Source organism: Microcoleus sp. T3_D1, from assembly GCF_036700405.1.
Classification (GTDB): domain Bacteria; phylum Cyanobacteriota; class Cyanobacteriia; order Cyanobacteriales; family Microcoleaceae; genus Microcoleus.
The window spans coordinates 1-50,563 of record NZ_JAUBOV010000055.1; the positions used below are offsets into that span (position 1 = coordinate 1).

Below are 50,563 nucleotides of genomic sequence, written 5' to 3' on the forward strand. Positions count from 1 at the left end.
GAAGGCGGTTGAAACCGAAGCCGACTTCCTCCCCGTGTCTAAAGCCAGGGGCACGCCGGGCTCGTTCTTCGGTGAAAAGAGGAAGTCTCGCCCGATCGGGAGACATTGCTCAAAGCTTTCCCTAAAATATTCAAAGGTTAGTTTAGATATTTACGTATAATATGGCCACAATGGGGGCAACCCAATGTTGGTTGGTTCCTCATTTTTAATTAACGCGATCGCCTTTACAACAATTTTTATAAGTATATTTTGCTGTTAAGTCTACTACCAGATTTCCCACTTAGGAGGCTTGATGTTTCAAGGTTGACTTAAAACGATAGTGACTTAAAGTTATCATCGATCAGGCTGTTTTAGTCGCAAGCTGACGCTGGATTTTTTTTACCATTTGCTGAGTTTCCAAAGTCGGGAGAAAGAGGAATTTGTATTGAGTGACTAGGTAGTTAGCTGTGTGCTTGTGTAACTCAGATACTAGGTTATTAATCTTGATGCGAATTGGGGCTGTGGTTTTTCTGATTCAATACCGCCGAAGTCGCTTGAAGTCTCAAATTTTTTCCAGCCAAATGAGAGAGATTAGTTGGTTTTGCTCAGAGGCTCATCTGTCAATACGATTGATATCTAATTGGCCTCTTCCCAAGATTTTTGAACCGTCAAGCTTACGTCACAAAGGTTCGGACACCATGATAGAATCAAAGTAATATTGACTGACCCAAAACTAGAGTAGCTCAAAATTTGCCCTGGGAGCTCATGCAGCCGACGATCGGGCAGTGACCGATCGCAGATAATTAATCAAAATATATTTCACAAGGGCGATCGAGGCTTTCGTAAAAGCTATCATCACAGAACATAGGTCATCTTTAATTTAGTACAGCTAACCGCGCCACCACGGACGGTGTAATTTGAGCAAACAATTTGGGAAAATAGAATTAGCCTGGGAGGGGGACACACCCCGCCCCGCTTTTCTCTCCCGGTACGGGGAATCCCCAAGTGATGTGCCCTGACGCTATAACGAGAGTATCCCGCAAGTTAATCAGGTAAGTAAGCAACTTAGCACTCAACGAACAAGATTTGATTGCAAGGATTGGCAAATCCCTCCAACATCTCGTCAATTTGTGGACGAAGCTTAGAGGGGACTGCGAGCTTACACTGGAGAGATAGGGATTGAGCAAGAAAATGATAGCTGATCCATAAGCAAAAATCCGAGGGTTAAAACCCCGCGTTGCTTTTCCTCTCAGCACTCTTTGTGACTGAGTTTCCCACCTATTGAGTGTTTTTTATGACTAGCACATCCCCGCTGCGCTCCACATCGATAGTTGCTCTAAGCACTTTTACTCCGGCTATCACCAAGATGATTCAGTCGGGTTACGTCAACGGCGAGCAAGTGAAGCAAGCTCTAGTTGATAGCCGGAACTCCGGCAAGCGGTTGACGGAGGTGTTAGAAGCACTTACCGGGCAGCCGTTGCCTCCAGAATTGCTGCGGCTTTACAAGAAGCAGCAGATGTTTGAACGGAAGATAGTCTACGGCGTTGAAGCATTTGACCCGGAGATGAGCGAAATGTCTAACGAGCAACTCGGAGTTATGCTCGACGCATTGAAGATTTCGATCGACATTTGTCACCAAGGTCGGTTTTTACCCGTAGCGAAGACTGAAACTGAGCCTGCGGCGGTTTTAGTGGCAATGGTAGATCCCGACAACCTCAACGCCATAGAAGATTTGCGGCGGATTTTACAGCCTCATGGCTTGGCTTTGCAGCGACGGGTGATTACGCCAGACGACTATCAGGACATAACTTCTACCTATCAAGACGAACAAGTTAAGAGGGAAGCTAAAAAAGCTGAAATCGAAAAGCAGAGAAAGATGGATTTAGGGGAGGGAGATTTTGGCGAACTCTCCCTAGTAGAGGAGAGCACCGACCAAGAAGACCTCGCTAACACCTTGGACGATGCAGAGGCTGCTCCCGTAATTAAGGCCGTCAATATCATTTTGGCTAAAGCTTTGTCGGAAAAGGTGTCTGACATCCACGTAGAACCTCAAGAAGAGTTCATGCGGATACGGATGCGGAAAGATGGGGTGCTGCAAGAGTATTTCCGGTTTCCCAAGCAGGTAGTCCAATCGATTACGGCTCGTTTCAAGATTATTGCCAACCTGGATATTGCCGAACGCCGACAAGCTCAAGACGGCCGCATCCGCCGGGTATTTGAGGGACGCACGGTGGATTTCCGGGTGAACAGCTTGCCTTCGCGGTACGGCGAAAAAATCGTGCTGCGGATTTTGGACAGTTCCAGCACTCAGTTGGGTTTGGGTTTGTTAATCTCCGACGAAGAAACTCTGGCTTTAGTGCGAGAGAGTGCTAGCCGTCCGTTCGGACTGATTTTGGTGACGGGGCCGACGGGTTCGGGCAAGTCAACTACTCTGTACTCGATTCTGGCGGAACGGAACGATCCGGGGGTTAATATCAGTACGGCGGAAGACCCGATCGAATATGCTTTGCCAGGAATTACCCAATGTCAAGTAATTCGGGAAAAAGACTTGACTTTTTCCAACATTCTGCGGGCATTTTTGCGGCAAGACCCTGACGTGATGCTGGTGGGGGAAACGCGGGACAAGGAAACGGCCAAAACGGCTCTGGAAGCTGCTTTGACGGGACACTTGGTGCTGACGACGCTGCACACGAACGACGCGGCCGGGGCAGTCGCGCGTTTGGCAGAAATGGGCGTAGAACCGTTCATGGTTTCGGCCGCTCTGTTGGGCGTGTTGGCTCAGCGTCTGATGCGGCGGGTTTGCGACAAATGCTGCATTCCTTACCAGCCTAGTGCCGCAGAACTCGGCAAGTACGGTCTGTCGGCTTCTCAAGAAATTGATCTCACTGTTTACAAAGCCAACGTTGTACCCGTGGAGGAAAGGAAGGAACTCGCAGAACGCGAGGAACTTTGTCGGAAGTGCGCCGGCCTAGGCTACAAAGGGCGGGTAGGGGTTTACGAGTTCCTGAAAAATACTGAGCGGCTTCAAACTCTGATCACTCAAGGAGCTCCCACAGAGCAAATTAAGGAAGCAGCAGTAGAAGAAGGGATGAAAACGCTGTTGGCTTACAGCTTGCAGTTGGTGCGGGAAGGCGCGACTACTTTTGAAGAAGTCGAGCGGGTGACGTTTACAGACTCTGGCCTGGAGGCGGAAATGAAAGCCAAACGCAAGCAGGGACTTACCTGCAAAACTTGTCAGGCGGAATTGAAGCCGGAGATGCTGGATTGTCCGTACTGCTTGACGCCACGCTTTTTGGATTGATTCAACAGTTAACTGTTGACTGTTAACTGAGCTAGATTGGTCAATAACTATCAATTCGATCGAGGAGAGGTATCTATGGGTCTGATGATTGAAGACGTACTGGAGTCCCTGGTAGAGCAAGGGGGTTCGGACATACACATCCAAGCGGGCGCGCCTATATTCTTCCGAGTCAGCGGTAAACTAACTCCTCAGACGCAATACGGAGACATTCTGTCTGCTGAGGAAGTGCAGATCCTGATTTTCCAAATGCTCAACAATATGCAGCGCAAGCAGTTGGAAATGGAGTGGGAACTCGACTGCGCTTACGGCGTTCGGGGATTGGCTCGGTTCCGGGTAAATGTCTACCGGGAACGGGGTGCTTGGGCTGCTTGTATGCGGGCTCTGGCTTCTAAGATTCCTAACGCAGATGCTTTAGGCGTGCCGCAGGTTTTGCGGGATATGACGGAAAGACCCAGGGGTATGCTGTTGGTGACGGGACAAACGGGTTCCGGGAAAACTACTACGATGGCGGCTTTGTTGGATCTGGTCAACCGGACGCGGGCGGAACACATTCTAACCGTTGAAGACCCGATCGAATACGTGTTTCCCAATGTCAAGAGTTTGTTTCACCAGCGCCAAAAGGGCGAAGATACTAAGAGCTTTGCTAATGCGCTGAAAGCTGCTTTGCGCGAAGATCCTGATGTAATTCTGGTGGGGGAAATGCGGGACTTGGAAACGATCGGTCTGGCAATTTCGGCGGCAGAAACGGGTCACATGGTGATGGGAACGCTGCACACTAATTCGGCGGCTGCAACTATCGATCGGATTTTGGACGTGTTCCCGCCCATTCAACAACCCCAGGTTCGCGCCCAGGTGTCTAACTCTTTGGTGGGAATAGCCAGCCAAAATTTGGTAATAAAAATTGGCGGCGGCCGTTGCTGTGCTATGGAAATCATGGTGAATACTCCTGCTATGTCTAACTTGATCCGGGAGGGCAAAACTCCCATGATTTACTCCCAAATCCAAATGGGGGCAAAATTGGGTATGAGGACGATGGAAATGGCCCTCGCGGAACTTTACAAGAGCGGTAAAGTCACTTGGGAATCGGCAATGGCCAAGGCTTCTAAGGCTGACGAACTCGAACGCTTGATCGGCCCGGCACCTGTGGGTAGCGCCCCGGTAAAAGCTCATTAATTCCGTCAGCAGTCATTAGTCATTAGTTATTAGTCATTGGTCATTAGTCAGTTGGCCGTTGACCGTTGTTATTAATTATGGGTAACAACTAACAACTAACAACTGACAACTGACAACTGACAACTGACAACTGATAACTGACAACTGACAACTAAGTTTTAATAAATTTTCAGAGGTGAGCTGTGGCTACCAACGTTATCCGCCCAAAACCGAAAGGTGGCTTTGATTTCGGTAAGATTCAGGAGCAAATTGAATATAACCTTACCAGCCTTACTGTTAAGGATATGGCTATTTTTGCTCGTCAGTTTGCGGCTATGTTTAATGCAGGGGTGGCGATCGTTCGATGCCTTTCTGTGCTGCACGAGCAGTGTTCTAATGCTAAGCTGAAGCGAGCGCTCAGGAGCATGAATGCGGACGTTCAGGAGGGGATAAACTTGGCAGAGGCGATGGCTAAGTTTCCTGATGTTTTTGACCAACTGTTTATCAGTATGGTGGCGGCGGGAGAAGTCGGGGGGGTGCTAGATGAAACCCTAGACCGTCTGGCGGTGATGATGGAAAAAAATCACAAGACGGAGGCTGAAATTAATTCGGCTATGTCTTATCCGAAGACGGTGTTTTCTATCGCGATCGTGATTTTTTTCGCAATGACTATATTCTTGCTGCCAACTTTCGCCAAAATTTTTAAGGATATTGGTGCAGATTTGCCAGCATTTACGTTGTTTATGTTGGCAATTAGTGCATTTTGTACGGCTTGGCCTCCCATCCAACAGATAACAGTTATTGGGGTGATTATAGCGCTCAAAATTGCCTTCGATATGTACTACAAAACTCCCATAGGTCGCCTACAAATTGATAGAATTGCGATGAAAATGCCGATTTTTGGCGATTTGATCGAAAAATCTGCGGTGGCTCGCTTTTGCGTGATATTTGGGTCGCTGACGCGATCGGGCGTGCCGATTCTCAATTCTTTGGAAATTGTGCGAGATGTGGCGGGGAATCAGGCGATATCTAATGCGATCGAATATGCGAGACAGGAAATTCAAAGCGGCGGCATGATCAGTATTGCTTTGCAAGAACAAGCTGTTTTTCCGTCTTTGGCTATCCAAATGATGGCAATTGGCGAGGAGACAGGGGAACTTGACAAGATGCTGATGAAAGTTGGCGCTTTCTACGAAACGGAAGTTGAAGAAGCAGTAAAAGGACTTACCAGTATGCTAGAACCTCTGATGATTGTGGTCGTCGGTGGTATCGTAGGTTCGATTTTGCTGTCGATGTATCTGCCGATGTTCGCAGTGTTCCAGAAGCTGTAAACAAGAGCTAATTAGTTATTAGTGATTAGTTAGTAGCAATTAACGCCTGACCAATGACTATTTCAATCGTCCCCAGGCTCTGCCTGGGCAGACTTTTGGAGGAGGCACATCCTCGATTAAAAAGAGAAAACAATTTGGAGGCTGTGCCTCCAAATCTTCATTACCAGGGTCTTCCCATTGGTGAGAAATTACGAAAATGTCACAAAAGTAAAGTATGATAGGTAGACCGATTTAACTGCTGCCTAATCCTGGCTTTACGCTCCACTTTAAACGCATCTTAATTTGAACCCCAAATATGCTACAGTTAAATCCGAATAAATTTAAATGTAGTTATTCTAGTTGATGGATGCTATCAATGGCAAAAGGTTGGGAGCATCTCAGTTTTGTAAAAAGCATTTTTTTTATTGTAGTGCGAGCGTCCCCGCTCGCGTATTGTACAATACGCGAGCGGGGACGCTCGCACTGTAAATGCAAAACTGAGATGCTCCCAAAAGGTTTTACTCAAACTTTAAATCACCAACCAAAACAAACAGATTCATTGGCTTCGGTGAATATATTAAAGGCCAGTTTTTTAGAATATTTGGCCAATTTGAACGACCCCAGAATATAAAAAATAAAAAATTTTACTCAGAGATATTACAGGGTAATCGCATCTTAATTAAGGTATAAGCTGTTACGCATTTAAACCATTAACGATCCAGGTAAGGTGCGTCAGCTAGAACACTGACTATACATGGGAAACGCTTATTTACGCTCCGCACCCTACTATCCTCCTTTAAATGCCGAACAGCTTAATGGTGAGGGAAATTTTTTAAACATTTGACAGTATCTTTCAAGCGCAGCTCGTAAACTAAGGAAGGAAAATTGAGTGTGATGCTGATAGCCAGCTAAGCACGCTCGCTGGGGTTCCACCTAGTTGATTTATCTCCATCAGATGTTCTTGTCTAGGCCGTGTTTTCAAACTATAACCACAACAGAATGCAGGCGATCGCGATCGTGGCTGTATAATTGGCAGGCGGCTTCTCATATCGAATAGCGCTCCGACTCCATTGCTTGAGTCGGTTGATAGCACGTTCAACAATGTTCCGTTAGCGGTAGATTTGACGGCAGCCTTTTTCCATCTGCCTCAGTGAGGGATACCTGCCGGGAGTCCATTCCCAGTTTAACTGCTTGTTGGTCGCCCATCCCGTCTCCACCGCCGCCCTGCCTCTGGCGGGTGCATTTTATGTGATTTGTCAAGTACAATTTATACCAACTTAGATGGGATTACCCTGACTAATAACCAATAAATATGGTTCACTTTAACGTTGCCTTTCAACACTTTAACTCCTTCACCGACATTACCCTATCCCTGGCCAAAACTTTAGACCAAATGGGAATTCCTATTTCGGTCGAACCTTCAACAATAGCCTCTCCTCTCAGCCGCCATTCCACAGCAGAAGAAAACGACCTGCTAGAGAAGTGGATGAACACCACACCCTCAGATTTATTTCATATCAAATGGTCTCATTATTGGAAACCTTATTTTTTAAAAGAACTCAACGGACATCTCAACTTAGAACTTTTTGCTATCAATTACGAATTCGCCAAAAACCATGAGGATTATGATTACTGGATTTACGATGCTGTTAACACTGCATCTCACAAACTAGCCGTCAGCCAATATTCTAAAAACGTTTTAATAAAAGCTGGATGTCCGGCGGCCAACGTATCAGTCCTGCCTCTAGGTTTCAATCCTTTAATCTCGCAACTCTATTTGCCCAGACCGCAAAAAAACCAAAAAGATGTAAAGTATATTCTGCACATGACCAATTCTTTTGATTTGTATAGATTTGGCACGGATCTGGCCCTTCAAGCTTTTTGGGAAGAGTTTAAAGATGATTCTAACGTAGAGTTAATAATCAAAGATGGCGGCAAAAATACTGATAGCATAGTGGAACATCTCGTAAATATCGAAAAACAATTCGGCAAGTTAAAGGCCAAAATTCTGATAATCCCTAAATTTTATAATAAAGCAGAACTAGCTGATTTATACTTGTCAGCAGATGCTTTTTTAGCTCCGTTTCGCGGCGAGGGTTTTGCGATTAAAATTTTGGATGCGTTTGCAGCAGGTTTGCCCGTTGCTATGACTATGTACGGCGGCCCGACTGAGTACGCCAATGCTAATAACTGCTATCCCATTGCTTACGATCTAATTCCCGTGGGAAAGTGTTACGATACTGAGTATCTAAAAATCAGAAATGATCCTCATTGGGCAGAGCCAAATGTTCAGTCGGTTCGCGAACAGTTACGAAAAATTGTTGAAGACCCGATGCGTTTTCAGGTAGGTCAAAAAGCTAAAGAGACGGCGGATTTATTTAATTGGGAAGCTGCCGCTCAAAAATTGTTAAGATTAATGCGAAAGTTGTTTTAGGAGCGGAAATTATGGGACTCGAACGCAAAATGTTTAGGGGAATGTTTTCACCGGGGGAAGTGGTACGATTGAAACAGCCTTGTTTTACTCCTGGGCGGTTGTTTGAGCCAGGAAAATATAACGCTGATGAGTTGCCGGATATCGCTTTTGATATGGGTTTGGTAGACCATTTGCCACCCGTCAAAGGCAACAGTTCAGAAAATCTCAATGTTCAGAACCCGCCAGCTCAAAACCTTGAGGACTAAACTCCCGTTTGCAGTAAGGACTTCAGTCCTAAAAATCCCCATTTGTAGTAAGGACTTTAGTGCTGAAAATTAAAATAAATAATCAAAGACTCAAGTCCTGACTGCAAAAAAGATAAAGCCAATTTAACCATTTTGCTCTATCTGGGCAATTAACTCTTTCAAAACTTGACTAGCTTTATCGTTCTCTATCTGACAAGTTCCGGCATTCTGGTGGCCACCGCCGCCATATCTTAACATTAACTCCCCAATATTAGTTTTAGAAGTTTTGTTAAAGATTGACTTGCCAACTGCGAAAACAGTATTTTGTTGTTTCAGACCCCAAAGTACGTGAATCGATACATTGCACTCAGGGAACAAAGCGTATATTACAAAACGATTCCCTGCATAAATCACCTCTTCGTTACGCAAATCCAAAACAACTAAATTATTATAAACTTTGGCGCAGCGCTGTATTTGCTCTTTAAATTTTTCTTCTTGCTCGAAGTAGAGGTCTACTCTTTCTTTTACATCAGGAAGCTGCAATATTTGGTCGATGGTATGATATTTGCAGTAATCGATTAACTGCATCATTAACTGATAATTGGAAACGGTAAATTCTTTAAACCTTCCCAACCCGGTTCGGGCGTCCATTATGAAGTTTAACAGCACCCATTCTTGCGGATGCAGAACCTCTTCTTGGGCAAATTGAGCAGAATCTGATTTGTCAACTGCCGCCATCATCGCCTCAGAAATATCAGGAAACTTTGCTTGACCTCCATAATATTTGTACAGTACCCTAGCCGCAGACGCTGCATAGGGATCGATGATGTGGTTAATTTTGATTTTCTCGTGTCTAAGAGTTTCGCTGAAATGGTGATCGAAAGCTAGATGAACTCCATCCACATAGGGTAAATTGGTGCTAATATCGTTATTTGTTATTTCGATTTTTCCATCCTGCATATCTTTAGGATGCACGAATTTAATCTCGTCGATCATATCGAGTTCTTTGAGCAAAACGGCACAGACAAGACCGTCAAAATCGCTGCGGGTGACTAATCTGTATTTTTTAGTGAGTGGCATATGCTTCTGTGATACGGAGGAACTGATCACCAGCTAATATAACGTATTACCCGATCGCTTTCCAATATGAACCCAGACCCTTACGCTTGGATAGAGAAGTCCCTGGACACTGTTCGCCGGGCCGATTGGTATCGATCGCCACAATCGATCGAAAGTTCCCCTGGGCCTGTGGTAAAGTTAGCAGGCCACAGCCTGATTAACTTTGCCAGCAACGATTATCTGGGACTTGCCGGCGATGACAGGTTAATTCAAGCTGCTATGGCTGCAACTCAGGAATTTGGTACGGGTGCGACGGGTTCGAGGTTGGTCAGCGGACACCGCGATTTGCACCGACAGCTCGAACAAGCTATTGCTAATTTAAAACAAACTGAAGATGCTTTAGTATTCAGTTCGGGATATTTGGCGAATCTAGGGGCGATCGCATCCGTTGTCGGCAAGCGCGATTTGATATTATCTGACAAGTACAACCATTCGAGCCTGAAAAACGGAGCCGCACTCAGCGGTGCAACTGCCCTAGAGTACAGTCACTGCAATCTTGAGGATTTAACGGCAAAGCTAGAGCAAAATCGCGCGAGATACCGCAAGTGTTTAATTATTACCGATAGCGTCTTTAGCATGGATGGGGACTTGTGTCCGCTGCCGCAGTTGTTGGCTGTGGCCGGAATCTTTAACTGCATGGTATTAGTAGATGAAGCTCACGCTACAGGAGTTTTCGGTGCTAGCGGTGCCGGTTGTGCAGAACATTTCGGGTGTACGGGAACACCGCTGATTCAAGTGGGGACACTCAGCAAAGCTTTGGGAAGTTTGGGCGGTTACGTTGCGGGCTCTGCTGCTTTAATTGATTTTCTGCGTAATCGAGCTCCGAGTTGGATTTATACTACAGCATTGACGCCTGCTGACGCGGCGGCTGCTTTGGAAGCTGTGAGAATTGTACAGCAAGAACCAGAACGCCGAGTTCGGTTGCGACAAAATATCGAAACTTTCAAATATTGCGCGATTACCAATCACCAATTACCAATTAGTAATTCCCTCTCCCCAATTTTCAGCCTTCCGTTAAAAGATGCAGCCTCCGCTTTAAAAGTCGGCAGCAAACTCAAGGATATGGGTATTTTTGCTCCCGCCATTCGGCCTCCGACTGTCAGCGTGAGTCGAATTCGGATTTCGCTGATGGCAACTCACGAGCTCGCACACCTTCAGCAGTTGGTAGAGGCGCTGAAGCAAGTTTTGAGTTTTGAGTAAATATTGGGTACGTACCGCGCACCGCTTGACTAAATGTAAATGTTGGGCATCGGGCATCGGGCATCGGGCATCGGGCATCGGCCTAATGACTAATGACTAATGACTAATGACTAATGACTTCTGATTGTCAAGATATCGCTATTGACTTATGGCCAATCTTATACAGTAGTTGGGTCGATCGGTCAACAACTGTAAATTTTTTGTAAATTTAGATACTTTTTGGAATTTAGCGCTATATTAGAGAAGTAGCAGGTACACCAAATTTTATATAAGGAACGTCCACCATGAACACAAATCGTCAAAACGTAAAAAAAGTAGCAGAAACCCACCGCGCTAACATTCACAAGCAACTGATGCACCGCATAGAAGTAGCGAGATCCAGTGGCAATCAAGATTTGGTTCGGGTGCTTGAAGAGGAAATGAGACAGCTTTAAAGAAGCTGCCACTAGAATTTGCCCGTAGTTTGGTTTAGAGGGTTGTGCGAGAAATGCAGAATTCCGGCAACCGCTACCTGTGAAGTGTTGACTCCTCTCTTAGTTGGTAGGAAAAATCCCGGTTTCTTCAAGAAACCGGGATTTTTTATTGAGAAGGAAGAAGAAAGAAGGAAGAGGGAACAGTTACGCAACTGGCACATGGTGAGGGCGCGATCGGGAGCATCTCAGTTTTGTAAAAAGCATTTTTTTTATTGTAGTGCGAGCGTCCCCGCTCGCGTATTGTACAATACGCGAGCGGGGACGCTCGCACTGTAAATGCAAAACTGAGATGCTCCCGCGCGATCGCCCCCTCACCCATCACTTTAAGCACTCCGGGGCACTGACAAGTGGACATTCGCGACTAACAACCAAACTCAATCCAGCACGAATAACGTACACACATGAGTGTGCTATTCGTTGGAAAATTGAGCAATTTTCTAGGGAAATCAAGTAAGTAACCGAGAGAGAATATTGGCAGTGCCGTCAAGCTAACCTTCAACTAAATCATATTGCTTGCGCTTAAATTGTGTGGGTTAGGCGCTCAAAAATTGAGCTGATAAAACAGGTAAAATAATATATCAAATTAAACACGGGCTGCGATTAAATTATTTAATTGAGAAACTCAAAATTCCCGATGTTCTGATGTTTATTGTCTAATTTTAGGGTGCTGGTACCCGGATCTGTGGCAGTTGCTTAAGTCCGGCCCAATTTCTATGTAATGCCTGAAGGCCTTAAACACCCAACGACGTTGCCGAAGCCTCAACGGCATGGCTAAAAGAACGCGAAATTAGCCAAAGTCAGAAGTCAGAAATAAAATGTAATATTGAAGATGGATTGAGATAGATTTTCATGGTTGACTGGGAAAGGCAGCTTTGCCAAAATTTAAGACTCGCAAAAATGCTTAACGGAAAAAGTTAAAAGCTATAAAGCTGAACATCACGGTGGCGAGAGCAAAATCCCCAAAATAATAGATAAAAGTGATGGCGACAAACATCCGAGACCAGCCGGAAAACGGCTACCACTCAGAACCAACTCAGCCTTACCCAAGAGACAATCTCAAGAGACGATCGCTCATGCGCCTACCCCGAAGCCTGAGTGCCGTCGAAACATCGGGCTTTGGCCTCACCGGTCACGCCAATTGGTTTACCATTGCCACAGCGATCCAAGCAGCGATTGGGCCTAGCGCCATCTTCGTCTGGTTGCCCGGTATCCTCATGGGCATAATGCTCAATCTACAGGTAAAACGCATCGGCGAGTATTTCCCAGACATGGCTGGGGGAACGCCCAACTATACCGCCCGAATGCTGAAAAATTATCCGGGCCTGGGAAGTTATGCGGCGATCGGCTACTTTTTAAGCTGGGTATCAACACTGCCAATTTCTGCGATCGTGCTGACCCAGCTAATCAAAGTCAACCTCAATAGTTTAGGTTTTAGCTGTCCTGAAACTTTACTAAATATTACCTTCACGCTCCTACCCTTCATTTTGACATTCAGCGGTACTCGCGCCTTAAGTATTCTCCACGCCTTTTTTGTGTTGCCGACAGTGGGCGTATTATCCGTTTTTTCCATTCATGGTCTAATCTGGTTAGCTTTTTCCCCAAACAGTCCCGGCTTTTTCCCCACCATTTGGCCGGAATTCACCTTTATTGACTGGGCTAAGTGGTTTTACTTTGCTACATACATCTTCTACTGCTGTGACTCCGCCGCCAGTTTCGTAGCGGATAGTCGCAACCCTACTAAAACGTTGCAGTTTCTCAAAATTTCCGCACTGGGGATGCTGCCTGTTATTTTGGGAGGTTCCTGGGTACTGATGCGCTTGGCTACCGCTCCCGATCTGAAAGATGACGTATTCTTGAATGTATTAGCTGCCTGTCAGGTATTATGGGGGCCCTGGGTTCCCACCCTTGTCACCTTTCTAGTAGTCGCAAGCTGTCTTCTGAGTTGCGCGACAATTGTTTCCAACTGCCCCCGGATGCTGTACCAACTTGCCGTAGATGGGCATATTTCGCCAACATTCGCAGTTGTATCCCGACGGGGTGTATTTGGATTCGCGCTTGCCTTGGTTTTAGTTCTGAGTTTAATCTGTCTAGCTTGGGGAAATGTGCCTCGGCTTGTGGCGATTACTAATGTTGGCTTGGTTGTCTGCCTGATGATGTTCCATCTCTCACTATGGCTGCGGCGGGATAAGCCAGAAGTTCGGTGGCCTGGGTGGTCGCTGGGCTTTTTCGTAGTAGATGCGGTGGTTCTAGTAGTCGGAGGCTTGGCTTGGGGTTGGCAAGACTTTATCATTGGGTTGTTTTTTCCCCTTGCCGTTTTAGCAGTGGATGCAGGGATGAGTCGCATTGCTTTTGCACCTTTCCATCCCTCGTGGTGGATTCGGCGTTATCGCAACAGCAGCCAGGGCAAGATCCCAGATTTTGTAGCGTCTCAGGTTGTAGTTTTAATCTTACTGATCGTTAGCGCCGTGGCGATCGGCTGGATTTTTGGCTTCAAATTATATGCTAACTCTAGTGTTGGCTTGAATTTATTGGTAGTGCTACTCGTGACAGTTGCTTTTATTGGGGTGGCAGTTGCCTGCTGGACGAGTTTACCCCAAGTGTTCTCAATGGATGAAGCAAGAGAGGGAGCAGAACAGCTCTTTACCATTGCCCTGGACGCTATTGTAGTGCTGGATGAAAATGGTGTAATTCGTCAGACTAATCCGGCTGCTGAAAGCATCTTCGGAATAGACGCAACTAGGCTAATTGGGTCTTACCTGAACAAATTACTACCCGGATTAGCGGCTCAGCCAGAGCAGTGGCTCAGTCGTAGCGAACAAAACCTCAACTTACCCAATGGAGACTCGCGCATTCTGGAAGTTGCCATCTCCGATCGATTTTCCCAAGACGCTTCTGTTTCCAATCAGGATCTGCAAGAATATGTGGCGATCGTCCGCGATATCACCGATCGCAAGCAAGCCCAGGAAGCCCTGCAAAAAGCTAATGAGGAACTAGAAATCAAAGTCGAGGAGCGTACATCTGAACTCACCCATAGTGTGGAACAATTGCAGAATGAAATTGAAGAGCGCCAGCGGATCGAAGAAAATCTCAGGGCCATGCAAAATCAGATTATCGTGCAAGAAAAACTCGCTTCTCTGGGCAGTTTAACAGCAGGGATTGCCCACGAAATCAGGAACCCCTTAAACTTTGTAAACAATTTTTCAGAAGTTTCTGCTGAATTAACCGAAGAAATTTTACAAGAAATTGAAAATCAAACTGAACGGTTAGAACCAGAAACAAGTGAGTATATTGCTGAGCTATTAACCGATCTAAAAGCCAATCTCCAAAAAATCAATCAACACGGTCAAAGAGCCGACAGAATCGTCGGCAATATGCTTTTGCATTCTCGCGGAGAAAGTGGTCATTGGGAAGCCACAGATATAAATAGTTTATTAGAAGAATATGTCAATCTAGCCTATCACGGGATGCGAGCCAAGGAGGCTTCTTTTAAGATTATCATAAAAAGTGGCTACGATAATGATATTGGCAAAGTAGAAGTCGTGCCACAAGACATTTCCAGGGTTTTTCTTAACATTATTAACAATGCTTGCTATGCAGCCCATCAAAAGAAACAAGAAATGGGAGAAGACTTTTCCCCCCAGCTTGATGTCAGAACTCGCAATCTTGGCTCGGCGGTTGAAATTCGCATTCGCGATAACGGGCCGGGTATGACGCCCGATGTACTCGATAAAATTTTCAATCCCTTTTTTACTACAAAGCCTGCTGGGGAAGGGACTGGTCTAGGTCTATCTATGAGTCACGATATTATCGTCCAGCAGCATCGCGGAGAACTAAAAGTAGAAACAGAAGTAGGAAGTTACACCGAATTTATAATTACATTGCAAAAAAAGATAGCCGGAGTTAAGGAGTAAAAACAATGAAAGTAATGGTTGTAGACGACGAAGAAGATATTCAGTCATTGTTCAAACAAAAATTTAGAAAAGAAATCAAAGCAGGGCAAATTCAATTTTATTTTGCCTTGTCAGCCGAGATTGCATTACAATATTTAGACAACCCCAAACAACCCTCTATTATCTTGATTTTGTCGGATATTAATATGCCCGGAATGACGGGGCTAGAACTGCTCCGAATTACCAAAGAAAAGTTTCCCGATCTAAAATTTTTTATGATAACCGCTTATGGAGATGAGACAAATTACCAAGTCGCCATAGAGTATGGAGCTGATGACTATATTACTAAACCTGTTAATTTTGATTTCCTGAAAAATAAAATTATCAATTTGGAGTAAATTCAGGCAACATAATTGCTAATTGCTACTTTTATCATCCTCATCTCTTATTTATTCCTTCTACTAGCAACTGAGAGCCTAATATGCCTGCCAAAATACTTTTTGTGGATGACGAGCCCGATTTAGAATCTTTAATTTGCCAGAAATTTAGAAAAAAGATACGCGCAGGAGAATACCAAGTTTTTTTTGCACATAATGGCGTAGAAGCGCTTTCAAAGTTGCGAGAGGAGCCGGATATAGATATTGTACTGACAGATATTAATATGCCAGTCATGGATGGCATGGCTTTGCTAGCGAAACTTAACGAGCTAGTTACTATGGTCAAAACAGTAGTTATATCTGCTTATGGCGACTTGGGAAATATTAGAAAGGCAATGAATGGTGGGGCTTTTGATTTTTTAACTAAGCCTATAGATTTTCAGGATTTAGAAATTACTATTAACAAAACTTTGCAGCACGTGCAAGAACTAAAAGAAAACGAACGCTTGCGCCAAGAAAGAGAGGACAAATTGCGGCAATCAGAAGTGCGAGAGCGAGAAAAAGCTATCCAACTAGAACTCGCAATGCAAAATTTACAGCGCACCCAAGCTCAGCTTATTCAGACTGAGAAAATGTCTAGCTTAGGACAGTTAGTTGCTGGTGTGGCCCACGAAATTAATAATCCCGTTAATTTTATCTATGGCAATTTAACTTATGTCAATGAGTATACTCAGCATTTATTGGGTTTAATCAACCTTTACGAGCAGCACGATGCTCACAATCACCCTGAAATCCAAGCTTTAATTAAGAACATAGAGCTAGAATTTATCAGAGAAGATCTGCCTAAAATGCTATCTTCGATGAAAGTAGGGGCTGAACGTATCCGTCAGATTGTGCTGACGTTGCGGAACTTCTCGCGCCTTGACGAAGCTGAGATGAAACCCGTTAATATTCACGATGGCATCGACAGCAGTATAGTCATTTTGCAGAGTCGGCTCAAGCCTAAGCCTGATTGTCCACCTATTCAAATTATTCAAGAATACGGAGATTTGCCAAAAATAGAATGTTATGTCGGTCAGTTGAATCAGGTATTTATGAATTTGCTGAGCAATGCAATTGATGCCTTGAATCAGTATGATAAAAAACGCAGCCCGGAGCAAATTAAAAACGACCCAAGTACGATTACGATTCGTACTTCTATGCTGAATCAGGATTGGGTAAGAATCAGTGTTAAAGACAATGGGCTGGGGATAACAAGCGAGGTAAGGTCGAATCTATTTAGTCCTTTCTTCACAACTAAACCTGTGGGTCAAGGTACTGGTTTGGGATTATCTATTAGCTATGAGATTGTGGTGGAAAAGCACGGCGGAGATTTGAAGTGTTTATCACAGCCAGAGCGGGGTGCAGAATTTGTGATTGAGATTCCCATTAGGCAGAGCGAGCGGGTAGAGATGAAGGCGAGTGAAGGGGAATAAAATTGGCGAAAAGAAGGCGAAATCAGTAAAAGTCAAGCTTATTCCTTGTGCGAATTGATGGGGGAAATTTACACCTTTGGTAGTGGCAGCCCAATACGGTTTAGTTAAGCCCGATCGGGAGCATCTCAGTTTTGCATTTACAGTGCGAGCGTCCCCGCTCGCGTATTGTACAATACGCGAGCGGGGACGCTCGCACTACAATAAAAAAAATGCTTTTTACAAAACTGAGATGCTCCCAGCCCGATCCCCCCTTAGCTTGCCCCCTACTCCCCCTTAAGAAGGGGGGGACAAGAGCTTACTCTTGCGTCCCCCTTCTTAAGGGGGATTGAGGGGGATCTCGCCCGGAATAAACAGTTTTAACTGAACCGTATTGAGCGTTAGCCCCCGGTATCGCACTCAGCGGGAGTGAAAGTAAATACCAGATTTGGAGTCGTTTGTGAGCTTGTCAGTAGCCCAAACTGGTTAAGGTGAGCGCGACATCCCACCCTCACCTTAACCAGTGTCGTAAGTCTTGAACTAATAACTAATGACTAATGACTAATGACTAATGATTACCTTCCTCCGACTACAACATTTTTAATCCGCAAATGGGGGCCGCCGACACTTACGGGCAAACCACTCTGGCCGCCTTTACCGCAACCGCCGTAGGCATAAACCGAGTCGTTTCCTATCGACTCAATATCCTTTAAAGTCTGAAATACATTGCCGCTTAAAGTGACATCGCTCACTGGTTCGGCTAATTTGCCGTCGCGAATCATAAAACCTTGAGCCGCCGCAAAGGTAAACATTTCGCCGTTGGTTTGTCCTCCCAACATCCGCACTGCATAAACTCCTTCGTCAATGTCGGCAACCATTTCGTCAAAAGAATGTTCGCCAGACTCGATCGCAGTATTAGTCATCCGCACCAAAGGCATAAAAGTAGCACTTAAAGCCCGGGCATTTCCCGTCGGACTTTCGCCCATTTTGCCCGCAGTCTCGCGATTGTGCATCCGAGCCGCTAAAACTCCATTTTTAATTAAATGCTTGCACTGAGCCGGCACGCCTTCGTCGTCATATTTCAAAGTTCCCGGCAATCCCGGCACAGTGGCGTCGTCAATTACATTTAATTGTTCGATCGCCACAGGCTTGCCCAATGTCAACAATTCCTGCATTTTCGGGTTTTCGTAAATGCCGTCTGCTTCCGACAAATGCCCGAAAGCTTCGTGAATAAAAACCCCCGACAAATAAGGGTCTAAAATCACCGGATACTGACCGCCTTTCACCGATTTGGCCTCTAGTTGGCCCACTGCTCGAACGGCCGCACTCTTAACACGATCTTCAATATTTGTCAAGACATCGTAATCCGATCGGGAGTGAATCGACTCAAACCCTTGGCGGACGACACCGCCCTCGCCGCGGGCGATCGCTCCGAAACGCCCGGTCACGTCCAAGCGCTCTTGAGCGATGCAAGTACCTTGAGAATTCACAAAATAAGTAATCCCAAATCTGTCGCTGTAACCTGCCATTGTCGTCTGAATTCGCGGGTCATAATCTAACAGCAACTGGTTGTAAGATTCCAGCAATTTCCGCTTTTCGGCTAGAGTAATAGAGCGCGGGTCACGGCCCAATTCCACCGCTACATAATCTTGAATCGGGGTGACATCTGCTAGTAGAGTTTTTTCGCTGCCAACCAAACGAGACTGCACTACAGCTTCTTCAATGCGGTCTTTTAACTCATCTAAACCGTTAAAAGTTACAAAACTCCAGCCACCTTTGTGACAGGCGCGGATGCCGCCGGCGAGACTAAAACTGCGGTTGACAGCATCTAACTGAGGGCCGCGAAAACTAATCGCAGTTGACTCGCTTTGTTCGAGGCGAACTTCTAGATAATCTACGCGATCGCGGTAAGGTGCGATCGCTTCCATCAACTGTTCTTGCATCAAATTGCCCCTATGATAGATTCGGCGTAGCGCTGAAAAAAATTATTGCTAACCTTATTTTAGCTAATAACTCCCGTCTTTCGGGTGCGCGTTCCCCCACCGCTGTGGTGCGGGAGTATGGCGCGCCCTACCCGATAAATGACCAGTCGCCAGAAGCGGATAGGGACAGAACCCTATCCGGTTCGAGGATTTGACGAGTGGAAAATACGCTATTGAAATCTACAATTCAAATGCACAACAGCTTAGAAAAAAACCAACTCGCGCCCGCTTGCCAAAAGCCCGGTATCCCCGAAATCTTGGATTTGCTTAAAAAAATAGAACTAAACTAAATCTATCTAAAGACGTAAAAAAATACCTTAACCCCCGGCAGATGGAATACTTTAAGGTTAAAAAATTCCAAATTTCACCGTATTTAGCAGCAATTTCGGCATCAATAGCGATTTTGGTCGGAGTTGGCATTTTAGATCGCTCTGAACAGCGGCGGTTTTTTCACTACAACCGCGCTAGTACCCTCGATCGCCTCAGCACAGTCCGTTCTAAGCTGGAAGCCTCTTTGAATTCCCGCCTGTTTTTGATGCGGGGTTTGGGGGCTTACCTTTCCAACAACCCAAACATCACCGAAGCCGAGTTTACAGCGACGGCGAGAATTCTGGTGGCACAGCAACCGGGCATTCGCGCCATAACTTTAGTTAAAGGCACGACGGTGGCTTACATTTATCCACGGGAGGGAAATGAAGCGGCGATCGGAGTTGACTTGACGACGCTACCCGAACAGCGGGAAATGGTCAAAGAGGTCATCCGAACCAGAAAAACTTTGCTAGCCGGGCCCGTGAAATTATTGGAGGGGGACGAGACTTTCATCAGCCGATCGCCGATTTTTCTCACACCCTCCGGCGCCGAGGCAGAAACAGGAGTTTACTGGGGCTTGACAGGCCTGATCATCGACAAAAATACCCTCATTGAGGAAGCAGGACTCAACGACTCCTCAGCGAAGCTGCAATACGCTCTGCGGGGCAAAGACGGTTCGGAAGCCTCCGGCCCTGTGTTTTTCGGTGACGGGTCAATTTTTGAGGAGAATCCCGTGGTGCTGGAAGTGACTTTGCCCAACGGTTCCTGGCAGTTGGCAGCAATTCCGGCGGGAGGATGGCCTGCGAATTCGCCGTTTCGGGGGTGGGTGATCTTTGGAGGCGACTTGCTGGCACTTTTGACTGGGGTGGCAGTTTTTAGCGGGGTGTACGGCCGTGCGAAACTGCGGGAGAGCGAAGTTAAGTACCGGCAATTAGTTGAGAATGCTAACAGCATGATTGTGCAGTTAGACAGTGAAGGTAATATTACTTTTTTTAACGAGTTTGCTGAAGATTTTTTCGGGTATTCAGAAGCAGAAATCATCGGCCAAAGTGCGATCGGCACAATTATACCGAAAACAGAGTTATTTGAAAGTGACCTCGCGACAAAGATTCGAGACTGTTTGGCACAGCCGGAAAAATACTTCCAAAACGAAAATGAAAACATCCGCAGCAATGGAGAAAGGGTGTGGATAGCGTGGACAAATAAACCTTTACTAGATGCGAAGGGAAATGTGGCAGGACTGCTTTGTATCGGGACGGATATTAGCGATCGCAAACAAGCTGAAATCGCCCTGCAAGGTTCTGAAGCGGAACTTCGAGCTTTGTTCGCTGCCATGAACGACGTAATTTTCGAGATTGATATTGAGGGACGCTTGCTGAAAATTGCCCCGACAAATCCAGAATTATTGTACAAGCCACCGGCGGAATTTTCCGGGAAAAAAATCAGCGAATTATTCGAGCCAGAAATGGCAGATATTTTTCACGATAAAATTCGCACCGCCCTTGCTACAAATCAAACCTGTACTTTTGAATATAACCTGGAACTTGCCAGCGTACAAACGTGGTTTGCCGCTACCATTTCGCCAATGAAAGAAAACACGGCTCTGTGGGTAGCCCGCAACATTACGGAGCGCAAGCAAGCTGAAAATTGGTTAACGGGTCAAAAACAAATTTTAGAAATGATTGCTAAGGGTGCTTCTCTGGGCGATACTTTAAATACTTTAGTTAAAATTATCGAGCAGCAATCTAGAGATGTCATCGGTTCGATATTGCTTCTAGCTCCAGACGGAAAACATTTGCTGCACGGAGCCGCGCCCAGTTTGCCCGACAGTTACAATGCTGCTATTCATGGCATAGCCATCGGGCCGGATGTCGGTTCCTGCGGCTCTGCTACCTTTAGCCGCCAACAGGTAATCGTTACAGATATTGCCAGCGATCCTTTGTGGGAAAATTATCGAGATTTAGCCTTGAGTTTTGGACTGAGAGCTTGCTTGTCTACTCCTATTTTCTCATCTCAGGGTCAAGTTTTGGGGACTTTTGGAATGTATTATTCCCAACCGCGCTACCCCAAAAACTTTGATCTGCAATTGATAGAAGCGTCGATTAATTTAGCAGGAATTGCGATCGAACGCAACCAGGCAGAAGAAAGTCTCAAACAGCTCAATCAAGAACTCGAAAATAGAGTGAAACAGAGAACTGCTCAATTGATGCAAACTGAAGAACGCTGGCAGTTAGCACTCAAAGGCAACAATGACGGCATTTGGGACTGGAACTTGCAAACCGGTGAACTTTTTGTTTCCGATCGCTTTAAGGAAATCACTGGTTACGAAGATAGTGACATTAGCGATTACAATAATACATGGAATACGAGTTTACATCCCGATGATTTAGTGAGTTCTCAGCAACTTCTTCAAGAACACTTGGAGAGAAAAACGCCGCATTACATCACCGAATACCGCTTGTGGTGCTACAACAGCGCTTACAAATGGATATTGAGTCGGGGACAAGCTTTGTGGGACGAATCTGGAAAAGCAGTCCGCATGGTTGGTTCAATTACTGACATTACCGAGCGCAAACAAGCAGAGGAAGCACTGCGGGAAAGCGAGGCAAGATTCCAAAAGCTGTCTGCTAATGTGCCGGGAATCATTTATCAATTTTTGTTGTGTGCCGATGGCTCTTTCAGTTTTCCTTACATAAATGGTGCTTGCCGAGAACTTTTTGAGTTAGATCCAGAAGATGTTGGGAAAAATGCGGCTTTGGTAACAGATTTAATTCATCCCGAAGACCGCCAAAATCATGACGAATCTGTTGCTATTTCTGCCCAGAGTTTGCAAGCTTGGCAGTGGGAAGGACGGATGGTGCTGCCTTCCGGCAACATTCGTTGGTTTCAGATAAATGCGCGTCCTGAAGCTAAGGACAACGGCGATATTCTTTGGGACGGCATCGCCGTTGATGTTACCGATCGCAAACAAGCTGAATTAGAATTGCAAGAAAGCCAGCAGTTTATTCAAAAAGTAGCCGAGGCTACTCCCGGTATTTTGTATCTATACGACTTGGAAGAACAGCGCAATATCTACACTAATACTTCACTGTTCGGGCTTTTGGGATATACCCTTGACGACATTACAGCGATGGATTCGTCACTCATGCCTCAGTTAATCTACCCCGAAGATTTGCCTAAAATCGTGAAACATCACGCGAGCTTTGCAGAAGTTGAAGATGGCGAAACTAGGGAAATTGAGTACCGGGTACAGGGAGCATACGGTCAATTGTTGTGGCTGCAAAGCCGGGATACTATTTTTAGTAGGAATGCGGAGGGTCAGGCTAAGGTAATAATTGGAGTTTCCCAGGATATTACGACTCGCAAGCAAGCAGAGGAAGCACTGCGGCAAAGCGAGGAACGAGAAAGAGAAAAAGCCAGAGATTTAGAGTCAGCGCTGCGGTCATTGCGCTCTACTCAAACTCAACTCATTCAAACTGAAAAAATGTCTTCTTTGGGGCAATTAGTGGCTGGCATCGCTCACGAAATTAATAATCCCGTTAATTTCATTCACGCTAACATTGATTATCTCAACCAGTATACTACACAGTTGCTCGATCTGGTGAGCCTTTACGAAGATGAGTATCCCGAACCTAATTCAAGAATTGTGGATCGCATTCAAGAGATTGATTTAGATTTCATGGCTGAGGATTTAATAAAACTTGTGGGTTCAATGCAGGTAGGAACCGAGCGCATCCGGCAAATTGTGTTGTCCCTCAGAAATTTCTCGCGACTGGACGAATCCGCCATGAAGCCGGTCGATATTCACGCGGGAATTGAGAGCACTTTGTTGATTTTGCAGCACCGCTTGAAGAGTAGGGACTCTCGCCCGGAAATTGAAGTAATTAAGGAGTTTGGAAAACTGCCACTGGTGGAGTGCTATGCTAGCCAACTGAATCAGGTGTTTATGAATATTATTGCTAATGCAATTGATGCTATTGAAGAACGATATCACCAGTTATCTGTTCCACAATCAGAGACAAAGAGTGGACGGATTACTATTTCCACTGGTGTCACTCCCCAGAAGACTGTGAGGGTAGAAATTTCGGACAACGGTACGGGCATTCCGGAGGGGATAGTCGATCGCATTTTTAACCCGTTTTTTACTACAAAAGCTGTGGGGAAAGGTACGGGGTTGGGAATGTCTATCGCGCACTCGATTGTGGTGGAAAAGCACAAGGGTAAGATTGAGTGTATTTCTTCCATAGGATGCGGAACAACTTTTAATATTGAGATTCCGATCGACCAAGTGTATAAATAGTAGGGCGTCAGTCGATTTTAGATTTTAGATTTTAGATTTTAGATTTGAGATTGACTCCGCAGTGGTAGGGTGCGTCAGTCGATTTTAGATTTGAGATTTGAGATTGACTCCGCAGTGGTAGGATTCGTCAGCAGAGCCTGATTTTCAGGGGCGCAGCCAGGGGCCATAAGCTGACTCACCCTACAATTTAAAGACTAAAATAGACGGAAGCTGCGAATGAAGCGGTGCCGCATCAAACCTTTAATTGTAGAAAAATTGACATGATGGGATTAATCCTGGAAGCCCTGCAAGCAATGGGACACAATGTCCGCTGGATGTCTTGGAATTTATTTTTGGGTTTAGTACCGCTGGGCCTGAGTTTTTGGCTGTTCCGCAAACCTCGATCGCGCTGGCTGCTGTGGGGTACGGGCTTTCTCCTGGGCGCTACTTTTTTGTCCAGTACGCGCCCTGTTTTTGCGTATGTGAGGCACATAGTGCAAGATGTGGGCAAAACTTACGTTTTGGGGGCGATCGCGATTACGCTGGCACTGATGGCTGTAGACATCTGGGTACTGCGGCAGCGCGGAGTTCGCTCTCTCCGGTGGTGGGGCGGTTTTTTCTGGTTTATCGCATTTTTACCCAATGCGCCCTACGTTTTAACTGATATCATTCACCTGATCCGCCAGATTAAAGAGGGGAACTCGGTGTGGACTGTGACTCTGGCTTTGATTCCCCAATATCTCGCGTTTATGCTGATCGGGTTTGGAGCTTACGTGCTGTCGGTGATGAATTTGGGTTACTATTTGAAGCAACAGGGTTTGAGTAGATTTATCCTGGTAACGGAGATAACTATACACGCACTTTCGGCGATCGGCATTTATTTAGGGCGATTTATCCGCTTCAACACTTGGGACATTCTTACTAACCCCGATGCGCTGGTTAACAGTGTAATGAACGATTTGATAGGCAAGCGTCCGGTTTTAGTAATGGCTGTCACTTTTGTAGTAATTGCTGTTTTGTATTGGCTAATGAAACAAGTAATTTTAGGGATTAGCCAACGATTTTATCCCAGTAAATTGCAGTCGGACTTGGCCGGCGATAGCGCAACTTCTTCCAGCTAGAGAGATTTGAGATTTGAGATTAAAGAATTGATTCAACAGATGAATATAAGAGCTTGAACTAAGCTCCCAATTTTTTGGTCTCCACCACTTAACTCGGAAAACCAGTTTCCGTCTGTGGGTGAGACAAATTTTTTCGCCAAACTTCGACATAAATTACTGCTGCTGTTTGTCACAAGAATTGATAGGTTAGGGAGCATCTCAGTTTTGCATTTACAGTGCGAGCGTCCCCGCTCGCGTATTGTACAATACGCGAGCGGGGACGCTCGCACTACAATAAAAAAAATGCTTTTTACAAAACTGAGATGCTCCCATATGTTAGAACAGTCAAAGTAGTTTTGTAAACAGCAAAGATGAATCGATTTGACCGTCAGTTGTGGCAGAGATTTATTGCGATCGCTCAACCTTACTTTTATCCTTTAGAGCCTGGGGGCGGCAGAATCTTTTTAGGATTAGTAGCGCAGTTGTTGATATTTCTGTTCGCTGCGATGTTTGTACTCGTCAGCGCTGTATGTTTGGGTACTCAAGTCTTATTTCCCGAATTTGTCAATAGTATTGCAGCCGGCTTAGTTACTTTGTTGAAAGGAATTATTAATTCGCCCGCAATTGCGATCGTGGCTTTAATGTTAATTCTTCCTTTCAGCGCTTTTGTCTGGTTCAAAGACAGATTGACGCCGCACTGGCAGCCCTGGGCTTTATTGACTTTGCTGCTGTTTTTGTCCCTGTCAGTCAGCGGTATGAATGTAATAATTAGTTACGTCGGTAACTTTTTTAACACAGCACTAGCTAAGAAAGACCAGCTCAATTACTGGAAGTATCTGTTTGTGTATGCATGGGTTTTTATAGTCGGCACTCCCATTGTGGTAATTTACCGATATACCGAAGATAAATTGGGTATCTACTGGCGGGAGTGGATGACTAATAAGTTCCTCGATAAGTATTTTCAGAATCGGGCTTATTACGAAATAAATTTACACAAGGAAATCGACAATCCAGACCAGCGAATTTCCGAAGATGTCCGATCTTTTACCCGGACAAGTTTGTCATTTATGCTGCTCATGCTGGGTTCAATAGTTAATATTATATCTTTTACTGGTATCCTGTGGTCTATCTCAAAAGCACTTTCGATTTTTCTGATTATCTATGCTATTGTGGGCACGACAGCTACTCTAGTTTTTGGTCAAAGATTAGTACCTCTGAATTTCGAGCAACTTAAAAAAGAAGCAAATTTTCGCTACGGACTGGTTCACATTCGCGACAACGCCGAATCTATTGCTTTTTATGGAGGCGAGGAGCAAGAATCATTTCAAATAAAGCAGCGATTTGTGGAAGTTTTTCGCAATTTTAATTTGCTAATTGGTTGGCAGCGGAATTTGGATTATTTCACAACTGGATACGGATATGCTGTGGTGATTATTCCGGCTTTGTTTCTGGCTCCAACTTATTTTGCCGATCAAAGTGGTACAATCGAGTTTGGAGATATCACTCAAGCTGGTTTTGCTTTTAGTCAGGTTTTGCGCGCTTTTTCTGTGATTGTAACTCAGATTGAGCCGCTGAGTTCTTTTGCCGCTAGTATCAATCGTTTGACTGTATTTACAGATACTCTGGAAGCGAAAAAAGCGGTATCTCGTCCTGGAGGAACTGCTATAGATGTAGTAGTAGATTCTCAGTTGACACTGGAGCACGTTACTTTAGAGACTCCGCAGCATCAAAAGACTTTAATTAGGGATTTGTCGGTAGCAGTGCAGCCCGGTGAAGGACTGTTAATTGTCGGACAAAGCGGTGCTGGAAAGAGTTCCTTGCTGCGGGCCATTGCGGGTTTGTGGGACGCGGGAACGGGGCGTTTAGGGCGACCGGAATTGGGGGAAATGCTGTTTTTGCCGCAGCGTCCTTATATGATTTTGGGTAGTTTGCGATCGCAACTTTTGTATCCCAATACCAGCAGCGAGGTTGATGAGGAAAAATTGCGCCGCGTTTTGGCATCAGTAAATTTAGCAGATTTGCCGGACAGATTGGACGGTTTTGATGCGGATTTAGATTGGGGTGAGATTTTGTCGCTGGGAGAACAGCAGCGTTTAGCTTTTGCTAGATTGTTGTTGACGGAACCGAGATACGCTATTTTGGATGAGGCAACAAGTGCTTTGGACTTGAAGAACGAGCAACATTTATACGAGCAGTTGCAAGCCACTAAAACTACGTTTGTGAGTGTCGGTCACCGATTGAGTTTAGTGAAATATCACCAGCAGGTTTTGGAACTTCTGGGCGATGGGAGTTGGCGGCTGCTTTCGGCCCAAGAATACCGCGCTACTGCGACAAATTTTGGCTGATACAGCGCTGCTTTCCAAAATGGTGAATTTACGCGCTTGTTGGTTCGCGGTGGGTTGTGGTGCGGTTGGAGATTTATGGTTTGGTGCTATAAATTAAGCGCCGCGCCTCCACTCTACAATAGGTTTTACGGGTCGGAAATAGCAACAATTAATGCAGATTAACTCCCCGTTTCTCATAGCTGGTAAAAGTATAGTCATTTATAGGCATGGGAGGCTTCAAGTCCCTCCCCATTCACTTTTACTTTGAGCGGATTGACCCGCATTGGCCCAACTACGCAGCTCCCTATCAAGAAAGCTGAACGCATTTGGGATTGCTTTTCTGAGGATGTTGTACGAAGCGTTGATATCAGAATTAATTAACTGACCAGTCGATGTTTTGTACAAACCTCGCTTGATTCGTTTACCAGTAAACACAGGCTCTTTTTCTGTTTTCCCGTAGACAGGGATTGAATCTAAACCCAAAAAATTTGCGCGAGATGTGTAAGATTCTTCCTGTACAATTACATCGATTCCTACCAACCGAGCTTTGTATTCCAACATCTCAATTAATCGAGAGTGAGGAATACTAACAAATTTTTGGTTGGTTTGCTTCCCTAAATCAATTTCTGTTTTCCACTGCGCGTTCTTGCCAATTACTAGCGTCCCAATCTGCTTGGTGAGCAAAAGGTTAATAATTAGACGGCTAGCATGATGTAAGTAATTGTCTACTTTCTGATTGCGACAGCGAGTTAAGCGCTGAATTCGGGGTGATATTTTGCGGTTCCCTTTTAACTGGGATTGTAATCGTGATTTTCGCTTGTTGTAGAACTGGTTGATAGATTTCAATGGTCGCCCGTTAATCAACAAAGGGAGAAATCCCGGTTGATTTGAAGTTAACGCCACTAAATTATCCAGTCCTAAATCCATACTAGCTACAAAATTAGCGTTGCCAAGGGTGGAGTCCGGTTCATCATAAATTACCTCAATTACATAGGAATCACATTTCGGAACCAGCCTAATTTGGCAAACCTGGTCGGGATTGACTTGGGTTTTAATTAAAAGTTCTGTACCCGAAAGTTTAATGATTCCTTTCTTCAACTGTTTGCTGCTAATTGCTTGAATCGTGTAGATGAGAAGGTTGCGCCCTTTGACCTTATCTTTGTACTTTGGTAGTTTTGGGCGACCTGTGAATTTGGAATGATCGACTTTATAAGCTTTAACAGCCGCAAAAAACGATTTCCAGTTCTTGTCTAAAACCATTAAGATTTGCTGACTTACTTTTGCAGGCAAAGCCTTGTAGGCTTCATGAGACTTCATCAAGCGGTTCGTTTCGTTGTAATTAACATAGCCCCACCCATAAATAAAACTCTGACGAATAACGTAATTGGCGGCATTGTAGAGGTTTTTGGACTTGAAAGCTAGTTCGTCAATTTGGGCGAAACGATGTTCCGTGGATTTAATGATGTGCCTCTCTGTTAACTGCATTTGAGATTTCCGTTTTTCAGGCTGTGCGTATTCCTTATTCAACACTTACAACATAATACCATTATTGTTTATAATTGCTTATAAACTCAATGAAGTTTCTCATACCATTTTAGATTAAAGGATTAAAGAATTGGGAATGACTGATTGTGTATTGGTTTGGATCACGGGCCGAGAGTAGCAATTTTTTAAACTGGTATCACAATCGATAATTGGGTATAAATATCTAAAACTGCCCAAACAACAAAAAGCAAGCTGAACGTTGGTAGATTCGATTCAATTGCTCGCCTGCGAGAACTCACACAATATAATAGAAGATAGATTTTTAGTATAGACGAGATTCCTACCTTGACTACTCCGATTCCTCAAAACTTTGTGCAAACGATCGCCAAACAGCGCGGTGTCACAGATGCCGAGTTAGAAACTGTGTTTATGGCTCTCGACGGTCAATCTACAGGGACGATCGCAACCAAGCTTGGCATTAGCGATATCGCCGTTCGCAAAAGACTCGGCGAAGTTTACAAAAAGTTTCAGATCCGGGGGAACGGCCCTGGAAAGCTTTCGGAATTGAGGCATCAGTTGCTGTTTTCATACCACATCGATCACGGAACGAGCGATTTTAGTCGAGGTAAAGGCTCCCTATTGAAGATGGCGATTGGACACCGACAGGAAGATTGGGGCCAAGCACCGGATGTTTCGGTTTTTTACGGACGGACTGAAGAATTAACTACTTTAAAGCAGTGGATTGTATCAGATAATTGTCGCCTGGTAGCGCTGCTGGGTTTGGCTGGTAGCGGCAAAACAACTCTGTCGGTGCAGTTAGCAAAACAAATACAGAATGAGTTTGATTTTGTGATTTGGCGATCACTGCGATCGACACCCGCACCGTCCGACTTCCTAGGGAGCTTAATTCAACTTTTTTATAACCAACAAAAACCCGATGTGCCGCTCGACCTCAACACCCAAATTTCGCGCTTGGTCGAGTATCTGCGGAAACACCGCTGTCTGGTAATTTTAGATGATTTTGAAGCGGTTCTCAGACCCGAAGAATTAGCGGGACACTACCGCGAAGGCTGCGAAGGATATCGAGATTTAATCGTGCGGCTGTGTGAGGTCAATCACAATAGCTGTTTACTGCTAGTTAGTTCGGAAGAGCCTACGGAACTGGCTTTGCAGGCGGGAGAAAAAGTGCGGTCTTTAAAACCTGCTATTTCCGAGGAAATAGCGCGGGAAATTTTCCAAGAAAAAGGTTTGTCGCCTCAAGATCGAGAGTTGGAAATCTTGTTATCCCGGTACGGAGGCAATCTGTTAGCATTAAAGATTGTAGCGACAACAATTAACGAGTTTTTTGAGGGGAATGTTTTAAAGCTTTTGGAAGCTACGGCTTTATTTATTGAAGAACATATCAGCAATTTGCTCGCGCAGCAGTTCGATCGAATGTCGAGTTCTGAACAAGAGATTGCCTACTGGATTGCTATTGCTCAAAGCCCGATTTCCCTGGCGACTTTGCGAGAGCAGATGTTGGTCAATTCCTCGCTTTCAGATTTGCTGAAAAATCTCGATTCTCTGGGTCGTCGCTCGCTGATTGACAAAATCAGTGAGGGCGGGGAAACTGTTTTTATGCTTCAGCCTTTGATCGTGCAATATGTGGCCGACCGATTAGTCGATCAGATTCGATCGGAGGTTTTGGAGACGGTTAAGACGCAAGGAATAGAAAGAATACGGCTGTTGAAAACTCACAAATTGAGCATCAACATTGCTAAAAGGAAAGGGAATAAAGGCGAGCCAATTAGCTCTATTTTAGAATTAGTAAAAAATCGGCTGCAAGTTTTGTTTGCGAAAACAATAGGCTCTGAAGAACCGCTAAATATCTTGAATAAAGTTGCCTCCGATCTGGAGGATAAATCCCTTCTTGAGGTGGGATATGCTAGGGAGAATCTGGCGCAGATTATTTCAGAAATTCAGGGCTAACAAAAAAGCGATCGCCCTTTGACAAAAGCGATCGCCCAATTTTCAACAAAAACAGAATTCGGTAAAATTATTTGACAATGCCAAAAACCGATGCAGATTCAGACCCTGTAATTTTGTCCAAAGCAGGCGATTTTTGAGCTTGGGCAATTTTGGGAACCAAAAGTTGATTCGCATAAATCCGAGGATTTTGTTGAGCAATTTGGATGTAAGATTGGCGGACTTCGGCGTTGACGGCGACAGTCTTGGCATCGTAGACTTGCATGGCCATGTTGGGATAAAAACCAATGCCGACAATCGGTATCAAAAAGCAAAATGCGATCGCCACTTCCCGAGGTTTAGCATCAATAAACGGTGCATCACCCGGCAAAACGCAACTATTACCAAAACAAACCGCTTCATCCAGATTGTTTCTCTGATTCTGCAAATTTAGATCCTCTAGGTCGCAAGCCGCTAGTCTCCCACAGTTGTAAAATAACTGTCGCAGCATCGAGAGCAAATAAATCGGCGTCAAAATCAGTCCTACTGCCGCCAGGAACACTGTCACCGCGCGGAAAGAACCGCTGTACATATCGCTAGTTGCGACGCCCACAAACACTGAGAGTTCGCTAGCAAAACCGCTCATTCCGGGGAGTGCCAAGGATGCCATCGCGCCTGCGGTAAACAAGGCAAACACTTTCGGCATGACTTTCCCAATCTCGCCCATCTCGTCCATGATCATTGTATGGGTGCGATCGTAGGTAACGCCAGCCAGGAAAAACAATACTGAGGCGATTAAACCGTGGGAAATCATTTGCAACAGCGCCCCGTTGATTCCCAAATCCGTGAAGGAAGCAATACCCAACAACACGAATCCCATGTGAGAAATCGACGAATTCGCTAAGCGGCGCTTCATGTTCGATTGGCCGAAGGAATTCAGCGCGCCGTAGATAATATTGACTACGCCGAGCACCGCCATAATGGGTGCAAAGTAAACGTGTGCTTGGGGAAGAAGTTCCAAATTCAGGCGAATCAGTCCGTATCCGCCCATTTTCAGCAATACGCCGGCCAGAATCATCGATACGGGAGAAGATGCTTCGCCGTGGGCATCAGGTAGCCAAGTGTGGAAGGGGAAAATCGCCAGTTTGACGCCGAAGGCAATCAACAATCCCGCATAAAGCAGTAATTCTAAACCCAGTGGGTAGTCCTTCAAGCCAAGTTCTACCATGTCGAAGGTGGGGGTGCCTCCGCCGTAGAATGCCATTGCTAAGGCTGCTATCAAAATAAAGATGGAAGCGCCTGCGGTGTAAATCAAGAATTTGGTAGCTGCGTAGCGGCGGTTTTGTCCGCCCCAAATCGAGATTAGGAGGTACACCGGAATTAGTTCTAGTTCCCAGACAATGAACAGCAGCATGATGTCTTGGGCGACGAACACTCCTATTTGTGCGGAGTACATCACCAGCATCAGGAAGTAGAAGAGTCGCGGCTTGCGATCGACTTCCCAGGCTGCAAAGATTGATAGCGTCGTCACCAATCCCGCCAACAGTACCAACGGCACAGACAGCCCGTCAACGGAAACAGACCAGTTGAGGCCTAAAGAAGGTATCCAGGGATATTGTTCGACGATTTGGAAAGTAGAGATGCTTGGATCGTAATGAGTCCAAAACACCCAGCACATTAATACAAAATCTGCAATGCCTACGCCTAGGGCATACCAGCGCACGGTTTTGCCGTCTGTATCGGGCAGAAAAGGGATGGCGAGGGAAGCTACGAGGGGTAGGATGACAATTGCGGTCAGCCAAGGAAATTGATCCGCTATCATATTGAGAATAAATACTTAGTTGGAAGTTACCAAAATTATAATACGAAAGTTAATTAAAACTTAAGATTTATTCATAAATATTTTTTATATCTAGGGCGTGTCATTAATTAGGTTGGTTGACAAAACAGAATTAACGTGTATTGAGTAGCGCTCAGAGGGTTAAGCCAGCCCAATGACGGATGCTGCCAGTAGCGCCGTGTCATCGGGTTTTCCTGAAGCTTGAGCGATCGCTCCGAACCATACGCACATTCGTCAGCTTTTGTCAACTCTTTTAATTGATGACACACCCTAGATAAACGCGAAGACACATATCACGAATTGCTACACACGTCAATTGATTTTAGATTTTAGATTTTAGATTTTAGATTTTCGATTCAGGACTTACGAACAACAAAATATAGCGTTTTGTTGGCGCAATCTGCCTGTGGTTGCGCCTATTCTGGTAGATGGTGGGGTAAATTTATCTATATTAACTAAAATTGCTAGTTCTTGTAAAAACCAAGAAGGTTGAAAACTGATATAAGTATTCACAGCGATCTAGATAAAGTCAAAAGCCGATCGCCAAAAGATGCAATTAAAGTACGATCGACTAATTGCGACCGCCATTTTTCCGGTATTCCCCCCTCTCCGTAAAAAGCCCCAGCCAACTGTCCGTAAACCGCACCAGTTGTATCCGCGTCGTCGCCCAAATTCACAGCCAACAAACAGCCTTCCGCAAAAGAAGAACTGTTGTAAAAAGCCCAAAGTGCCGCCTCCAAAGACTTGACAACATAACCCGTACCTTTAATTTCAGGAGGTTGTCGCAATTTAAAAGAACCCGCCGCAATCTCATCAATCTCCGCCACCAGCGGATTTGCTGCCCAATAGCCACCAATCGGACAATATCTTTCCGAAAGCAACACATCTTTAGCAACCCCATTCACAGCCCCCGCAATTAAATTACCAAAATAGCGGCAAGCATCCACACAAGTAGCAGCAGCGTGAGTAGTTCTCGAACTTTCTCCAGATTTATCTATGACTTCCAAAGGATTTTTCGCATAAAACAAAGGCACCGGAGCCAAACGCATAATCGAACCATTTCCAGCAGTCTGAGCATCGGTAAAACCGCAATAAGGTTTTCTTGTATCTTCAAACTTCCAAAGTGCTTGTTGCACCGTATTGCCAATATCAAAACATTCACCCGTACTGCTCAAATGTCCGTCTCGCCACCACCGCACATAAGTTTCTAACTGATGGACAGGATCGAAACCTTGCTTCTCAATCAAACTTTGGGCCAAACAAAGCGCCATCGAAGTATCGTCCGTCCACTCGCCCGGTTCTAGTCGAAACGGGCCGCCGCCAACCATATCGTTAATAGGCGCAAACGTTCCGGGGCGACAGAACTCTAAAGTTGTACCCAAAGCATCACCAACTGCCAAACCCAGAAGACTACCGCGATAACGTTCTATTTGCTGCATATAGTAATGGCGAATGGGGAATTGGTTATGGCGAATGGGGAATTGGTAATCAGTAATTCAAGATTTATACACCGATCGAAGAAACCGGGTTTTTTACCGAATCTGCGGGTTGCAACGAAGTATTTTTGTAAAAAAAACCCGGTTTCTAGACCCCCAGGCGTAAGTCCTATAATTGTCTAAAGTGCGCGCGGAGTGCCCTGCTAATGACTAATGACTAATGACTAATGACTAATGACTAATGACCACTCAGGCTAATATTGATGTTAACCTGTCCCTACCTGAACTCAGACCTGTCCATGACACCCGATGCCACCGCCGGAGCCACTTCCGCCCCTGCCACTCAATCCACACCCGAAGTCAGCTTGGAGTTGCAAGTCCGACTCAAAACCGAAGATGGACAGCTACTGTTGCTACTCCCCCCAGAAACCAATAGTGAACCCGCAACAGCTTCCGCCTCGACTTGGACTGAACTTTGGCAGCAGCTAAAAGTCAGGCTGAATGCGGGAGAACGCTTTTGGCAGCCAAACGCAGAAGTACAATTGATGGGGAACGATCGACTTTTAGATATCCGCCAACTACAAGAAATCGCCGATGCCCTCTCCGAAGTGGAACTGCAACTCAAACGAGTCCACACCAGTCGCCGCCAAACCGCCGTTGCCGCAGCTACAGCAGGCTATTGTGTAGAACAGCAGCCTCCGGTTTCTTCCCTGAATAAAGCCGCCGCTGAAAAACCGCAATCCCTGGCGGAACCTTTATATTTGCAGATGACAGTGCGATCGGGCGTAGAAATTCGCCATCCGGGCACCGTCGTACTTTTGGGAGACGTAAATCCCGGCGGATCAGTTATCGCTGGAGGCGATATCCTAGTTTGGGGCCGTTTGCGGGGAGTCGTGCACGCCGGTGCCGGTGGCAACACCAAAAGCGTGATTATGACCTTGCAGATGGAACCGATGGTGATTAGGATTGCTAAGTATGTTGCCAGAGGCCCAGAAACCTCACCCGCTCAGTTTTTCCCGGAAGTCGCCTATGTGACGCCCCAAGGGATTCGGATCGGTAGAGCCTCTGATTTTGACAAATCGCAGTTAGTCGGGGGTAATGGTTAGTTGACAGTTGACAGTTGACAGTTGACAGTTGGCAGTTGACAGTTGACAGTTGTTAGTTGGCATTTGTTAGTTGTTACCAATTAGCAATTAGCAATTAGCAATTAGCAATTACCAATTACCAATTACCAATTACCAATTACCAATAACTAATCTAAAAATCGCTTATGGCTCGCATTATTGTTGTTACATCAGGGAAAGGCGGGGTAGGAAAAACCACCTCCACAGCCAATCTCGGCATGGCTTTAGCTAAGCGGGGGCGCAATGTTGCCGTAATTGATGCCGATTTCGGTCTCAGAAATTTAGACTTGCTGCTGGGCTTAGAAAATCGGATTGTTTACACGGCATTAGAAGTTCTTGCTGGAGAGTGCCGATTAGAGCAAGCTTTGGTGAAAGATAAGCGGCAGCCGCGCTTGGTGCTGTTGCCGGCTGCCCAAACTCGGATGAAAGATGCCATCAGCGCTGAGCAAATGAAGCAGCTTGTGGGGATGTTGGGAGCAAAATACGACTATATTTTGATCGACTCTCCTGCTGGAATTGAACAAGGTTTTCAAAATGCGATCGCGCCGGCTCAAGAAGGGATAATTGTCACAACTCCCGAAATCGCTGCTGTCCGCGATGCCGATCGAGTCATCGGGCTGCTGGAAGCCAACAACGTCAAGAAAATCAACCTGATCGTCAACCGGATCAGACCCGCAATGGTGCTGGCAAATGATATGATGTCGGTGCAAGACGTGCGGGAAATCCTCGCGATTCCGCTGTTAGGCGTGGTTCCCGACGACGAGCGCGTCATCGTTTCCACCAACCGAGGCGAACCATTAGTATTGTCGGAAACGGCCTCTTTAGCTGGAACTGCCTTCGACAATATTGCCCGCCGCTTAGAAGGCGAAAAAGTTGATTTTCTAGATCTCAATCCCCGTCGGGAAAACTTCTTTACTCGCCTCCGCAAGTTCTTAAATACTAAAATTATGTGATGTGGTTATTGGCGATCGATCTTTAACAGCAGCGACCGCATCACAAAAACTACCCCAAAATTTCCCCCACTCACACCAGTTCCCAAAAAGAATGAAACTGTAGCCCAGCTCCCAACCTGACGGGAATCACTTATTCCCCCATCGAAAATCGAAACTCGAAAATCGAAAATGGTATGACGTTTTCTATGCCTAACCCTTGACAAACCAGCCCGACCCATGATACACACACTTCTCGAACGACTTTTCCCGCGCATCCCTGACAACAGCCGCGACGAGGTAAAACGGCGCCTCAAACTGGTTCTAGCCCACGACCGCTCAGAACTCAGCCCAGAAATGGTTGAGTCGATGCGCCGAGAAATTCTAGAGGTGGTGTCTCGCTACGTGGAAATCGATACCACCGGGTCTGAGTTCTCGCTGGAGAGCGACCAGCGGGCCACAGCACTAATTGCAAATCTCCCGATCCGGCGAGTCAGACTCGAACATCCACCGGAGAATTTGCCCAAGAATTTGCCCCCGAATCGGCCAGAGAATCGACCAGAATATGTACCGGAGTATGTAGTCGAAATTCTCCCCGAAACAAGAGAGTGATAGGGATTGAGATTTTATTGTCAGGCAAAGAGTTCGATTCGAGCCGATCGGCATTTAAATTAAAGTATAGCAACCGCTTTCGTCGGTTAGAAAATAGGACATACACTCGGACTCGATCATTCTGCACTTCCGACCGATGTCATGCACAATGGACTCGTTCATACTGTTCATAGCTTAATGCCTCCCTCATTTCATGCAGAGCAAATAAACTCAATGAACAATGCTATTCGCAGATATAAAGCCTTGAATAATTGATTGGCTAGAACCAACCATAAAATAGCTGAATTTAGAGATCGAATTCCCCTGGATTAATGCCTACAGCATGGCAAGCTTCTTTGACAACCTTCTTTTCATCTTTGTCAAAATTACCATCCGCACCACCGATAATAATGCCAATTTGGATGACGGCACGACCTTGGTCTAGTTTTTTATTAAGTTTCCCTATCGCTTGGATAGCCTCAATTTTACCAAAATCGAAGTCTTGTGATAGTTTCTCACAATAAAAATCAAATTTTTGCTTCAACTCCGACGCCGGAAAAATTTGGAGTGTTTCATTGGAAATTATTAGAGCAGCCGTTTTTTGTCTTTCCTCGGTATTGATAGTGCCATCAGCAGCAGCAATCAATGCACATATTGCCATTGAGGCATTAGCAAAATCATTGTTTTTAAACTTGGAAATATTGGTTTGCAGAGAAACATTGATTTGTGATACGTTCTGCTTTAATTTATCCCAGAAAGTCATTTTTTCTCCTGTTTGGTGAATGAGATATGATGTTTATGACCGGAGTCACAGTAATCTAAGCTGCTCTTAACTTGCCAAGCAATTGCCAGACCCTGTAAGATCCTTAAGTTGATGAATTACACTCCTGTAGTGTATCATGGTTCTTGAGGTTTTAGATTAATCAAGTCTATCTTCATAACTAATCGCTCTTTCACAGGTTTTTTCGTGGTCTATCTTACTTAATAATTAATCGCTCTTTCCAGAGTATCTTGTAACTGAAGTTCTAACGGTCGGTCAGAGCGAATTTTCAAACCCGGTAAATCGTGTTTGACTAACATTTTTTCGCCGGTTTCAGCAGTTGCCAACGGCCAGAGTACCCAGCGGCTGCCTAGGGAAAGAGTGCTTAAACTTGCAGAGTTTTGAGTCAGCCAAATTATCGGCAGTTTCGACCGATTCTCGATCGCATCTTCCCCAGCATTAACCGCCGCTAAAGTTTCCAAAACTACCCGGTTCCCCGATACGAGTCCAGTCCCGGCAGTCCAAAGTTTGACGTTTAACAGGCGCTTGCTAGCATAGAAGTAAAGAGACGCAGCTACTGTCACGGCTCGTTCAAATTCTTCTGGCTGCCACGCCGCAGCGCTGTCGAGAGCAATAATAATTTCTTGACCGCCGGCTGCAACTTCTAACTCTCTCACCCGCAGTTCTCCGTAGCGGGCGCTGGTGCGCCAGTGAATCAGGCGGGTGGGGTCTCCGTGGCGGTAAGGTCTCAGGTTGCGGGTGAGGCCTTCGGTAGCAGTTTGCGATCGACTGCGATTGTAAAATTGCGGGCTGTCTTCTTGACCGATGCGATCGATCAAAGGACAAGTGCTCAACGGCAAAACTTGTGGATACACAACCGCCACGGCTTTGACTGGGCGGCTGCGTCGGCACCAAAACAACCCTAAAGGTGCCGCCGTCCTCAAGTGTATCTCTTGCCAGCGATAGACGCCGCGCTGCCGGACTTCCAGATAGTATGTATGCCTGTATATACTGTTAGGCTCTATGACTTCGATCGGGCGGACAACCGGTTCTCCCAATACAAACGGCAAGATGTCTATCACTTGCAACAGAGTCTTAGGTTGGCGGGCGCGATTTTCGATTTCTAGTTCTACGGTGATTTGATCGCCCGCACTCACCGGTTCGATCGGGCGGCGACGGACTTCCAGCGAACGGAGCGATTTTCCCGGCAAAACCGCCGCTACTCCCAACAGCGCCAAACCCCCACCGCTGAGCACGTACAGCCACCCAGACATTGTATTAGTCGCCGACCCAAAAAAGAAAACCGTCATCCCCGACAGTAGCCAACCCGCGTAGGCAGGGGTAACAGCACGATTTTCGAGCCAGTCGGCGATTTTGTGACCGATGTTCATAGGAGTTTAAATTGTTAATTACTCGATCGCCCCATCAAGCCTAATTGTAAAATATTCTCAGCATTTAACACCGAATTAGCTGCGAGCGATAAAATTAGAAATCGGGCATTTTTTCGCAATAAATCTACATTGACCCCTCCCAAAAAACGGATACAAGCCCCCGACACTCAGTCAGGGTCGATCCCCAAATTTTAGACTCTAGTTCCTGCTCGCAGATTAATCTGTCGAGTAAATCTAAAATCTAAAATCTAAAATCTAAAATCGATTGACTGGAGACAAAAAAATGAACCCATTAAACAATCCTACTCCCCTTCGACCAGAGGCTCAAGCCCGCCGAACACCGCCCCCGCCCCCGCCCTTGGCTGCAACTCCCGCGCCGCCTCCTGCTCCCGCGCCGAGTGCGCCCCCCGCAGCCCAGCAGCGGTCTGTTGAGACACCCCTCAGTACGATCGAACAAATGGTCAGAGATGCCCATGCAGCGAGCGCTTCCGACATTCACATCCGAGTCGGCCAAGTACCTCGATTTCGGATTCGGGGCGTGATGCAAGTAGCAACTAACCACCCCAAAGTAACGCCAGAAATTTTTGAACAGTACCTAGCCGAAATTCTCACCCCCGAACAGCGAAAACAGTTTGCAACTACCAAGGAATTAGATTCAGCAATTTTTTACCCTGGCTTCGTGCGGTGTCGGCTAAACTGTTTTGATTCCCTCAGCGGCGGTGCGATGGTATTGCGGTTGATTAGTTTGGAAATACCTACTATCGATTCCTTGAGGTTGCCAGAAGTTTTCAAAAATATCATTTTGCGATCGCAGGGATTAATATTGGTTACAGGGCCTACCGGTTCGGGGAAATCGACAACCGTAGCTGCGATGATCGACCACCTCAACCAGATGGAGCAAAAGCACGTAGTTACAATTGAAGACCCGATCGAATTCATTCACCCTTCTAAAAAATGCTTGGTCAGCCAGCGGGAAGTCGGCTTGCATACCCACGAGTTTCAGCAGGCTTTGCGGGCTGTTTTGCGGGAAGATCCAGATGTAATTCTGATCGGGGAAATGCGCGATCGCGTTACCATCAATACAGCGTTGCAAGCCGCTCAAACTGGTCACTTAGTATTGGGAACTCTCCACACTCGCAGCGCCATTAACGCTATTAACCGGTTGTTGAACCTCTACCCGCCCGAGGAACAACAGGCGATGCGGATTCAAATTTGCGATTCTTTAGTAGCGGTAATTGCCCAACTTTTGCTGCCAACAGTTGACAACCGTCGAGTAGCAGTTCACGATATTTTGGTGAATACACCTGCCATGCACGATTACTTGATGAAAGGTGCTGATGATGAAGCTTTCCGATTAATGGAGCATGATACTTACGAAGGAATGCAGATTATCAACCAGGGTCTTTACAAACTCGTGCTTGAGGGCAGAGTCACGATCGAAGAAGCAGCAAAAACTTCTCCTGAAGCCAGCGATTTAGACCGCCGCTTGCGGACAGGAGGCTACGATGTTGGGGACGCTCGCGGCTTTGAAGGCAGCAAAAAAGAACGCAGCGTTCGCGCCCGGTAGCAGCACACATACAGGGGTAGGCACTGCAGGACTACCCCACTCATCAAGTAACAAGATTTTCCGCACACGGAAATATTTGGTTAAGGCTTTGGTGCGTATTTTTACTTAAATTTTTACTTTATTTAGTAACAATAAATACATTTTAATTAAAGAGTAAAATCCTATAATCAGTGTCGAGTTTATTGTTAAGTTTTTTAAACGTAGACCTTACTTTACATAAACTTTAAAATTGCGTGAAAACTAGCAGGTAATTGCAAAGAAATAGTAAAGATATGTTCCGAGTATTGCCAACACTCAGCAATTTAAGTATATAGTTGTAGTGACCAATTTTGGACAGAGAACATTCCGACTTTGCCGATATTTGCCGATCGCAGAAGTAAGCAGGTTAAAAAAGCGCTTAATAAAACTACAAGCAGAGCCGCTCGCGTGTTTTTCCAATTAAGTAGCTTTCAGTCGAAAAAATCCTAAAACCAAGCAGACTTTTAAAGATTCTGTCCCTCGGAAATTAGTTTAACAACGCGCTTATCAGCCACCGTATTTCTAGAATTTAAAGGAGCAAAAAAAGTGAAGAGTGCATTTAACCAAAGAGAAGTGTTTGAAGGTGCCAGCAAAGCGGAAATAATTGAGCGCATCCAGCAGCTAGTTCCGCCCGGTTCCCCGGAACCGCAAGATCCTGAAATCCTCGCAGCCTTACAAACTCTCACCGCACACCTAATCGCCGCCTATCAAGCCGACGGACAATTGGAAAGCGAACCTTTTAGCGACGTGCGCGGTCGCACTATTCACCTATACGCATCCGCCTGCAGCAGCCAAATCAAAGGAAAAACCATCCTCATCACCGGTGGAGAAGGATGTGTCGGTCGTTTCTTAATCGCAAAACTCCTCGAATTAGGCGCAACTAAAATCATTTCCGCAGACAACGCCCGATGTCAAAACCCCGAAGAAAATCTCCCGGTTTTTAACAGAGAAGGTGCTGTAACTTTCTATGCCGCCGACATTCGCAACTTGGAGGCGCTCAAACACATATTTGAGGTAGAAAAACCAGCAATTGTTTTTCACCTAGCAGCCCAACGCCAACCCGGACTAGCTGAAATCAAAATCCGAGAAACAGTTACAACCAGCCTGTTAGGATGTAAACACGTCATCCAACTGTGCGAAGAATACGGCGTAGAACACTGCATCTTCTCTTCCACAGGCAAAACATCTCGATATTTTACAACCGAAGTTTACGCCGCCTCGAAGAAGTTTGCCGAATGGCAATTTGCCAAAGCAGCTCAAGAAGGAGATGTGACTTACGGGATGGTTCGCTTTACTCATATGTTGGAAAATAGCTTGTTCTGCGAGCAAATGTCCAAAAAAGTAGAGCAAGGTAAAACTGTCAACGTTCACGCTCCCCACCGCTACGTAACTGCTCAAAATCTTTTTGAAGCCGTACATTTATTGCTGAATTCTCTGGTTGTGTCCGTTCCCGGCAAACTGAAAATTGTTGCCGTAAGTAATCTCGGTTGGCCGACAGAAACCTTGGAAGTAGCTCTTTATAAAATTCTTGAATCAGGCAAAAATCTGCCGATTTATTTTCAAGGACTTTTGCCGGGATACGAAGAACCGTTTTTCCTTGGACAGTTTGACTGGAAAAAGCCTACCGACATTCACCTCCTAATTAATGTGTTGGAAGATCCTTTTAGAAGTGTGAACGATACTGGCGACATGGTGACTGTAGAATTAGCTCCTTTTTCTTTGCGCGTCTTAGATAAACAAGTGTCGAAGCTCGAAAGCCTAATCATCGATCCAGATTTCCCCGAAGTGCAAATCAAGCACGCTCTTGTCGCAGCGGAAAAAGAAGTGATTGCTTCCTCTTTTGCGTGGAGTGCCCCTGAAGACTTGTTGAAAATTTTGCAGTGGGGAATCAATCCGAAGAAATTGCAAGGTTACGGAACGGAAATCGCTGACTATAGCGAGATTATCGAACTCCTCCTGCAAGGAATCTGCGGGCGGCTTAACCAAGAAGTCTTGCACAGTGCTGGAGTTACGGCAGATGAGTTTGATGACTTAGTTGAGAGTCTTTCTACGCTGGATTTGATTCAAGCAGAAGTGGGATATTTGCGATCGGTTTCGAGATATCTCAGAGAATTTGCACCCCCCGCACAGTTCACCAGCAAAAAATCTGAACCTGTGGCTATCCCCGATGCAGCGTAGCTTGAACATAGTTTTGAGTTGGGAGATTATTTCGTGACTGCCCACCCACAGGGGATGAATGAGTTATATCAATTCCGGTTGCACGAGCGAAATGATTGTTGACAGTGGACCGTTGACAGTTGACAGTTGACAGTTGACAGTTGACAGTTGACAGTTGACTCGGTGTCGAAAAACTGAATGGTTGAGTGTTAACTGTTGACTCGATTTTATTAGACCTCTTGCAAAAATAATTAGGACGGGCTCTGGGGCCCATCCCACAAGAGTTATTTTTTCTTGTGAGATGGGCCCCAGAGCCCGTCCCATCAATTGATGAAAAGGATTTTTGCAAGAGGTCTATGATTCGGATGCAACCGGATTTGATGTTAAACATCGATTAAGTGTTTAGTTGATTAAAAATAGAACACCCAGAAACCTGGTGTCTTTTAGAAACCGGGTTTCTCCAGTCTGGGCTTGTTTTAAATTTAAGTAAATGGATTGACTTAACCTTGTCATAATCGACATGATATGATATTATTAGGGGCCGCACAACCACCATCAAATTAATTTTGAGTGAGGATGCTAGTCCTAGTAGTTTTAGGAGGACTTAAGTTCTCACAACAAATGTGAGAAGGGTGATTTTTTGCGGGCATGATATGATGATACTTTAGATAGCGTGGCGCAGTGAGTTAACAAAGGTGCAATAAGATTAAATAAACTCAATGACCGCAAGAAATTAAATTAAATTAAGGTACGAGAATTGTGGAAATTAATCAGCTAATGTTCCTATTGATTGATGTTGTGCTATGGGCGATCGCCCTGCTCCTTCTAATTCCCGTTGCAGTTCTATTTCTAGAATGCAGTGCAGCTTTCTTGTCCGGCCAGGGCGAGACAGCGGAAACTAAAGCGCCCCGCCCCAAAGTAGCAGTTTTAATTCCCGCTTACAACGAAGCAGCAGGAATTGCGGCCACCATCTCCACTATATTGCCACAGCTAACACCTCAAGACCGCCTGTTAGTGATTGCTGACAACTGCACGGACGCCACGGCAGAAATCGCTCGTAACTGCGGTGCAAGTGCGATCGATCGCCAAGACACACAACGCAAGGGCAAAGGATACGCACTGGATTTCGGCTTGCAGTCGATCGAATCAGACCCCCCAGAAGTAGTAATCATGGTTGACGCAGACTGCATCTGTCAGCCAGATTCTATAGAAAAATTAGCCACGGTTGCAGTTGCTGAACAAAGACCAGTGCAAGCAACTTATCTCATGGAACAGCCACCAAATCCTACCCCCAAAGATTCCATTTCTGCTTTAGCCTTTCTCGTGAAAAACTTAGTCCGTCCCAGCGGATTAAAACAGTTAGGATTCCCATCTTTACTAACAGGAACAGGCATGGCTTTTCCCTGGTCGATAATTCGATCGGTTTCCCTAGCTAGCGGCAATATTGTTGAAGATATGCAGATGAGTTTGGATTTGGCGATCGCCGGACATCCAACAGTATTCTGCCCCGAAGCAAACGTCACCGGGTGTTTGCCACAGCAGCAGCAAGCAGCCACAAGTCAAAGAACCAGATGGGAACACGGTCACATACAGACATTGTTAACTCAAACTCCCCGGCTGACAGCAGCTTCAGTCGAGCAAAAACGTTTTGACTTATTGGCGATCGCCCTCGACTTATCCGTCCCTCCCCTATCGCTTTTAGTCGCTATCTGGCTAGCTGCTTTTGCCACCTCTTTACTAGCAGCAATTTTGGGAACATCCCCAATTCCCGCCGTCTTGTTAGCAGTACAAGGATTGCTGATTTTAGTTTCAATTGTCGGCGCTTGGGCAAAATTCGGGCGTGCGAATATTTCTGGATCTACTCTTTTATCTGTACCTTTTTACATCCTCTGGAAAATCCCTTTGTATCTGGGTTTTATCCTGAAGCGGCAAACTAAATGGGTGCGGACAGAACGCGATGTTTAATATTAAGATTGAGAATTTTTAACCGCAGATATCAGCCGATAAACACAGATGAACGCAGATAGAATTGTATCTGCGTTCATCGGCGTTTATCGGCGGTTAAAAAAACTTATATAAAAACTTAAAAAAAGTTCACTGCTTCACGGGAATTTCAATCACAAACTCAGCCCCTTCACCGGGCGCGGAAAAGCACATTAGCTTCCCGCCGTGTTTCTCTACTACAATCTGATAACTGATACTCAACCCTAAACCGGTACCTTGGCCCACAGGTTTTGTAGTAAAGAAAGGGTCAAATATTCGCGATCGTACTTCCTCCGTCATCCCCCGACCATTATCAGCAATATAAATTCTCACCCAGTTTTGGTCGCATACCTCAGTCCGAATCTCAATCTTTCGCTCAAAGATTGGAGACAAAGGATTTTCTAGTTTGGCAGTTGTCTCCGGTCGCCCAACTCCTAACTCCACTGCATCAATTGCATTGCTCAAAATATTCATAAACACCTGATTTAACCCCGAAGCATAACAATTTACCTTCGGCAGCTGACCGTACTCTTTAACTACCTCAATGCCATGTCCGACTGCATCCTTTTTCAACCTGTGCTGCAAAATTAGCAGAGTCGAATCAATCCCGGAGTGAATATCCACTGGTTTCATCTCGGCTTCATCCAGGCGTGAGAAATTCCGCAGCGACAGCACAATATTGCGAACGCGATCGACCCCAACCTGCATTGATTTTAGAATTTTGGGCAAATCTTCTTGAATAAAAGCGAGGTCAATATCTTCTGTTTTAGCAACAATCTCAGGATTGGCATTCGGGTAAGAGTCCTGGTAAAGCTCAATCAACCCCAGCAAATCCGAGCTATAATCGTTAGCATGGAGAACATTGCCATAAATGAAATTAATCGGATTATTAATTTCGTGAGCAACCCCCGCAACCAACTGCCCCAAAGAAGACATTTTTTCCGTTTGAATTAGTTGAGTCTGCGTCGAGCGTAATTCGGACAAAGTAACTTCCAATTGTGTCGCTTTTTCTCTCAATTGCCCCTCCGACAGTCGCAAAGCATCCTCCGCTAACTTGCGCTCGGTAATGTCCTGTATCGTCCCAAATAACTTAATCACCTTACCGCCATCAAAAATAGCTTGCGCCTTAACATAAATATATCTGACAGATCCATCAGGGCGCAAAATTCTCAATTCCAACTCACAAGGCTTTCCTAACTGAATAATCTTCTCTAATCGCTCTAACCACAACTGTAGGTCATCGGGATGAATTTGCTTCCTATGTTCTAAAATAGTCGGTTCTGGTAGTTCAGGGTCAAGACCAAAAATTCGGAATACTTCCTCAGACCAAGTTAATTTATCCCCCTCCAAATCAAATTCCCAGTTGCCGAGGTGCGCCAGTTTTTGAGCTTCTTGCAGCTTAGCTTCTTTAGTCTTTAATTCCTGCGTGCGCTGTTCTACTCTCACCTCCAGCGTCCGCGAATAATCCTCCAACTGTTCCTTAGCCTGCGACAAATTAGCAACAAGTACCGCATTTTCTAGAGAAATGGCAGCTTGGGAAGAAAGTATTTTCAAAACCTCCAGCCTCGTTGGAGAAAACGCTTCATTAGTTAAATTATTTTCCAGATAAAGGATGCCGAGGAGTTTGCTTTGATTCAGAATAGGAGTACAAAGCGCAGATTTCACTTGCTGCTTTTTAATATAGGGGTCATCTGTAAATAGGCCTTCCCTAGCAGCCTGACTTAAAACTACATCAGAGTGCGTTTTTTCAACATAATTAATCACCGTTAGTGGCAAAACCTCTGCAGGAGATACTCTAGGGCATTGTTCAACTGCAACATCCGATGACTCCACCGAGGCCGCTGCTTGAATCCACAATTTTCCTTCTTTGGGCATCAGGAGAAAACCTTTTTGGGCTCCCGCATTCTCGATCGCCATTTTCATTAACTTTTCTAACAAATTATCCAGCACAATTTCGCTAGCTAGTGCTTGAGATGCTTTAACAACAGTTGTCAAATCCAATAAACTGCTGTGACTGCTACTCGTGCTATAATTAGTGCTAGTAATAGTTCGATCGCTACTAGATTTGGCCGCAGATGCAGGGGGTAAAGACATCGGATACTCTGACTCCAAATGTTTGACCTTGGCGGTTGCTCCCCAATGAATATAGCCGTAGTAAGCATCTATCAGATAACTCTGGGCCACTTTGTTTCGACCGCGAGCCAGATAAAATTCTGCCGCCCGTTCGTTGGCTAGCGCTTCTTCGTGGATGTATTCATTCTCCGAAGCTCCTTTCACTGCTTGCTCGTAATACAGAGCAGCTTTTTCATATTGTCCCAATACTCGCGCTTTCTCGGCTTCTACTAAGTCATATTTGTGCTGATAATTTTGCGGGCAGTGAAAAGCCCACTGCTTCATTTTTTTCTGAAGCGACGCAACTTTTTTTAAATATTTTTTCTGTTCTATTTTTGAAGCTGTGGGATACAAAGCTAAGAGGGCTAGGGAATAGTAAAAATTGTGCAGAGGAACATACATCATGGACATCACAGCCTCAGAGTAATTTGATGCTGTTATGGCATTTTCAGCAGATTTAGCATAATCTTTAAATAGATAATTTAGCCATGATTTAAAAAAACATCCTAAAAATATTACCAGATTATTTTTACTCTCCCTTAAAGCGGGCAGCATAGTTTCTTCATTAAATCTCTCGCCAACTAACAGGCAAGGATTAGCTGTTTTACCTTGCAAATTTAAGACAACTTGAGCCCCTATAATGGTATGATTCATCATAAATTCATTCTGGTACTTCACCAGCATTTCAATACATTGACTCTGCTTACTGGCTACGGAGTCCAGAGGTTCGCCGCTCAAAAATATATAATTGCTGTAAAGACCAGCACAAGAACAAGCATTGCTGACATCTCCGGTTTCTAGTCCGCTCTGAATACCCTCAAGCAAACCTATAAGACTTTCCCTGACCTGCTCAGACCAGTGACGGATAAAACCATTAAAAAGCATTGAAACTTGAGATTTGTGCAAGTTGGTGTGGAAGCGTTCTAAAAGTGCCTCAGCCATTTGACCGTATCGGTATCCAGAATTAATATCGCCTAACACCCCACAGTGGATAACACCATAGTTCGCATAGGCGCAACTAGACAGTGGCGCATTCCCGTATTTAAGAGAAAGTGTAACCATTTTAAATATGATCGGTGGGAACATATCGGGGGCTACTACAAAAGCAGCGGGAGTCATATTCGTTAGAATTCGTAGAGCAGCAATTTTATGAGGGTCAGTCATTGGCGGCAGTTCCACTAAATCCTCAATCTGCTTATTTCTTAAAGCTAGTTTTGTTAGAAATAGCTCCAGGGAAATATTCATTTTTTGTGGATTTATCGGGATGTACACTTCCAGCATTTTCAAAGCTTTGAGACCTATATCTATCGACGCTTGGAATTGATTTTGGATTAAATAATAAATTACTTTGAGTTCATAAACTTTTACTTTTTCTAGCAAATTTTTAGCGCGCAATATAATCACATCCGATAGCTGCAATGCTCGCTCAAAATCAGTATTTATATAGGATAATTCCAGCGATTCCCGGTGAAGTTCCATGATTAAATTGTAGTGACTCTCCCAAGCTGGTTCGGGTAGAAGTTCTCGACCAGCATTAAAATATTTGAGTGCTGCTGCATAGGCGGCAGAACTCTTAGCTTTCTTGCCAGCTATAAGATTAAAGTTAGCTAGTTCATCTCGCTTTTCTTGATTTGTGATGAATTCGCCCCCGATATTGAGTTGGTTGACAATATCAAAGATATTTTCTGCTATCTCGGATGCCGTAGGGGCGATGCCCCCGTGCCCGCCCTGCAGTAGCAGGGAACCGATTTTTAAGTGAGTTTGTTTTTTCTGCGAGTCAGGGATGAGAGAATAGGCGGCTTGCTGTACGCGATCGTGCAAAAACCTGTAAGATATTGCGTATTGAGCGCGACTCCCAACTCCATCCCCATGCCTTGGACACCCGGAGTCGATTTCCTCAACCAGAGGGATTTTGTAAGCATCGCTCATTGGCAGAATTAAACCAGCCTGAAGCGCATCCCATAAATCTGCCGCGGTTTCCGAGCCGGATTTTTCCCTAACAATTGCCAAATTTTCTAAATTAAAACGGTTGCCCATACAAGCAGCTAATTTTAATACTTCCTGCGTCTCCTCCGACAGTTGTTGAAGATTCCGCGCAACTAATTCAACGACAGTGTAATCTGCAAGACCAGCGGCTTCAATTTGTGTGATGTCCCACTGCCATGCACCAACAGTGAACTCAAAAACTAACAGTTTTTCTGAGTAAAGAGTTGACAGAAGTTGAGTTATAAAAAATGGATTTCCGCCAGTTTTATTAAAAATTAACTCGCTCAGAGACTTTAATTTTTCCGTTTGATTACCCAAAGTATCCCATACTAGCTCAGTGACGCTGCTCAAATCTAAACATGGGAGAATAATGTGATGCACATCCGCACCAGTCTGTTTAATTTTTTCGACAGTTTGAACTAACGGATGAGTCGAATTTACTTCGTTATCTCGATAGGCTCCTATCAGTAAAAAATATCGGCTATTCTGGTCAGTAACTAATTCCTGAATCAATTTTAAGGAAGCTAAATCTGCCCACTGCAAATCATCCAAAAATAGAACTAATGGGTGTTCAGCTTGGGCAAACACATTCATGAATTCTTTGAACAATCGATTAAAGCGATTTTGAGATTCGGTCGGTTCCAATTGGGGAACGGCAGGCTGCGAACCAATTATTAGTTCGACAGAAGGGACAACATCAATAATAATTCCACCGTTATTACCCAGCCTTGACAAAAGCTTTTCTTTCCAAATTGCCAAATCTTCTGAGCTTTTTGTTAATAACTGCTGCATTAATGATTCAAAGGCTTGAGTTATTGCAGCATAAGGAATATCCCGCTTAAACTGGTCAAATTTGCCAGCAATAAAATAACCCCGCTGCCTGACAATTGGTTTGTGAATTTCACTGACAACTGAAGTTTTGCCGATGCCTGAGTAACCGCTTACCAACACCATCTCTGTTGTCCCGAAGCTGACTCGCTCGAATGATGCCATCAAATCAGCGACTTCTTGTCTGCGGCCGTAGAGTTTTTGGGGAATCAAAAATTGACCTGATTTGTCAACTGTCCCTGGAATGAAATTTTCTATTTTGCCAGTAGTTTGTAGCTGGGTTAGACAATTTTCCAGGTCTGCTTTTACTCCAAAGGCACTTTGATATCGGTCTTCGGCATTTTTAGCTAATAGTTTCATGACAATGGATGAAACTACCAGGGGGACTTCCTTGTTTAACTGATCGGGAGGAACTGGCGTCACCGCAATGTGGCTGTGAATTAATTCTAAGGGGTCGGTTGAATTAAACGCTAACTCTCCTGTAAGCATTTCATAAAACGTGATGCCTAGAGAGTAAAAGTCAGTTCGGTAATCAAGGTCGCGGTTCATCCGACCGGTTTGCTCTGGGGATATATAGGCTAGAGTGCCTTCTAGTACGGTGGCATTGCTATTTTGGTGAACCTCTCTAGATAGGCGCGTTGCCATGCTAAAGTCGGTGATTTTTACTTGTTGAAAATCTGGGGTAATGATAATATTTGAGGGTTTTATATCTTTATGAATTATCTGGCTTTGATGCACTTCTCCGAGAGTTTGAGCCACTTGAATAGCCAGTGGCAAAAACTTCGGAACTTTAATACTTTTACCCGCTAGATGGTGTCTGAGAGATTGACCGCCACAATCTTCTAATATCAGAGCGAAACTGTTGTTATATTTTTCTAAGCTATGGGGTTTAACAATCCCTTCGATTTGGAGATTCGAGCTAATTTTGTATTCATGTCTCAACCGGGTAATTTCTTCTATTGTGGGGTACTCGGTATTGAGTGTTTTAATGATGACTGATGTTCGATCGGATTCCCTGACTGCGCGATAAATGATCGACTTCACACCAGGTTGAACAACTTCTGTGATTTTGTAACCGGGAAGTGTATTCATGGGTTTTATTCTCTGACGAAGCTTTGGGTTAACATTGCGCTTGATATCGATCGGAGCGCGGGCGGGCGGTACTTAAGTATTTTTTGTAAAACTGGTAATTTTCGATACTTTAAAATATCAGTAGTGAGTCTGGGATTTTTTAGATAGCGAGATGCCTAAACTTTGAAAGTGTCTGGACGCGCGGACAGGCGAACATCGGGTTTGAACTCCGACTTAATGATGTACGGTCGAACACCTCACCAAGTTGATTGCAATATTGTAACAAATTCTGTGATGCCGATCGCACACATGACAGACTGATCTCTATAACTTCAAGGTTTAGCTCTAGCTTTGAGCCTTTTGATACTCCCCATGCCGTGCATGCGAGGGGATTCTTGAAGAACCCAGAGTCGGATTTTCAAAGGCGCTATCAATTC

Annotated in this window: 27 protein-coding genes and 1 pseudogene; 20 read left to right on the top strand and 8 right to left on the bottom strand. The window is 45.1% G+C overall.

Features of this window, described 5'->3' with window-relative positions; genetic code table 11:
* Positions 1–1,273 precede the first annotated feature (1,273 nt).
* The 5 genes from QT992_RS22415 to QT992_RS22435 all read left to right on the top strand — a co-directional run bounded on the left by QT992_RS22415 (position 1,274) and on the right by QT992_RS22435 (position 8,421).
* Positions 1,274–3,280: a GspE/PulE family protein gene (locus QT992_RS22415; protein WP_333322233.1), complete on the top strand. Its 2,007-nt coding sequence runs from the start codon at positions 1,274–1,276 to the stop codon at positions 3,278–3,280.
* A gap of 75 nt (positions 3,281–3,355) precedes the next feature.
* Entirely contained in the window at positions 3,356–4,453 is a 1,098-nt protein-coding gene (locus QT992_RS22420; RefSeq protein ID WP_333317755.1) for a type IV pilus twitching motility protein PilT, read from the top strand.
* A 182-nt stretch (positions 4,454–4,635) separates the two neighbouring features.
* A complete protein-coding gene (locus tag QT992_RS22425; RefSeq protein WP_333322235.1) occupies positions 4,636–5,763 on the top strand; it encodes a type II secretion system F family protein in 1,128 nt (375 codons plus the stop codon).
* Positions 5,764–7,054: 1,291 nt separating this feature from the next.
* On the top strand, positions 7,055–8,176 hold the full coding sequence (locus tag QT992_RS22430; RefSeq protein ID WP_333342979.1) for a glycosyltransferase family 4 protein: 1,122 nt from the start codon (positions 7,055–7,057) through the stop codon (positions 8,174–8,176).
* Positions 8,177–8,187: 11 nt separating this feature from the next.
* Positions 8,188–8,421, top strand: coding sequence for a hypothetical protein (locus tag QT992_RS22435; RefSeq protein ID WP_333286890.1), 234 nt, complete (start codon positions 8,188–8,190; stop codon positions 8,419–8,421).
* A gap of 123 nt (positions 8,422–8,544) precedes the next feature.
* Here QT992_RS22435 and QT992_RS22440 read toward each other — a convergent pair whose 3' ends face one another.
* Positions 8,545–9,480, bottom strand: a complete 936-nt coding sequence (locus tag QT992_RS22440) for an exopolyphosphatase (RefSeq protein ID WP_333342980.1) — start codon at positions 9,478–9,480, stop codon at positions 8,545–8,547.
* A 66-nt stretch (positions 9,481–9,546) separates the two neighbouring features.
* Here QT992_RS22440 and bioF point away from each other — a divergent pair, with 66 nt between their 5' ends.
* From bioF to QT992_RS22465, 5 genes are all read left to right on the top strand, one after another.
* Positions 9,547–10,719 carry an 8-amino-7-oxononanoate synthase gene (gene bioF / locus QT992_RS22445; protein ID WP_333322240.1) on the top strand — a complete coding sequence of 391 codons (1,173 nt, stop codon included), beginning with the start codon at positions 9,547–9,549 and terminating at the stop codon, positions 10,717–10,719.
* A gap of 284 nt (positions 10,720–11,003) precedes the next feature.
* Positions 11,004–11,153 (top strand): arginine synthesis PII-interacting regulator PirA, encoded by a 150-nt coding sequence (pirA, locus tag QT992_RS22450; protein WP_172185012.1) that lies wholly within the window; start codon positions 11,004–11,006, stop codon positions 11,151–11,153.
* Between the two features lie 1,019 nt (positions 11,154–12,172).
* Complete coding sequence (locus QT992_RS22455) at positions 12,173–15,103, top strand: ATP-binding protein (protein ID WP_333342966.1); 2,931 nt, start codon at positions 12,173–12,175, stop codon at positions 15,101–15,103.
* Positions 15,104–15,108: 5 nt separating this feature from the next.
* Positions 15,109–15,480 carry a response regulator gene (locus tag QT992_RS22460; protein ID WP_333322531.1) on the top strand — a complete coding sequence of 124 codons (372 nt, stop codon included), beginning with the start codon at positions 15,109–15,111 and terminating at the stop codon, positions 15,478–15,480.
* 83 nt (positions 15,481–15,563) lie between these two features.
* Positions 15,564–16,934 carry an ATP-binding protein gene (locus QT992_RS22465; protein WP_333342967.1) on the top strand — a complete coding sequence of 457 codons (1,371 nt, stop codon included), beginning with the start codon at positions 15,564–15,566 and terminating at the stop codon, positions 16,932–16,934.
* 551 nt (positions 16,935–17,485) lie between these two features.
* On the opposite strand, the gene QT992_RS22470 is transcribed toward QT992_RS22465, so the two are convergent.
* A complete protein-coding gene (locus QT992_RS22470; RefSeq protein ID WP_333106075.1) occupies positions 17,486–18,853 on the bottom strand; it encodes a TldD/PmbA family protein in 1,368 nt (455 codons plus the stop codon).
* Positions 18,854–19,223: 370 nt separating this feature from the next.
* Here QT992_RS22470 and QT992_RS22475 point away from each other — a divergent pair, with 370 nt between their 5' ends.
* From QT992_RS22475 to QT992_RS22485, 3 genes are all read left to right on the top strand, one after another.
* Entirely contained in the window at positions 19,224–23,501 is a 4,278-nt protein-coding gene (locus QT992_RS22475; protein ID WP_333342905.1) for a PAS domain S-box protein, read from the top strand.
* A gap of 260 nt (positions 23,502–23,761) precedes the next feature.
* Entirely contained in the window at positions 23,762–24,601 is an 840-nt protein-coding gene (locus QT992_RS22480; protein ID WP_333318111.1) for a DUF1361 domain-containing protein, read from the top strand.
* Between the two features lie 350 nt (positions 24,602–24,951).
* The gene (locus QT992_RS22485) at positions 24,952–26,925 is read left to right on the top strand and encodes an ABC transporter ATP-binding protein/permease (RefSeq protein ID WP_333340778.1); all 1,974 of its coding nucleotides are present in this window, start codon (positions 24,952–24,954) and stop codon (positions 26,923–26,925) included.
* A 194-nt stretch (positions 26,926–27,119) separates the two neighbouring features.
* On the opposite strand, the pseudogene QT992_RS22490 reads toward QT992_RS22485, so the two are convergent.
* Positions 27,120–28,389: pseudogene (locus QT992_RS22490) on the bottom strand (RNA-guided endonuclease InsQ/TnpB family protein).
* 345 nt (positions 28,390–28,734) lie between these two features.
* Between QT992_RS22490 and QT992_RS22495 the strand changes: the two are divergent.
* A complete protein-coding gene (locus QT992_RS22495; RefSeq protein ID WP_333377764.1) occupies positions 28,735–30,357 on the top strand; it encodes an NB-ARC domain-containing protein in 1,623 nt (540 codons plus the stop codon).
* Positions 30,358–30,424: 67 nt separating this feature from the next.
* Here the strand turns inward: QT992_RS22495 and QT992_RS22500 are convergent, their stop codons facing one another.
* Positions 30,425–32,155 (bottom strand): NAD(P)H-quinone oxidoreductase subunit 4, encoded by a 1,731-nt coding sequence (locus tag QT992_RS22500; RefSeq protein WP_333377767.1) that lies wholly within the window; start codon positions 32,153–32,155, stop codon positions 30,425–30,427.
* A 527-nt stretch (positions 32,156–32,682) separates the two neighbouring features.
* The gene (locus QT992_RS22505) at positions 32,683–33,612 is read right to left on the bottom strand and encodes an ADP-ribosylglycohydrolase family protein (RefSeq protein ID WP_333340782.1); all 930 of its coding nucleotides are present in this window, start codon (positions 33,610–33,612) and stop codon (positions 32,683–32,685) included.
* Positions 33,613–33,908: 296 nt separating this feature from the next.
* On the opposite strand from QT992_RS22505, the gene minC reads away from it, so the two are divergent.
* The 3 genes from minC (at position 33,909) to minE (ending at position 36,274) form a co-directional block, all read left to right on the top strand.
* Complete coding sequence (gene minC, locus QT992_RS22510) at positions 33,909–34,715, top strand: septum site-determining protein MinC (protein ID WP_333203895.1); 807 nt, start codon at positions 33,909–33,911, stop codon at positions 34,713–34,715.
* Between the two features lie 164 nt (positions 34,716–34,879).
* Positions 34,880–35,686 (top strand): septum site-determining protein MinD, encoded by an 807-nt coding sequence (minD, locus tag QT992_RS22515; protein WP_006635273.1) that lies wholly within the window; start codon positions 34,880–34,882, stop codon positions 35,684–35,686.
* A gap of 216 nt (positions 35,687–35,902) precedes the next feature.
* The gene (minE, locus tag QT992_RS22520) at positions 35,903–36,274 is read left to right on the top strand and encodes a cell division topological specificity factor MinE (protein ID WP_333377771.1); all 372 of its coding nucleotides are present in this window, start codon (positions 35,903–35,905) and stop codon (positions 36,272–36,274) included.
* 286 nt (positions 36,275–36,560) lie between these two features.
* On the opposite strand, the gene QT992_RS22525 is transcribed toward minE, so the two are convergent.
* Both QT992_RS22525 and QT992_RS22530 read right to left on the bottom strand, forming a co-directional pair.
* Positions 36,561–37,016, bottom strand: a complete 456-nt coding sequence (locus QT992_RS22525) for a TerB family tellurite resistance protein (RefSeq protein WP_333377773.1) — start codon at positions 37,014–37,016, stop codon at positions 36,561–36,563.
* A 218-nt stretch (positions 37,017–37,234) separates the two neighbouring features.
* Entirely contained in the window at positions 37,235–38,404 is a 1,170-nt protein-coding gene (locus QT992_RS22530) for a DUF58 domain-containing protein (RefSeq protein WP_333377775.1), read from the bottom strand.
* Between the two features lie 283 nt (positions 38,405–38,687).
* Between QT992_RS22530 and QT992_RS22535 the strand changes: the two genes are divergently transcribed.
* The 3 genes from QT992_RS22535 (at position 38,688) to QT992_RS22545 (ending at position 44,111) form a co-directional block, all read left to right on the top strand.
* The gene (locus QT992_RS22535; protein WP_333340806.1) at positions 38,688–39,971 is read left to right on the top strand and encodes a PilT/PilU family type 4a pilus ATPase; all 1,284 of its coding nucleotides are present in this window, start codon (positions 38,688–38,690) and stop codon (positions 39,969–39,971) included.
* Between the two features lie 564 nt (positions 39,972–40,535).
* Positions 40,536–42,167 (top strand): polysaccharide biosynthesis protein, encoded by a 1,632-nt coding sequence (locus QT992_RS22540; protein ID WP_333340809.1) that lies wholly within the window; start codon positions 40,536–40,538, stop codon positions 42,165–42,167.
* A gap of 756 nt (positions 42,168–42,923) precedes the next feature.
* Positions 42,924–44,111, top strand: a complete 1,188-nt coding sequence (locus QT992_RS22545; RefSeq protein ID WP_333340812.1) for a glycosyltransferase — start codon at positions 42,924–42,926, stop codon at positions 44,109–44,111.
* A gap of 129 nt (positions 44,112–44,240) precedes the next feature.
* On the opposite strand, the gene QT992_RS22550 is transcribed toward QT992_RS22545, so the two are convergent.
* Positions 44,241–50,147, bottom strand: a complete 5,907-nt coding sequence (locus QT992_RS22550; RefSeq protein WP_333377778.1) for an AAA family ATPase — start codon at positions 50,145–50,147, stop codon at positions 44,241–44,243.
* Positions 50,148–50,563 lie beyond the last annotated feature (416 nt).

Coding starts and splice junctions, on each gene's coding strand:
- QT992_RS22485 (WP_333340778.1), top strand. CDS start 24,952: ATGAATCGATTTGACCGTCAGTTGTGGCAGAGATTTATTGCGATCGCT.
- QT992_RS22535 (WP_333340806.1), top strand. CDS start 38,688: ATGAACCCATTAAACAATCCTACTCCCCTTCGACCAGAGGCTCAAGCC.
- QT992_RS22415 (WP_333322233.1), top strand. CDS start 1,274: ATGACTAGCACATCCCCGCTGCGCTCCACATCGATAGTTGCTCTAAGC.
- minD (WP_006635273.1), top strand. CDS start 34,880: ATGGCTCGCATTATTGTTGTTACATCAGGGAAAGGCGGGGTAGGAAAA.
- QT992_RS22420 (WP_333317755.1), top strand. CDS start 3,356: ATGGGTCTGATGATTGAAGACGTACTGGAGTCCCTGGTAGAGCAAGGG.
- QT992_RS22430 (WP_333342979.1), top strand. CDS start 7,055: ATGGTTCACTTTAACGTTGCCTTTCAACACTTTAACTCCTTCACCGAC.
- QT992_RS22500 (WP_333377767.1), bottom strand. CDS start 32,155: ATGATAGCGGATCAATTTCCTTGGCTGACCGCAATTGTCATCCTACCC.
- QT992_RS22470 (WP_333106075.1), bottom strand. CDS start 18,853: ATGCAAGAACAGTTGATGGAAGCGATCGCACCTTACCGCGATCGCGTA.
- pirA (WP_172185012.1), top strand. CDS start 11,004: ATGAACACAAATCGTCAAAACGTAAAAAAAGTAGCAGAAACCCACCGC.
- QT992_RS22550 (WP_333377778.1), bottom strand. CDS start 50,147: ATGAATACACTTCCCGGTTACAAAATCACAGAAGTTGTTCAACCTGGT.
- QT992_RS22545 (WP_333340812.1), top strand. CDS start 42,924: ATGTTCCTATTGATTGATGTTGTGCTATGGGCGATCGCCCTGCTCCTT.
- QT992_RS22475 (WP_333342905.1), top strand. CDS start 19,224: ATGGAATACTTTAAGGTTAAAAAATTCCAAATTTCACCGTATTTAGCA.
- QT992_RS22440 (WP_333342980.1), bottom strand. CDS start 9,480: ATGCCACTCACTAAAAAATACAGATTAGTCACCCGCAGCGATTTTGAC.
- QT992_RS22455 (WP_333342966.1), top strand. CDS start 12,173: ATGGCGACAAACATCCGAGACCAGCCGGAAAACGGCTACCACTCAGAA.
- QT992_RS22480 (WP_333318111.1), top strand. CDS start 23,762: ATGATGGGATTAATCCTGGAAGCCCTGCAAGCAATGGGACACAATGTC.
- QT992_RS22525 (WP_333377773.1), bottom strand. CDS start 37,016: ATGACTTTCTGGGATAAATTAAAGCAGAACGTATCACAAATCAATGTT.
- QT992_RS22465 (WP_333342967.1), top strand. CDS start 15,564: ATGCCTGCCAAAATACTTTTTGTGGATGACGAGCCCGATTTAGAATCT.
- QT992_RS22435 (WP_333286890.1), top strand. CDS start 8,188: ATGGGACTCGAACGCAAAATGTTTAGGGGAATGTTTTCACCGGGGGAA.
- minC (WP_333203895.1), top strand. CDS start 33,909: ATGACACCCGATGCCACCGCCGGAGCCACTTCCGCCCCTGCCACTCAA.
- bioF (WP_333322240.1), top strand. CDS start 9,547: ATGAACCCAGACCCTTACGCTTGGATAGAGAAGTCCCTGGACACTGTT.
- QT992_RS22530 (WP_333377775.1), bottom strand. CDS start 38,404: ATGAACATCGGTCACAAAATCGCCGACTGGCTCGAAAATCGTGCTGTT.
- QT992_RS22460 (WP_333322531.1), top strand. CDS start 15,109: ATGAAAGTAATGGTTGTAGACGACGAAGAAGATATTCAGTCATTGTTC.
- QT992_RS22505 (WP_333340782.1), bottom strand. CDS start 33,612: ATGCAGCAAATAGAACGTTATCGCGGTAGTCTTCTGGGTTTGGCAGTT.
- minE (WP_333377771.1), top strand. CDS start 35,903: ATGATACACACACTTCTCGAACGACTTTTCCCGCGCATCCCTGACAAC.